General features: G+C 65.8%; 49 protein-coding genes, 1 tRNA gene and 1 riboswitch (2 of these 51 cut by a window edge). Of the genes, 26 read left to right on the forward strand and 24 right to left on the reverse strand.

The features are described 5' to 3' along the window. The 8 genes from FHS47_RS09615 to FHS47_RS09650 all read left to right on the forward strand — a co-directional run. Positions 1 to 666, forward strand: partial view of a 2OG-Fe(II) oxygenase gene (locus FHS47_RS09615; protein ID WP_167026202.1) — the 3' portion only. 195 nt of this gene lie to the left of the window's left edge; 666 of the gene's 861 nt are visible here — the last part of the coding sequence; its start codon lies off the left edge, out of view; it ends in the stop codon at positions 664 to 666. A gap of 76 nt (positions 667 to 742) precedes the next feature. Continuing rightward, positions 743 to 2,020: a Vi polysaccharide biosynthesis UDP-N-acetylglucosamine C-6 dehydrogenase TviB gene (gene tviB / locus FHS47_RS09620; RefSeq protein ID WP_167026205.1), complete on the forward strand. Its 1,278-nt coding sequence runs from the start codon at positions 743 to 745 to the stop codon at positions 2,018 to 2,020. Positions 2,021 to 2,030: 10 nt separating this feature from the next. Next, a complete protein-coding gene (locus tag FHS47_RS09625; protein WP_167026208.1) occupies positions 2,031 to 3,041 on the forward strand; it encodes an NAD-dependent epimerase in 1,011 nt (336 codons plus the stop codon). A gap of 68 nt (positions 3,042 to 3,109) precedes the next feature. Next, positions 3,110 to 3,475, forward strand: a complete 366-nt coding sequence (locus tag FHS47_RS09630; RefSeq protein WP_167026210.1) for a metalloregulator ArsR/SmtB family transcription factor — start codon at positions 3,110 to 3,112, stop codon at positions 3,473 to 3,475. Beyond that, a complete protein-coding gene (locus FHS47_RS09635) occupies positions 3,472 to 4,005 on the forward strand; it encodes an SRPBCC family protein (RefSeq protein WP_167026213.1) in 534 nt (177 codons plus the stop codon). The genes FHS47_RS09630 and FHS47_RS09635 overlap by 4 nt, the downstream gene beginning before the upstream one ends. 147 nt (positions 4,006 to 4,152) lie before the next feature. Beyond that, positions 4,153 to 4,998: an SAM-dependent methyltransferase gene (locus FHS47_RS09640; RefSeq protein WP_208381890.1), complete on the forward strand. Its 846-nt coding sequence runs from the start codon at positions 4,153 to 4,155 to the stop codon at positions 4,996 to 4,998. A 69-nt stretch (positions 4,999 to 5,067) separates the two neighbouring features. After that, the gene (locus tag FHS47_RS09645) at positions 5,068 to 5,376 is read left to right on the forward strand and encodes a hypothetical protein (protein WP_167026216.1); all 309 of its coding nucleotides are present in this window, start codon (positions 5,068 to 5,070) and stop codon (positions 5,374 to 5,376) included. A gap of 12 nt (positions 5,377 to 5,388) precedes the next feature. Beyond that, positions 5,389 to 7,191 carry a GGDEF domain-containing protein gene (locus tag FHS47_RS09650; RefSeq protein WP_208381891.1) on the forward strand — a complete coding sequence of 601 codons (1,803 nt, stop codon included), beginning with the start codon at positions 5,389 to 5,391 and terminating at the stop codon, positions 7,189 to 7,191. On the opposite strand, the gene FHS47_RS09655 is transcribed toward FHS47_RS09650, so the two are convergent. The 6 genes from FHS47_RS09655 to FHS47_RS09680 form a co-directional block, all read right to left on the reverse strand. Further along, on the reverse strand, positions 7,154 to 9,022 hold the full coding sequence (locus FHS47_RS09655; RefSeq protein ID WP_167026219.1) for a sugar-binding domain-containing protein: 1,869 nt from the start codon (positions 9,020 to 9,022) through the stop codon (positions 7,154 to 7,156). The genes FHS47_RS09650 and FHS47_RS09655 overlap by 38 nt on opposite strands. Before the next feature lie 20 nt (positions 9,023 to 9,042). Continuing rightward, positions 9,043 to 11,409: a GH92 family glycosyl hydrolase gene (locus FHS47_RS09660; protein ID WP_167026222.1), complete on the reverse strand. Its 2,367-nt coding sequence runs from the start codon at positions 11,407 to 11,409 to the stop codon at positions 9,043 to 9,045. A gap of 63 nt (positions 11,410 to 11,472) precedes the next feature. Then, the gene (locus FHS47_RS09665) at positions 11,473 to 14,673 is read right to left on the reverse strand and encodes a TonB-dependent receptor (protein ID WP_167026225.1); all 3,201 of its coding nucleotides are present in this window, start codon (positions 14,671 to 14,673) and stop codon (positions 11,473 to 11,475) included. 417 nt (positions 14,674 to 15,090) lie between these two features. Next, the gene (locus FHS47_RS09670) at positions 15,091 to 16,296 is read right to left on the reverse strand and encodes an HlyD family efflux transporter periplasmic adaptor subunit (protein ID WP_167026228.1); all 1,206 of its coding nucleotides are present in this window, start codon (positions 16,294 to 16,296) and stop codon (positions 15,091 to 15,093) included. 14 nt (positions 16,297 to 16,310) lie between these two features. Continuing rightward, on the reverse strand, positions 16,311 to 18,671 hold the full coding sequence (locus FHS47_RS09675; protein WP_247741420.1) for an ABC transporter permease: 2,361 nt from the start codon (positions 18,669 to 18,671) through the stop codon (positions 16,311 to 16,313). Positions 18,672 to 18,673: 2 nt separating this feature from the next. Beyond that, positions 18,674 to 19,405: an ABC transporter ATP-binding protein gene (locus FHS47_RS09680; RefSeq protein ID WP_167026234.1), complete on the reverse strand. Its 732-nt coding sequence runs from the start codon at positions 19,403 to 19,405 to the stop codon at positions 18,674 to 18,676. A 171-nt stretch (positions 19,406 to 19,576) separates the two neighbouring features. Between FHS47_RS09680 and FHS47_RS09685 the strand changes: the two genes are divergently transcribed. Both FHS47_RS09685 and FHS47_RS09690 read left to right on the forward strand, forming a co-directional pair. Further along, entirely contained in the window at positions 19,577 to 19,993 is a 417-nt protein-coding gene (locus tag FHS47_RS09685; RefSeq protein WP_167026237.1) for a heavy metal-responsive transcriptional regulator, read from the forward strand. Further along, a complete protein-coding gene (locus tag FHS47_RS09690) occupies positions 19,990 to 22,164 on the forward strand; it encodes a copper-translocating P-type ATPase (protein WP_247741279.1) in 2,175 nt (724 codons plus the stop codon). The genes FHS47_RS09685 and FHS47_RS09690 overlap by 4 nt, the downstream gene beginning before the upstream one ends. Positions 22,165 to 22,203: 39 nt before the next feature. On the opposite strand, the gene FHS47_RS09695 is transcribed toward FHS47_RS09690, so the two are convergent. From FHS47_RS09695 to gcvP, 4 genes are all read right to left on the reverse strand, one after another. After that, entirely contained in the window at positions 22,204 to 24,609 is a 2,406-nt protein-coding gene (locus tag FHS47_RS09695) for a GH92 family glycosyl hydrolase (RefSeq protein WP_208381892.1), read from the reverse strand. A gap of 124 nt (positions 24,610 to 24,733) precedes the next feature. After that, entirely contained in the window at positions 24,734 to 25,609 is an 876-nt protein-coding gene (locus FHS47_RS09700) for a bestrophin family ion channel (protein WP_167026243.1), read from the reverse strand. Next, on the reverse strand, positions 25,606 to 26,271 hold the full coding sequence (locus tag FHS47_RS09705; RefSeq protein ID WP_167026246.1) for a carbonic anhydrase: 666 nt from the start codon (positions 26,269 to 26,271) through the stop codon (positions 25,606 to 25,608). The genes FHS47_RS09700 and FHS47_RS09705 overlap by 4 nt, the downstream gene beginning before the upstream one ends. A 260-nt stretch (positions 26,272 to 26,531) precedes the next feature. After that, positions 26,532 to 29,411: an aminomethyl-transferring glycine dehydrogenase gene (gene gcvP, locus FHS47_RS09710; RefSeq protein WP_167026249.1), complete on the reverse strand. Its 2,880-nt coding sequence runs from the start codon at positions 29,409 to 29,411 to the stop codon at positions 26,532 to 26,534. A 28-nt stretch (positions 29,412 to 29,439) separates the two neighbouring features. Then, positions 29,440 to 29,534: riboswitch (glycine riboswitch) on the reverse strand. Between the two features lie 378 nt (positions 29,535 to 29,912). Between gcvP and FHS47_RS09715 the strand changes: the two genes are divergently transcribed. Both FHS47_RS09715 and FHS47_RS09720 read left to right on the forward strand, forming a co-directional pair. After that, complete coding sequence (locus FHS47_RS09715) at positions 29,913 to 31,859, forward strand: ricin-type beta-trefoil lectin domain protein (protein WP_167026250.1); 1,947 nt, start codon at positions 29,913 to 29,915, stop codon at positions 31,857 to 31,859. A gap of 135 nt (positions 31,860 to 31,994) precedes the next feature. After that, positions 31,995 to 32,228: a hypothetical protein gene (locus tag FHS47_RS09720; RefSeq protein WP_167021750.1), complete on the forward strand. Its 234-nt coding sequence runs from the start codon at positions 31,995 to 31,997 to the stop codon at positions 32,226 to 32,228. Positions 32,229 to 32,244: 16 nt separating this feature from the next. Here FHS47_RS09720 and FHS47_RS09725 read toward each other — a convergent pair whose 3' ends face one another. Together FHS47_RS09725 and FHS47_RS09730 are read right to left on the reverse strand one after the other, a co-directional pair. Next, complete coding sequence (locus FHS47_RS09725) at positions 32,245 to 32,604, reverse strand: hypothetical protein (RefSeq protein WP_167026253.1); 360 nt, start codon at positions 32,602 to 32,604, stop codon at positions 32,245 to 32,247. 59 nt (positions 32,605 to 32,663) lie between these two features. Further along, positions 32,664 to 32,748, reverse strand: a tRNA-Leu gene (locus tag FHS47_RS09730). Positions 32,749 to 32,982: 234 nt separating this feature from the next. Here FHS47_RS09730 and rnr point away from each other — a divergent pair. From rnr to sugE, 4 genes are all read left to right on the forward strand, one after another. After that, a complete protein-coding gene (rnr, locus tag FHS47_RS09735) occupies positions 32,983 to 35,586 on the forward strand; it encodes a ribonuclease R (protein ID WP_167027881.1) in 2,604 nt (867 codons plus the stop codon). Next, positions 35,583 to 36,329 (forward strand): 23S rRNA (guanosine(2251)-2'-O)-methyltransferase RlmB, encoded by a 747-nt coding sequence (rlmB, locus tag FHS47_RS09740; RefSeq protein ID WP_167026256.1) that lies wholly within the window; start codon positions 35,583 to 35,585, stop codon positions 36,327 to 36,329. Before rnr ends, rlmB begins: the two co-directional genes overlap by 4 nt. Further along, on the forward strand, positions 36,326 to 36,595 hold the full coding sequence (locus tag FHS47_RS09745; RefSeq protein ID WP_167026259.1) for a hypothetical protein: 270 nt from the start codon (positions 36,326 to 36,328) through the stop codon (positions 36,593 to 36,595). The genes rlmB and FHS47_RS09745 overlap by 4 nt, the downstream gene beginning before the upstream one ends. A gap of 134 nt (positions 36,596 to 36,729) precedes the next feature. Further along, positions 36,730 to 37,044: a quaternary ammonium compound efflux SMR transporter SugE gene (sugE, locus tag FHS47_RS09750; protein WP_167026262.1), complete on the forward strand. Its 315-nt coding sequence runs from the start codon at positions 36,730 to 36,732 to the stop codon at positions 37,042 to 37,044. A gap of 111 nt (positions 37,045 to 37,155) precedes the next feature. Here the strand turns inward: sugE and phoU are convergent, their stop codons facing one another. From phoU to rnt, 6 genes are all read right to left on the reverse strand, one after another. Continuing rightward, positions 37,156 to 37,869: a phosphate signaling complex protein PhoU gene (phoU, locus tag FHS47_RS09755; RefSeq protein WP_167026265.1), complete on the reverse strand. Its 714-nt coding sequence runs from the start codon at positions 37,867 to 37,869 to the stop codon at positions 37,156 to 37,158. Positions 37,870 to 37,892: 23 nt separating this feature from the next. Next, a complete protein-coding gene (pstB, locus tag FHS47_RS09760; protein ID WP_247741423.1) occupies positions 37,893 to 38,636 on the reverse strand; it encodes a phosphate ABC transporter ATP-binding protein PstB in 744 nt (247 codons plus the stop codon). An 82-nt stretch (positions 38,637 to 38,718) separates the two neighbouring features. After that, the gene (gene pstA, locus FHS47_RS09765; protein WP_167026270.1) at positions 38,719 to 39,585 is read right to left on the reverse strand and encodes a phosphate ABC transporter permease PstA; all 867 of its coding nucleotides are present in this window, start codon (positions 39,583 to 39,585) and stop codon (positions 38,719 to 38,721) included. Further along, positions 39,585 to 40,613: a phosphate ABC transporter permease subunit PstC gene (gene pstC, locus FHS47_RS09770; protein ID WP_167026273.1), complete on the reverse strand. Its 1,029-nt coding sequence runs from the start codon at positions 40,611 to 40,613 to the stop codon at positions 39,585 to 39,587. Before pstC ends, pstA begins: the two co-directional genes overlap by 1 nt. A gap of 116 nt (positions 40,614 to 40,729) precedes the next feature. Beyond that, positions 40,730 to 41,746 (reverse strand): phosphate ABC transporter substrate-binding protein PstS, encoded by a 1,017-nt coding sequence (gene pstS / locus FHS47_RS09775; RefSeq protein ID WP_167026276.1) that lies wholly within the window; start codon positions 41,744 to 41,746, stop codon positions 40,730 to 40,732. Positions 41,747 to 41,893: 147 nt separating this feature from the next. Next, positions 41,894 to 42,553, reverse strand: a complete 660-nt coding sequence (rnt, locus tag FHS47_RS09780; protein WP_167026279.1) for a ribonuclease T — start codon at positions 42,551 to 42,553, stop codon at positions 41,894 to 41,896. A gap of 215 nt (positions 42,554 to 42,768) precedes the next feature. Here rnt and FHS47_RS09785 point away from each other — a divergent pair, with 215 nt between their 5' ends. From FHS47_RS09785 to FHS47_RS09800, 4 genes are all read left to right on the forward strand, one after another. Further along, positions 42,769 to 44,145 carry a carbohydrate porin gene (locus FHS47_RS09785; RefSeq protein ID WP_167026282.1) on the forward strand — a complete coding sequence of 459 codons (1,377 nt, stop codon included), beginning with the start codon at positions 42,769 to 42,771 and terminating at the stop codon, positions 44,143 to 44,145. A 260-nt stretch (positions 44,146 to 44,405) separates the two neighbouring features. Then, positions 44,406 to 44,771 (forward strand): hypothetical protein, encoded by a 366-nt coding sequence (locus FHS47_RS09790; protein WP_167026285.1) that lies wholly within the window; start codon positions 44,406 to 44,408, stop codon positions 44,769 to 44,771. 120 nt (positions 44,772 to 44,891) lie between these two features. After that, positions 44,892 to 45,581 carry a carbonic anhydrase gene (locus FHS47_RS09795; RefSeq protein WP_167026288.1) on the forward strand — a complete coding sequence of 230 codons (690 nt, stop codon included), beginning with the start codon at positions 44,892 to 44,894 and terminating at the stop codon, positions 45,579 to 45,581. Positions 45,582 to 45,590: 9 nt separating this feature from the next. Next, complete coding sequence (locus tag FHS47_RS09800; protein ID WP_167026291.1) at positions 45,591 to 47,108, forward strand: SulP family inorganic anion transporter; 1,518 nt, start codon at positions 45,591 to 45,593, stop codon at positions 47,106 to 47,108. 111 nt (positions 47,109 to 47,219) lie between these two features. Here FHS47_RS09800 and nth read toward each other — a convergent pair whose 3' ends face one another. The 4 genes from nth to FHS47_RS09820 all read right to left on the reverse strand — a co-directional run bounded on the left by nth (position 47,220) and on the right by FHS47_RS09820 (position 51,129). Then, a complete protein-coding gene (gene nth, locus FHS47_RS09805; protein ID WP_167027884.1) occupies positions 47,220 to 47,849 on the reverse strand; it encodes an endonuclease III in 630 nt (209 codons plus the stop codon). 20 nt (positions 47,850 to 47,869) lie between these two features. Continuing rightward, positions 47,870 to 48,478: an electron transport complex subunit RsxB gene (rsxB, locus tag FHS47_RS09810; RefSeq protein WP_167026294.1), complete on the reverse strand. Its 609-nt coding sequence runs from the start codon at positions 48,476 to 48,478 to the stop codon at positions 47,870 to 47,872. Positions 48,479 to 48,501: 23 nt separating this feature from the next. Then, positions 48,502 to 50,601, reverse strand: coding sequence for a methionine--tRNA ligase (gene metG, locus FHS47_RS09815; protein WP_167026297.1), 2,100 nt, complete (start codon positions 50,599 to 50,601; stop codon positions 48,502 to 48,504). Between the two features lie 81 nt (positions 50,602 to 50,682). Next, entirely contained in the window at positions 50,683 to 51,129 is a 447-nt protein-coding gene (locus FHS47_RS09820; protein WP_167026300.1) for a DUF2147 domain-containing protein, read from the reverse strand. 150 nt (positions 51,130 to 51,279) lie between these two features. Between FHS47_RS09820 and apbC the strand changes: the two genes are divergently transcribed. The 3 genes from apbC to FHS47_RS09835 all read left to right on the forward strand — a co-directional run bounded on the left by apbC (position 51,280) and on the right by FHS47_RS09835 (position 53,581). Beyond that, entirely contained in the window at positions 51,280 to 52,365 is a 1,086-nt protein-coding gene (gene apbC, locus FHS47_RS09825; RefSeq protein ID WP_167026303.1) for an iron-sulfur cluster carrier protein ApbC, read from the forward strand. 67 nt (positions 52,366 to 52,432) lie between these two features. Beyond that, positions 52,433 to 52,999 carry a dCTP deaminase gene (dcd, locus tag FHS47_RS09830; RefSeq protein WP_089973877.1) on the forward strand — a complete coding sequence of 189 codons (567 nt, stop codon included), beginning with the start codon at positions 52,433 to 52,435 and terminating at the stop codon, positions 52,997 to 52,999. A 90-nt stretch (positions 53,000 to 53,089) separates the two neighbouring features. Beyond that, positions 53,090 to 53,581 (forward strand): hypothetical protein, encoded by a 492-nt coding sequence (locus FHS47_RS09835; RefSeq protein WP_167026306.1) that lies wholly within the window; start codon positions 53,090 to 53,092, stop codon positions 53,579 to 53,581. A gap of 108 nt (positions 53,582 to 53,689) precedes the next feature. On the opposite strand, the gene FHS47_RS09840 is transcribed toward FHS47_RS09835, so the two are convergent. After that, the gene (locus tag FHS47_RS09840) at positions 53,690 to 54,103 is read right to left on the reverse strand and encodes an HIT family protein (protein ID WP_167026309.1); all 414 of its coding nucleotides are present in this window, start codon (positions 54,101 to 54,103) and stop codon (positions 53,690 to 53,692) included. Between the two features lies 1 nt (position 54,104). After that, positions 54,105 to 54,785: a dienelactone hydrolase family protein gene (locus FHS47_RS09845; RefSeq protein ID WP_167026312.1), complete on the reverse strand. Its 681-nt coding sequence runs from the start codon at positions 54,783 to 54,785 to the stop codon at positions 54,105 to 54,107. 174 nt (positions 54,786 to 54,959) lie between these two features. Here FHS47_RS09845 and FHS47_RS09850 point away from each other — a divergent pair, with 174 nt between their 5' ends. The 3 genes from FHS47_RS09850 to FHS47_RS09860 form a co-directional block, all read left to right on the forward strand. Further along, complete coding sequence (locus FHS47_RS09850) at positions 54,960 to 55,925, forward strand: acyltransferase (protein ID WP_167026315.1); 966 nt, start codon at positions 54,960 to 54,962, stop codon at positions 55,923 to 55,925. A gap of 164 nt (positions 55,926 to 56,089) precedes the next feature. Further along, a complete protein-coding gene (rimO, locus tag FHS47_RS09855) occupies positions 56,090 to 57,412 on the forward strand; it encodes a 30S ribosomal protein S12 methylthiotransferase RimO (protein WP_167026318.1) in 1,323 nt (440 codons plus the stop codon). A gap of 13 nt (positions 57,413 to 57,425) precedes the next feature. Continuing rightward, positions 57,426 to 57,671 carry the 5' portion of a DUF3025 domain-containing protein gene (locus FHS47_RS09860; protein ID WP_208381896.1) on the forward strand. 537 nt of this gene lie beyond the right edge of the window, so 246 of the gene's 783 nt are visible here — the first part of the coding sequence; its start codon is at positions 57,426 to 57,428; its stop codon lies off the right edge, out of view.

Genomic DNA, 57,671 nt, shown 5'->3' on the forward strand with positions numbered 1-57,671 from the left:
ACGGCGGCAGCGTTCCGGAGCCGCCTTGCCGAAGGCCATACGTTGAACGCCGGCGACCGCGGCGTCCGGGTGCTGGTGCGGGTGTCGCGCCCCACCATCGCCGTGCTGGACGGCGTGCTCGATGCGAACGAATGCGCCATGCTGCGCGAACTCGCGCGCACCCGGCTCGAGCGCTCGCAGGTGGTGAATCCGGGTACCGGCGTCGGCGTGGTGCAGGATATCCGCACCAGCGAAGGCGCGAACTTCGGCAGGGGCGAAACCGAACTCATCGCGCGCATCGACGCCCGCGCCGCCGCCCTCATGGGCATGGATACCGAGCATGGCGAAGGCCTGCAGGCGATGCGATACGGCGTCGGCGCCCAGTACGTGCCGCATTTCGACTATTTCCCGCCCGACGATCCGGGCAGCGAACCGCACCTGCGCAACGGCGGGCAACGGGTGTCCACCCTCATCATGTACCTGGACGACGTGGAGGCCGGTGGCGAAACGATCTTCCCCCGCATCGACTTCAGCTACGTGCCGCGCCGAGGGCAGGCGCTGTATTTCGAATACACGACCGCCGACGGGTCGCTCGACCCTCTGTCGCTGCACGGGGGCGCGCCTGTGCTGTCCGGGGAGAAATGGATCCTCACCAAGTGGATGCGCGAGCGCGCGTTCGCGGGCTGAGGCCGGCCTCTGGCGCCCGGCGAGGCCGATCCGCTAGGCTTGCCTGCTGGTTCCGCACATCCTCGATGGAAGCCCGATGCAGCAGCTGGACAAGGTAAGGATCGGCATCGTCGGGCTCGGCTACGTGGGCCTTCCGCTGGCGGTCGAATTCGGCAAGCGATATCCGACCGTCGGTTTCGACATCGATGCCTCGCGCATCGGCCAACTCCGCGCCGGCAACGACCGCACGCTGGAAGTGGACGCGGCATCGCTCGCGGAGGCCGGCGCGCTCGCGTACACCGACCGTATCGACGATCTCCGCTCCTGCAACGTCTTCATCGTGACGGTGCCCACGCCCATCGACAGCGCGAAGCGTCCCGATCTGGCGCCGCTGACGCGAGCGAGCGAAACGCTTGGCAAGGTCCTCGAACCGGGCGACGTCGTGGTCTACGAATCCACCGTGTATCCCGGCTGCACCGAGGAAGTCTGTGTTCCGATCCTCGAACGCACCTCCGGCCTGGTCTTCAATCGCGACTTCTTCGTGGGATACAGCCCCGAGCGCATCAATCCCGGCGACAAGCAGCATCGGGTCACCAGCATCCGCAAGGTCACCTCCGGTTCCAATCCCGAAACCGCCGATTTCGTCGATGCGCTGTACGGCAGCATCATTGCCGCGGGCACGTACAAGGCCAGCGGGATCAAGGTGGCGGAGGCGGCGAAGGTCATCGAGAACACGCAGCGCGACCTCAACATCGCCCTGGTGAACGACCTCGCCATCCTTTTCAACAAGCTCGGCATCGACACGCTGGAAGTGCTCGAGGCCGCCGGCACGAAGTGGAACTTCCTCCCCTTCCGGCCGGGCCTCGTCGGCGGCCATTGCATCGGCGTCGATCCCTATTACCTGACGCACAAGGCGCAGGAAGTCGGCCACCATCCCGACGTGATCCTGGCCGGGCGACGCACCAACGATCACATGGGCCCGTACATCGCCGGCGAGCTGATCCGGCTCATGGTTTGCAAGGGCCTGAACCCGGTGGGCGCGCGCGTGCTCGTGCTCGGTCTCGCCTTCAAGGAAAACTGCCCCGACCTGCGCAACACGCGTGTCGTCGACATCATCGCTTCGCTGAAAACCTACAACGCCACGATCGACGTGTACGACCCCTGGGTCGACGCCGCCGAAGCCGAGCAGGTTTATGGTTTGCGCACCGTCGCCGCGCCGGGGCCCGGCGAGTACGACGCCATCGTCATCGCCGTGGCGCACAGGCAGTTCCACGAACTCGGCGCCGCAGGCATCCGCGCGTTCGGCAAGCCGGACGCCGTGGTCTACGATGTGAAATACGTCCTGCCGCGCGACGCGGTGGACGGCCGGCTCTGAAGGTGCGCCCATGAAGGTACTGGTGACGGGCACGGCGGGCTTCATCGGCTCGCACGTGGCAATGCGGCTCTTAGATCGCGGCGACGAGGTGGTCGGCATCGACAACCTCAACGACTATTACGACGTGGGGCTTAAGCAGGCCAGACTCGACCGTTTCAGGCACGATCCACGCTACACCCACGTGCATGCCGACCTCGCCGACCGCGACGCCATCGCGGCGGCGTTCGCACAGCACCGGCCGCATCGGGTGGTGCACCTGGCGGCGCAGGCCGGCGTCCGCTACGCGGCGGAAAACCCGCACGTTTACGTGTCCAGCAACGTCACGGGGTTCCTGCATGTACTCGAAGGCTGCCGTTCGCACGCCGTCGAGCACCTCGTGTTCGCCTCCACCAGTTCGGTCTATGGCGCGAATCGCGCGATGCCGTTCTCGGAACATGCCTCCGCCGAACACCCGCTGACGCTCTACGCCGCGACGAAAAAGGCGAACGAGCAGATGGCGCACAGCTACGCGCACCTCTATGGCATTCCCAGCACGGGCCTGCGCTTTTTCACGGTGTACGGGCCGTGGGGCCGGCCGGACATGGCCTTGTTCCTCTTCACCCGGGCCATCCTCGCGGGCGAGCCGCTGAAGGTTTTCAACCATGGCAGGCACCGGCGCAGCTTCACCTACGTCGACGACATCGTCGAAGGCGTGATCCGTTGCCTCGACCATCCACCCACTGCGGATGCCACCTGGAACGGCATGGAACCCGACCCGGCCTTCAGCGGCGTGGCACCGTTCCGCCTGTACAACATCGGCAACGAGCACCCGGTGGAACTGCTCGATTACATTCGCTGTCTCGAGCGATCCCTGGGACGTGATGCGATTCTGGACATGCTGCCGCTGCAAGCGGGCGATGTGCCGGATACCGAAGCGGACGTGAGCGAACTCCGTCGCGCGGTCGGCTATGTGCCACAGGTCTCGGTAGAAGAGGGTGTGGAGCGCTTCGTGCGCTGGTATCGCGACTACTATCGGGTCTGACATCAGGTCGAGGATAAAAGCTCAACCGATAGGTTGACTATTCTTCGGGACGGCGTATATTCAACTACATGGTTGAATTAGACGCCCCGCACCTGGACCCGGTTTTCCACGCCCTCGGCGACCGCACTCGCCGCCGCATGCTTCGCGAACTCGCCGACGGCGAGCGCAGCGTGAGCCAACTGGCCGAACCCTTCGCGATGTCCCTCGCCGCCGCGTCCAAGCACATCAAAGTGCTCGAGAACGCCGGCCTGATCCGCCGCGAGGTTCGGGGACGGGTGCACCTCTGCCGCCTGGAGCCCGCTCCGCTGGCGAGCGTGCAGGAATGGCTGACGTTCTACGAGCGTTTCTGGACCGACCGTCTCTCGATGCTCGACCGGCTCCTGCGCGATGCCGACGCGAGCGCCTCCACCCCCTCCAAAGGAGACAAGCCATGAATGCAGCCATCGGTCCGGACACCTACGGCACGCTCGTCGAACAGACCACACTGAGAATCCAGCGCGTGCTTCCGGGGCCCATCGAGCGCGTATGGGCCTACCTCACCGACAGCGACCTGCGCCGGCAATGGCTCGCCTCGGGCGAGATGGAGATGAAGGTCGGCACCCCGTTCGAGTTCTGCTGGCGCAACGACGAACTGACGAATCCGCCGGGTAACAAGCCGGAGGGCTTCGGCGAGGAACACCGCATGCAGAGCCGCATCACGGCGTGCGATCCGCCGCGGAAGCTCGCGTTCGAATGGGGTAGCACCGGCGGGGTCACCTTCGAGCTCGAAACCAGGGGCACGGATGTGATCCTCACGCTCACACACAGCCGCATCCTCGATCCCTCCACGCGCCTCAACGTCAGCGCTGGGTGGCATGCGCACCTGGATGTGCTGTCCGCCCGCATGCGGGGCACGGAGCCCGCGCCGTTCTGGGATGCCTGGCTGGCGCTCAAGGCGGAATACGGTAAGCGCCTGCCGGCCTGAGCCGGCTCGACGCGAACGCCGATCGAAGCCGGGACCCGCTGCCAGCGTATGTGAGTTGTGTCACATTATGGGCAGGGGTGCCCGGGTTCCATCCATCTTGGCTTCATGCGAGACCGGGCTTGTCATCATTCGAGCCTGTCGTCGCCTATGAACGCATCTGTTCCGAGTTCGCCCGAGACCCATTCCGGCAGCATCACCTGCGTGGGCATGGGCATCACTCTCGGCTCACATCTCACGCCGCTGGCGCGCAACTGCATCGAAACGGCCGACGTCGTGTTCGCTGCGCTTTCGGACTACGTGGTAGAACTGTGGCTGCGGCGCCTGCATCCCGATGTGCGCAGCCTTCAGCCGTATTACCGTCCGGGCAAGTCGCGCATGAAGACCTATCGCGAATGGGTCGAGGTGATGATCGCCGAAGTGCGCGCCGGACGCCGGGTATGCGCAGTGTTCTACGGGCACCCGGGTATTTTTGCCTGGTCGCCGCACAAGGTCATCGAACTTGCCCGCGCCGAAGGGTATCCGGCCTACATGGAGCCGGGCGTGTCCGCCGAGGACTGCCTCTATGCCGACCTCGGCATCGACCCGGGACGCGTCGGCTGCCAGCACCTGGAAGCCAGCCAGCTGCTTTTCTTCGAGCGCGCGCTCGACACCACCGGGCATGTGATCCTTTGGCAACTCGGGGTCGTGGGCGACCGTTCGCTCGGCCGGTTCCGTACGCCCGACGCATATCGCGAACTGCTGGTCGAGCGCTTGTGCGCCGACTATCCCGCCGACCATGAGGTCATCGTGTACCGCGCGCCGACCTTGCCGATCGAGGGTCCGCACATTCAGCGCATGCCGTTGCGCGATTTTGCCGCGGCGGAGTTCACCGGGCAGGAGACGCTGGTGCTCCCGCCCGCACACGCGCTCAAGCCGAATGTCGCGATGCGCGCTCGCCTCGACGCGCTGGACGCGGTGTACGGTACGGGCGCGGAGCCTGCCGTCACGGCGTGAAAACCGGAAACCGCGCGGCCGGTCGCCAGGGCGGCTTGCCGTGCCTTCACAAGCACAGGGGGGAAGATCATGCGCGATACCGTTGAATTACTGGAAGCCATTGGACGCGATGCGAGTCTGCGTCGTGCCTCGCCCGAGGAACTGGCCCGTGCGCTGGAGGCGGACGGCGCCTCGCCCGGACTCCTGGACATGGCGGCCCACGGCGACAGCGCCGCGCTCACCGCGGAGCTGGGTCTCAAGCACATGCATGTCGAACACCAGAGCCAGACCGGCGGCCACGAGGGGGAGGATCCCGACGAGCCGTGCGACGATGGCGACGACGGCGACGAGGAACCGAGCGAGCGCCACGACGACACGAACGATTCGTCGGCGGCCTGAAGGTCGGGTGTCGTGCCTGTCGGCTCCTTCACACGAGCGCGCTCCTTCCTTCTATGGATGGGGCTCGCCCTGTGGGCGCAGGTGGCCTGCGTCCATGCCGCGACGGAGGTTGTTTCTCCCGGGCGGGTGGCACGCGTCGACGCGCTGCGTACGAAGGATCATCCACGGTTCCTGACGTTGCTCGCGGAACTCCATCGGGACGTGGCCGACCTCGATGCGAGCGAAAAACGGTACCTGCAGTTCCTGGACGCCTGGGAAGCGAATTACGAGGGCCGTTATCCCGATGCGGAGGCGGCTCTGCGACAGGTGATGGCCCGTGCCGACGACGATCCCATCGGCACGCGTGCCATCGCCATGCTGATGAACAACCTGGGGGAGCAGGGCAAGTACGCGGAAGCGTACGCCATGGCCACGCGCGCGGCCGATACCTTGCCTTCGGTCAACGATCCGGAGGCCCGCTTCGTGCTCCTCGCGAATCTGGCGCAGATGCTGACATTCGCGGGACAGCCCGAACAGGGCCTGCAATACGCCGACATGATGCTGAAGGCCACGCCGCCGGGGCAGTCGACCTGCCAGGCCATGGTGCAGAAGGTGACGGCGCTCGAAGGTGCGCGAGTGCTGACCGCCCGCAGCCCCGAACTGCTCGGCACCATCGACACCTGCAAGGTCGACGGCCAGCCCATCTTTGCCAACACCGTCGCCCTGATCCTCGTGGATCGTCTGTTCGACGAGGGGCGACTGGACGAAGCGCTGGCCAGCGTGGAGCGCATCGCTCCCGCCATCCAGGCGAGCAAGTATTTTCCGCACATCATCAGCCTGGCCAGCCAGCGTGCACAGATCTACGAGCAGCTCGGCCGTGTGGACGAGGCGCGCAAGGCCGCCCTCGAAACGGTGGCCCTCGGCCACCCGGGCGACGTCAACGAGGCGCTGCGGTTCGCCTACCGCATCCTCTACACCATCGAGAAAAACGACGGAAACTACGCCAGCGCGCTGGATTACTACGAGCGCTATGTCGTCCAGGACCAGGGCTACCTGCGCGACGCGAACGTGCGGAACGCGGCATACGAAGCCGCGCGGCAGCATTTCCGCGCGGAGAAGCTGGAGACGGAAGGGCTGAGCAAGGAGAATCGTATCCTGCGACTGCAGAAGGCGCTGGATGCCAAGGCCGTGGAGACGAGCCGGCTCTACATGGTGATGATGGCGCTCCTGCTTCTCTCCATCGTCTTCTGGATGGTGCGGATCAAGCGTTCGCAGCTTCGCTTCAAATGGCTGTCGTCGTGCGACGGGCTCACCGGCATCTTCCACCACCAGCATTTCATGAGCGAAGCCGAGCGCCTGCTGCGCGTCCTGGAACGGCGACTTGGCGACGGTTGCCTCGTGTTCCTCGACCTCGACCACTTCAAGCAGGTGAACGACGCACACGGACACGCCGTGGGCGATGCCGTGCTGAAGCACGCCGTGGCGATCATCAAGGGCGAACTGCGCGGCGGCGACCTCCTGGGGCGTCTCGGCGGCGAGGAGTTCGGCATCCTGTTGATGGACACGCCGAGATTGCAGGCCCGTGTGGTGGCCGAGCGCATACGCGTGGCGCTCGCGTCGTCCCCGCTGGTGACGGACGGCGTGGTGGTGCCGCTGTCCGTCAGCATTGGGGTGGCCTGCACCGACACCATGGGCCATGACCTGCAACGCCTGCGCCGCGCGGCGGACGCGGCGCTTTACAAGGCCAAGCACATGGGCCGGAATCGCGTCGTCGAAGGCGACGAATCAGCCGACGGGCTCAGCGAGCTTCGAAGGCGCGAATCGTCGCCTCATTGATGGCCCGCACCTTGGCTTCGTCCATCTTCTCGATCTTGCGATCGTAGGTGTACAGGCCGTTGTGTTCGCCTTCGACGTCGGTGATCTGGGTGTAGACGGCCCCCGACATGCCTTTCGCCGGTCCCTTGTCGCGCAGCACCGCCGTATTGGCCACGTAGCCGTCCGTGAGGGCGGTGGCGTCCTTTACGGCACCGTAGGGATTGATCGCCGAATTCGGCCACACATGGCCGGGAACATTCAGCGTCAGGCCGCCATGTTCGCCGTCCATCGATGCGCGCGTCGCGTCGGGCGAGGGCAGCCCCGGGCCCTGGTAGTCGTGCACGTCGTACACGTCGCCGGCGTGTGGGTCGCCCTTGGTGTCGCAGCAGTTGAGTCCGCTACGCGCGTTGACGAGGCGGGACGGATCGAGTTCCTTGATCTGCTTGGCCAGTTCAGCCGCGGCAGGAATGCTCCACTGTCCCCAGCCTTCGTTGAACGGAATCCAGCCGATGATCGAGGTCTCGCCCTTCAGTTGCTCGACGATGGCCGAGACGTCCGCACGGAAGCGCGCCTTGTCCGCGTCGCTGAGCTGGTCGTTTCGGCCGTTGGGCAACGCCGGCATGTCCTGCCAGACCATGAGGCCGAGGCGATCCGCCCAGTAGTACCAGCGTGCCGGTTCCACCTTGATGTGCTTGCGGATGGTGTTGAACCCGAAGTCCTTCGTCTTCTGGATGTCGAACTTGAGCGCCGCGTCGGTCGGTGCCGTATGCAGCCCGTCGGGCCAGTAGCCCTGATCCAGCGTGGCCAGCAGGAAGGTCGGCTTGCCGTTCAATACGATGCGGTTGACGCCGCCCACCTTCGCCAGGGCCACGGTACGCAACCCGGCGTAGCTGGTGACTTCATCGCGCTGCCCGCCTTTCTCCAGGGTAGCCTTGAACGTGTAGAGGAACGGGTCCGTCGGACTCCAGAGCCGAGGCTGGGCGATGGCCAGGCGCATCGGTTTGCCGGCCGGACCGCTGGCTTCGCCGACCGGCTTGCCGTCGGCATAGGCCGTCACGCGCAACGTGGCGTCGTCGGCGTCGCCCTGCGTCTTTGCCGTGACGGTGAACGCGTCCAGGCTCGGCATGGCGGTGAAGTTCAACTGCGCCAGGCTGGCGGCGGCCACCGGCTCCAGCCACACCGACTGCCAGATACCCGAAGCGGCCGTGTAGAAGATGCCTTCGGGTTTCAGCCGCTGCTTGCCGACCATGACGTTGGCGCCGTCGACCGGCGCGTGCACGGCGACGACGATTTCCTGCGGGCCTTTCGGCTTCAGTGCGGCGGTGATGTCGGCGGCGAACGAGGTGTACCCGTCCGTGTGCTTCGCCACCTGCTTGCCGTTCACATAAACGGTGGCTTCCTGGGCCACGGCGCCGAAGTTCAGCATCACGTGCTGGCCGTGCGCGGTGAAGTCCGAGGGGATATCCACCGTCCTGCGATAGACCATGAAGTCGGAATGCTTCTGGACGCCCGACAGCACCGATTCGATGGGGTAGGGCACCAGGACCTTGTTCTTGAGCGGGTGCCCGAACGACGGTTCGGTGCGCGCATCGGTCGCCGCGAATTCCCATAGCCCGTTGAGGCTCAGCCAGCGGGGGTGGTCCAGCGAGGGGCGCGCAAGTTGCGGCCGGGGATACTCCGGCAGTGCATTCTTCGGCGACACCTTGCTCGTCCACGGCGTCGCGAGGGGGGCTGTCATGCCGTTCCAGACGCGGGTTTCGTCCTTCGCCGCGCGGGCCGTCATCGTCATGCCCGCGGCCAGCAGGATGCCCATGCAGGTGCCGAGTTTCATGACCTTCGTTCGATTCGTCATCCGTCCTTCCCTTTATCGTGTTATCGCTGTTCAGCGGACATGGAACGCGGTGCGTCGTGCGGATCGGCACCCCAGGCCTTGTTCGGCTCGGGGCCCATCGTCAGCACCAGCGTGGCGCCGTTGGCTATGTCGGCGTGGCTGAACCATGGTTTCGTCCACGCCTTGCCGTTCAGCGTGGCCGACTGGATGTACTTGTTCGTGGCCGAGTTGTTGCGAGCGACGATCTCGAAGGTCTTCCCGTTGCCCATGCGCAGGCGTACCCGGTCGAAGATCGGGCTGCCGATGATGTAATCGGGCGTGGACGGATCGACCGGGTAGAAGCCCATCGCGCTCAGCACATACCAGGACGAGGTCGAGCCCTGGTCGTCCATGCCGGGGAAACCGTAGCCTGTGGCGTCGCTGCCGTAGAGTTCGTCGAGGATGCGGCGCGTCAGGGCTTGCGTCTTCCAGGGCTGGCCGCTCCATGCATAGAGGTAGGCGGCCTGCTGGTCCGGCTGGTTGCCTTGCACGTACTGCCCGATCAGGCCGGTGCAGTCGCGGCAGATGCCCTTGGCGGTATACGGCGTGGAGAAGAACGCGTCGAGCTTCTTGTTGAACGCATCGCGCCCGCCCAGCAGGTTCATCAGGCCCTGCACGTCGTGCGGCACCAGCCACAAGGTGGACCAGCCCGACGCTTCCTTCATCATGAAGTTGTAATAGGGTTCGCCCGGGTCGAAGGGCGAGATCCATTTCCCGTCCTCGGTGCGGCCGCGGAAGAATCCGACCGAGGGATCGAACACGTTGCGATAGTTCGAAGCCCGCCGCGCGAACATCTCGGCATCGTCGTTCTTGCCGAGGCGCCGCGCCACGTCGGCCAGGGCGTAATCGTCCCAGGCGTATTCCAGCGTGGTGGCCACGCCGGCCTTGCCGCCCGCGTAAGGCGGGCTGGGATTGCCGGGCGGAACGATGTCGGAAATCCATCCCTGCTTCATGTATTCGGCGAGGTAACCGCGCGGACCCTTCGGGTCGGTGGCGTTCTTGCGCAGGTACTCGTACACGGCCGCGTAATCGAAGTCGATGCCGCGCTGCCATGCGCCGTCGTAGAGGAACACGGCATGATCGCCGTGGAACGACGTGTTCATGTATCCGCGTTCGCGCGCACGGTCGAACTCGGAACGCATGATGTCCTTCACGACGTTCGGTTCGAGCAGCATCAGGAGCACGATCTGGTTGCGGCCCGTGTCCCAGAACGGAACCGGTCCGTAGTGGTCGTAGTCGGCTACCTGGTCGCGACCTTCGGCATCCGTGTAATGCTCGCCCTTGCGGGCGATCATGCGCGGGCTGGCGAAGGAGTGGTACAGCGTGGAGTAGAACAAGGTGCGCTGCTTCGCCGTGCCGCCCGTCACTTGCACGCGATCGAACAGCTCCGCCCAGCGAGCCCGGGCTTTCGCATGCACGCGGTCGAAATCCGTGTCGCTGTCCTGCGCGCGCAGCCGCTGCCCGGCTTCCTCGGCGCTGTGTCCGTGGGCGATGCGCACCACGACCTGGTCGCCCGCCTTGGTGTCGAACGTGAGGTAGGCGCCCGCATAGTCGCCTGAAACCTTCCTGCGGCCCGCCTGCACGTCCTCGCGGCCCAGACCCTCGCCCTTGTTCGTCACCTCCGAGTGGAACGTGCCGAAGGCGGCAAACGGGCGCGAGAATTCCGCGATGAAATAGGGGCCGTCGGCATCCCTGTCCCTGCGGCCGGCCGTGGCGACCCCGCGCACGGTATGGTCGTCCACCACTTCCACATCGCCACCATCCCGACGCAGGTTCACGACCACGTTCGCGCGGTGGCTTTCGGGGAAGGTGAAACGCATGAGGCTGGTCCACTGCGTCGCCGTCAGCTCCACCTTCGTGCGGAACGTTGCCAGGTCGACCGCGTAATAGCCGGGCGATGCTTTCTCGGTGGCCTTGTCGTAATAGGCGGTGGCGTAGTCGGGCGGCACCGTCCAGTCGCCCACCACGGGCATGACCATCGGCGCGCCGCGCGCACCGTAGGTCGAACCGCCGCCGGTGAAGCCGAACATCACGGGACGCCGGTAGTCGTAAGCCACGGGCACGCCGGTCGCGAAACCCAGGTCGGCGTTGATGTTGACCGGGGCCGCTTCGGTCGCACTTTGTGGAAGGCTGGCACCGGGCGTGGTCATGCCGGTGTAGGTAGGTTCGCCGGGAGGGGGCGCGTTGCCGAGCAGCGCCTGGTTGTCGAGCGACGCGGTGCCCACCAGTGGATTGGCCAGGTCGACCGGCGCGGTCGGGGAGGCGGGCTTGTTGTCCTTGGCCAGCACGGCCGTCGCGGAAGTGACGATGAGCATCGACAACGCGGCGGCGAGGGCACGGTGGGGACGGCGTGCCGGGGAAGTCGTCATGAAAGGTTTCCTTCGCTTGGAAAGAAAACGGGGCCGGGCGATCTGCCCGGCCCCGCCGATTTCTTACTTGTCGCTTTCACCACCGAACTTGTAGGTCACGCCGAGGTAGTACTGGCGGCCCGGATACAGCAGCTGGACCAGGCGCGACCGCGTGTCGCCACCCAGATAGGTGTGCGGCCTTGCCTTGTTGAAGTTGATGATCGAGGCGGTGACCATGAAGTGCTTGTTGAACTCGTAGTCGCCGTTCAGATCGATCTGGTGGTACGGCTGCGCGTAGATCGGCAGGCCGGCGGCCAGCCCCTGCATCGTGCGGCCAGTCCAGTTGTCGCTGGCACGCAGCAGCAGGCCGTTCTTTTCGTAGAACAGCGACACGTTCGCCGCGTACTTCGCGCTGCCGATCAACTCCGCCTTGCCCACCTGGGTGTCGCCCAGGGACACGGCGGTTTCGTTGGTGTGGTTGAGCGTGTAGTTGGCGATGTAGCCGAAGCCCGAGTCCCAGGTGTGCTGCGCGTAGATTTCGATACCCTTCGAGGTACCGGAACGGCCGTTCGCATTGGTGCTGTACTGACGGAAGTTCGTCTGCGTACCGCCCACGTTCACGTCGATGTTGTTGACCGTGACCGGAACGACGAAGTTCTTCACCTTCTTCTGGAACAAGTCGATGCCGACGACACCGTGCGTTGCGTAGTACCACTCGCCGGCGAGGTCGAACTGCGTGGCCGTGAACGGCTTCAGGTCGGCGTTGGCACCGGAACCGTACCAGCCCGGCAAGGGAGCGCCGAACTGCTTGCGGTCGTTGTAATACTCCTGCGTGTTGTTCGTGAGCTGACCCAACTGGGCGAGATCCGTGTAGTTGGCACGGGCCATCGCCTGTGAGCCGGCGGCACGGAGCACGAAGTCTTCCGCGATCGTCCACGCCACGTTGAAGCTGGGCAGGAACTTGTTGTAGCGCTTGTTCGTGGTCGAGTTGTTGAAGTTCTCGATGACCGACACTTCGCGCGGGAGGTACTGGAAGTCACCCGGAGCGCAAGGGCCACCGCCGGCGTTGATGCCCGAGGCCGGGCAGATCAGGATGTTGCCGCCCGCGTCGTGGTAGTACACCGCGTTGTTGGTGGTGACCTGGTTGGCGACGGTGAGATCCTGCTTCGTGGTGACGAAGCGCACGCCGACGTTGCCGCGCACGGTGCCCGTGTCGAAGTTCGCCTGGACATAGGCGGCCGCGATCTTTTCGCCGATGGACGATTTGTTCTGCGGCTTGTTGTAGATCGTGCGGTCGTAGGTATCGTTCAGGTGGTTGTAGTAGGCCGGGAAGTTGATCGCCGGGAAGATGCTGTCGCCGTAGGCATGGTTCACGCCTTCGAGGTAATCCGGCAGCAGGAAGCCGGCGGGCAGCTGGCCCGCGTTTGGATCGCATGTCTGGAACTGCAGCGTGGTGCCCTTGCAGTACCAGCGCACCTCGTTGCTCTGCTGCTCCGCGTTGGCGTCGCTGTACTTCGCACCGAACTGGAGCGACTGCAGCCACGAGGAATCGAACGCCCAGGTGAAGTCCGCCTGCGCGAAGTTCTGCGAGTTACGGGTGTTCACCATGTTGGAGCCCGTCGAACCCAGGTCGACCTGACCTGCGCCGGCAAGCATGTTCTGCAGCACGGACTGGTCGGCGGTGATCCCGGGCTTGCCGCTCAGGTTCCACGCCGCGCCGGTGCTGCCGTTCACCCACTGGCCGTTCACGAAGTTGCGCGGCTTGGCGGCCATGCCCAATTCGATCGACGGACCACCCTTCGCCCACGTGCGGCCGACGTTGAACGAGCCGCTCAGGTTGCCGCCGTTGTCCCACTCGCCTTCGAGGTTGAGCGTCTGCGACGTGGCCTTCTCGACCGAGTAGTTGCCGTTGAGCCACGGAATTTCCGTGTTGCACACGTCCACGGCCTGGCGGGTCGCGCCGGTAACCGGATTCACGGTGGAATTACAGCCGACGCCGGCCGGCGGCAGCACGTAGTTCGCACCGGTGACGATGGTGCCGGACTTGTCGAAGGTCAGGCCGTTCGGGGCGAGCAGGCGGCCGTTCTGATCGGCGTAGTTGCTGTTGTTCGGCAGGCCCCACTCGGGGATTTCCAGCGTGTTCGTGATCTGGGTCTGCTGGCGCTCGAAGCGGAAGTAGTTACCCGTCAGCAGGAAGTGCTCGCTGGGCTTGAACTGCATCGTGGCCTGGGCGCCCTTGGTCTTGAGCGTCAGGTCGTTGCGGCTGGTGGAGAACTGCTGCGGCATCCAGAAGCCGTTGGAAACGTTGCCGGCCTGGTCGACGACACCGTTGCCCCAGAGGTCGATGTTGTTGTTCACGGCCGAGCCATACGGGTTGCCATGGACGTCGACGGGCGGCTGCGTGCAGGTGTCATGGTCGGTACAGTTGTCCGACCACCAGTGCCAGCTCGAGGCGTCCGCCGAATATGTCCTTGCCTGGCGCTTCTGGTAGGCGCCGGCAACGAGCACGCCGAACGTCTCGTCCTTGTTCTTCCATGACCACAGCGCAGCGCCCTGCGGCTCCGTCTTGGCGCTGGTATCCGAGCCCGCGGCCGTGCCGGTCACGAAGCCCTCGTTCGCGTCCATTTCAAGCGGACGACGGGTGCGCAGGTCCACGTTGCCGCCGATGCCGCCTTCGTCGAGGCGCGCTTCAAGGCTCTTGTAGAGCTTGATGTCGGCGAACATGTTGGCCGGGAACAGCGTGTAGTTGAACGAACGCGTCAGGCCCGCCGAGGTATCGGCCGAGGCGACATAGTTGCCGTTCAACTGCGTATAGGTCAGTTCGGGCGCGAGGCCGCGGATGCTGACCGTCTTGCCTTCGCCCGATTCGCGGCTGATGACCACGCCCGGAACGTGCGCCAGCGCGTCGGCGATGTTCTTGGCAGGGAACTGCGCAATGTTCTGCGCGTTGATCACTTCCACGATGGAATTGGCGTCGCGCTTGTCGAGCACGTTCTGGTCGATCGACTGGCGATAGCTGGTGACGACGACGGTGTCCAGCTTGGTGGCGCTCTTGGCGGCGTTACCCTGCCGGTCCTTGTCTGCAGCCTGTTGTTCCTTATCGGCAGCCTGCCGGTCCTTGTCCGTCTGGGTGGGCGCGGGCGTCGCTGCCGTCGAGGCGGCGGGCGGGGCATCCTGTGCGAAGGCCGTCGCGGGAACGATCGCGAAACCGGCGAGCGACAAGGTGGCGGAAGCGATGGCGGCGTATAGCGGCTTGCGCGTGAGCATGTGCGGCAAATAAGACATTGTTGTGTTTCCCTCAGTGATGCGCGCCCTTGAGTAAGGTGGCGCGGTACTCCCCCGTTCACTGCTGCAGATGTGCGATCTATGACTGCACGCGCCCTCCTACACCTTGGATCGATCCAAACTCAGGCCGCCAACGAGCCCCCCGGCTCGCTGGCGAGGAAGCTTCAACTCAGGGAATGCGGTACGGCGGCACGTGTGCCGGTCGTCGGAAAAACGCAGGTCGTTTCAGGTTTCATGCGCTGGCTCCCCGGCTTCGATCCAGGTTCCGGAAGGTCGGTGGAAGGCCGCACAGCGGCCGTCTTGACCATTCTTAACTTGGATCGATCTAAATCCCCAGGCGCAAGTTAAGTCGGTGTTCCTTCACCTGTCACGCTGCACCGCAAAAACGGCAGGCCGTTCAGCCAGCGGGCACCACCCCTATTTTCCCGCTACGGCGCTTCGCTCCAGAGCCTGGACGCGCATGCCGTCGCGCATGCGGTCGTCGGGAAAAGCCGCGACGCGGTCGCCTTCGGCAAGTCCCTTCGCCACCTCGACCTCGACGCCACCACGCATGCCCGGCTGGACGTGCACCCGCCGAAGCCGGTTTCCGTCGAGCCGATACGCTGCCCAATCCGCTCCATCGAGAAACAAGGCGTTTGCTTCGACTTTCAGTGCGTGTTCCTTGCGCGCCACATCGAATGCGACTTCCACGCGGTAGCCATCGCCCAGCTGCGACCAGCGTTCGCGTGGCGCCATGATGTCGAGCCAGACCTGCGTGCGTTGCTCCTCCACGCCGAGCGCCGATATCTTCGTGTAACCACCGGGTTCGATCCTGGCCACGCGCGCGGGCAATGGCATGTCGCCGCCCCAGCGGAGTATCTGGGCGGGCGTGCCCGGCCGCAGCAGGGCGGCTTGCTGGGAGAGCACTTGCGCCATCACCTGCAGTTCCTCCAGGTTGCCGACCTCCACCAACGCCTGGCCTGCCTGGACCGGTGTGGCACTCTGGAGGTAGCGATGGAGAACGACTCCGTCGATGGGTGAGACGAGCGTTACCAGCGGGCCGCCGGAGGCACCTTGCCCTTGCAGCAGCGCCGCCACGGCGGCCCGTTGCGCGTCCGCTGCGTTGTAGTCGGCCCCGGCCGCCGAAGCCGACGCCCTCGCTCGAAGCATCCGCGCTTCGGCTTCGTCCAGGGCGGCGATGCTCACGACGCCTGCGCTGCCCAGCGTTCGCATGCGTTGCACGTCTTTCGATGCGAGGTCGGCATCCACCTTCGCAGCGGCCTGGCGTTGACGGGCGGCCCGCATGGCGGCCTGCGCGGCTTTTTCTTCCGCCATCAGGCGCGCTCGGTTGGCGGGGTCGAATAGCTGGCCCCGTAGCGGCTCGATCTGCGCGAGCGACTGGCCTTCCTTCACCGGGTCGCCCTGCAGGAGGTCGATGCGGTGAAGGGTGCCGGCGATGGGCGAGGACACGGTCCATCGATGCGCAAGCTCGGTCCGGCCTTCTTCTTCGAACACCTCTACCAGCGGTCCGCGTGTGACACGCACGACATCCAGCGGTCGCGGCGCAGGCCGAAGTGCCCACCACGCGACGGCGACGGCGGCCCCGGCGGCAATCAGAATGGCGATGCGGCGGCGAACGGTCATGGCGATATCCGGAATCACTCCCGCGTCTTGAGCACGGCGACAAGGTCCAGCCGGCTGATGCGCCGGTACACCAGTAAAGCCGACAACCCGCTGGCGGCCAGCACGGTGATTGCGGCGAATGCGTAGGTCGCGGTGGAGAGCACCGCCGGCACACGGAACAGCTCCGATTGGAATCCCCGCGCCATCAGCCAGCAGAGCGCCCAGCCGGCCACCAAGCCACAGGGCAGTGACAGGAACACCAGCAATCCGAGCTGGCCGAGCAGCAAGCCGCCGACCTCCGCGCGGGTCATGCCGAGAACGCGCAAGCTCGCCAGCTCACGCCCCCGCTCGGACAGGCTGATGCGTGCGGCGTTGTAGACGACGCCAAAGTTGATGACCGCGCCGAGAAGCGCGGCAACGAGCGAAAAGATCAGCATGCTTTCGCCCATGGTGGCGTAAAAGCTGCGCACGGATGCCAGGCGCGAAGCGATCCCCATCACGCGGGGGCGACGGCTCAGCCGGAGGTACACGTCCGGCTCGGCGCCCGGTGCCACGCCCAGCAGTACCCCGGAAATCACATCGCCATCCCCCAACTGCCGGTTGAGGGAGTCCAGGTCCATGTAGCCGCGCGCGCCGATGTACTCGTGCACGAAACCGGACACCCGCATCTCCCGCCGGTGCCTGTGGCCGTCCAGTGCCTGGATGTCCAGAACGTCTCCGGCTTTCAGATCCAGCATCTTCTCGAGATAGTCGGTCAGTAGCAGATCGTTGCTTTGGGGTTCCACACGCCGGAGCTTCGCGTCCACGGGGCGCCTCAGCCGTGCATTCGGTGGCAGGCCTTCCAGGGTGGTGCGATACGAATGCAAGCCATGGATCAGGCGTACCGGAACCGAACGCGTGGGTTCGGCTTCTCGTACACCTGGCAATGCGGCGAGCTCGAACACGGCGCTACGCGGCGCTGGCTCTACGAAGTTCACTTCGATGTCTTGCGTCGGCGCGATGCTGAGTTGCACGTTCACCATGCGATCGATGGCATCGCCCTGGAAGCGGCCGACCGTCATCACGGCGCACGCCATGGCCAGGCCAGCCAAGGTGATCAACGCCCTGCCGGGCCGGCGCTCCAGGTCGCGAAACGCAATACGGGCGGAGGGTGACAACCACCGCTGAAACCCCAGTCGCTCCAGTATCGTTGCACCGAAACGGGCAGGGGCCGCGGCTCGCATCGCCTCGGCCGGTGGCAGCACGGCAGCGGCACGCAGTGCCAGAAGCGCGCCACCGCACGCGGCTGTGAAACTCACCGCCGCTCCCAGCGCCGTCGCACCCAGGCTGAGCCGATAGGTGAGGAACGGGAAGCGATAGATGCCCTGGTATACATGGGCCAGCCAGCCCCCCAACGCCGCTCCCAGCGCGATGCCGAGCAAGGCCCCGCCGGCGGCGATCCAGGTTGCGATGCCCAGGTAATGAACGCCCAGGGTGCGGTTGCCATAACCAAAGGCCTTCAGCACGCCGACCTGTTCGCGCTGCGTGCCAAGAAGTCGCATCAACACCACGTGGACGAGAAAGGCAGCCACGCCAAGGAAGATGACGGGGAACAGCGTGGCCATGGTGCGCAGCTGGCGCAGTTCTTCTTCCAGGTAGCGCGCCGAGGTTTGCTCGTGCCGGCCGTAGGCGCCCACACCACCGTAGCGCGCCAGCAGCCCGTCGACATCCGAAGCCACGGCCCCGGCGACGGCTCCCGTGCGAAGACGGAAAACCACATTGTTGAACGCACCATCCATATCCAGCGCCTTCTCCATCGCATGTCGGTTCATCCACAACACGGCGAAACGCTGGAAGTCGGGGAATGCCGCTCCTGGCGGACTCTGGTACACGTATTCGGGCGATGTGCCGATGCCGACGATGCGCATCGACGTGGCGTGCCCTTGAAGGATCAGCTGCAGACTGTCGCCTAGCCGCAAGCTGTGGGCCTGGGCGAAGGCCTCGCCCAGCACGATCTCTGCGTCCGCGTCAGGATGGGGAAGACGTCCGCTCACAAGGTGCACGCGATTGAGCAACGGTTGGCCTCCGTCCAGGGGGAGCGAAACGATGTCGCCGCGCGCGGGTTCCTCGAATCCCGCCACGCTCAATGTGGCGTTGGCGAGCAAGCGTGTTTCGGCCGCCTGCACGCCCGGCACGGATGCCAGGCGCGGCAGCAACGTGTCGGGTGCTCGCTTGAGCGGCGCCCACAGGTCGGCGAGTGCCCCCTCCTGATAGAACAGTGCGCGCGTATTCGATAGCGACTCCAGCGTGGAGCGAGACATCACCAGCGTGGCCACGCCGCCCGCGATGACGCAGGCGATGGCCAGCGCCTGCGTGCGCATGTGCCACAGGTCGCGAAGGCCCTTGCGAGTGAGCATGCTCACCAGTTGAGCTCCTTGGCGGGCGTGCGCCGTGGCGGCCTCACCTCGCGCACGATGCGTCCGTCGGCGAGGTACAGGACCCGATGGGCCATGGCCCCGATGCCGGCATTGTGAGTAATCACGACGGTCGTGGTACCGAGTTCCCCATTCACTTGTTCCAGCGTTTCAAGCACACGAATGCCGGTGCTCGAATCGAGGGCGCCGGTGGGTTCGTCGCAGAGAAGGACGGCAGGGCGTTTCGCGATCGCACGCGCGATCGCCACGCGCTGTTGTTCGCCGCCGGACATCTGCGCGGGAAAATGATCGAGGCGATCACCCAGCCCGACGCGATCCAACGCCTCTTCCGGCCGCATGGGGCGTTCGGCCAGATCGGTCACGATGGCCACGTTCTCGCGTGCGGTCAGGCTGGGTATCAGGTTGTAGAACTGGAAGACGAAGCCCACATGTTCGCGGCGGAACAGGGTGAGTGCCCGGTCGTCGGCGCCGGTAAGGCAATGGTCGACGTACCAGACCTCGCCCCCGGTCGGCGCATCGAGTCCTCCGAGAATGTTGAGCAGCGTGGATTTACCGCTGCCCGACGGCCCGAGCAGCACGACGAACTCGCCGGGAAACAGGTCCAGGTCCACCCCGCGAAGCGCGTGTACTTCCACCTCGCCCATCCGGTACACCTTGGTGAGGCCCCGCGCGCGGAAGACCGGGGCAGGTTGTGACGGCAACGGGGACGGTGACATGCGGGCACGCTCGCTACTTGCCTGCGGATGAGGACAGACGCTAATGCGGGCGCCACGGGGGGCTGGTGATCCAGCGCAAGCAAACGGATCGTGAAGGCTGGCCGGGCGTCAGTCGGGACCCTTGCCGGGCCTATTGACTCTTGACCTGGATCAAGGGTCTAGACTTTGCCCATGACCACACAATCTGCCCTCACCATCGGCCGCGTCGCCCAGAGTGCCGGCGTCGCCATCGATACGATCCGGTTCTACGAGCGGGAAGGGCTGCTTCCCGAGCCAAGGCGCCGGCCCTCCGGCTACCGCGAATACGACATGGGTACCGTCGCGCGGCTGCGCTTCATCCGCCGTGCGAAGGACCTGGGGTTCACGCTCGAGGAGGTCCGCGAGCTCCTCGCCTTGTCGGCCGACCGGCACGGCGGCGTGGAAGGCGTGCGCGAGCGTGCTACGGCCCGGTTGCACGCCATCGAGGAACGGATCGCCGAACTGCAGCGCGTGCGCGACGGCCTGGCGGAACTCGTCGAGGCATGCCCCGGTCACGGCGCCCCGGAAGACTGTCCGATCCTCAAGGCACTGGCGGAGCCAGGCGCATGAGCCACAGCTGCTGTTCGCACGGCGCCGCCGCGACGCCGAAGGAAAACGTGGCACCGGCCCCGGCGGGGACGATTTATACCTGCCCCATGCATCCGGAGGTACGCCAGGAAGGCCCCGGTGCCTGCCCGAAGTGCGGCATGGCGCTCGAACCGGCCCAGCCTTCGCTCGATGTCGATGACGGCGAGGCCCGCGCGCTCGCACGGCGCCTTGCGATTCTCGCCGTCCTGACGGTCCCTGTCGTGGCGGTGGCGATGGGGCCGCACCTGTTCGGCTGGATGTGGCCCGAACCCTGGGCGACGGCCGCCCGCTGGAGCGAGGCGGTGCTGGCCACCGTGGTGGTGCTGTGGGGCGGGGCACCGTTCTTCGTCCGGGGCTGGCGTTCGCTGGTTCCCTGGTCGCCGAACATGTACACGCTGATCGCGCTGGGCACGGGTGTGGCGTGGCTTTACAGCGCGGTGGCCTTCCTGGCGCCGTCGCTTTTCCCGCCCGCCATGCGCGACATGCATGGGCATGTGGACGTCTATTTCGAATCGGCGGCCGTGATCGTCACGCTGGTGACCCTCGGCGATTTCCTCGAAGGGCGCGCGCGCCGGCGCACCGGCGAGGCGCTTCGCGGGCTCCTGGGCCTGGTGCCCAAGACCGCGCGGCGGCTGGGAGGCGACGGCACCGAAGAGGATGTGCCGCTGGACAGCCTGCGGGTGGGCGACCGCCTGCGGGTGCGGCCCGGCGAGAAGGTACCGGCCGACGGAAGCGTGCTGGAGGGCGAGAGCCATGTGGACGAATCGATGCTCACGGGCGAGGCGGTGCCTGTCGCGAAGCGACCGGGCGACAGGCTCACCGGCGGCACGCAGAACCAGCACGGCGCTTTGCTCATGCGCGTCGAACATGTGGGCAACGACACGGTGCTCTCGCGCATCGTGACGATGGTGGCCGAGGCGCAGCGCTCGCGCGCACCACTGCAACGCGTGGCGGACAAGGTCGCCGCGTGGTTCGTGCCCGCCGTCGTGGCGGTGGCGCTGCTGGCCTTCGCCGTGTGGTGGGTCGCAGGGCCAGCGCCTGCGCCGGCACATGCGCTCGTCGCGGCGGTGAGTGTGCTCATCGTTGCCTGTCCCTGTGCGCTGGGCCTCGCCACGCCGATGTCCATCATGGTGGCGAGCGGCCGTGGCGCCCGCGGCGGCGTGCTCTTTCGGGACGCGGCGGCGATCGAGCGACTGCGCGACGTCGACACCCTGGTGTTCGACAAGACGGGCACCCTTACCGAAGGCAAGCCCGCGCTCGTGGATATCCAGCTCTTCGGTATGGAGCGGGCGGAGGCGCTTGCGCTGGCGGCGGCCGTGGAGCGTCCGAGCGAGCATCCCCTTGCCGCGGCGATCGTCGCGGCGGCGGAGGGCGAAGATATCCCTAAGGAGGCTGTGTCGGCCTTCCAGGCGATCGTGGGCCGCGGCGTGACCGGACGGGTCGGCGACCGCGACGTGGCGCTGGGAAACATCGGCCTCATGAACGAGCGCCACGTCGACATGAGCGCCGCCGAGGCAGCGGCCGACGCGGCGCGTGCCGGCGGCGCGACCGTGATGTATCTCGCCGTGGATGGCCGTCTCGCGGCGCTGCTCTCCCTCGCCGATGCGGTGAAGGCGTCCTCGAAACCGGCGCTGGATGCACTGCATGCGGCCGGCGTGCGCCTGGTGATGGCCACAGGCGACAACGAGGCGACGGCGAAGGCGGTGGCTTCGTCCTTGCCTATCGACGAAGTGCACGCTGGCATCTCGCCGGAAGACAAAGCGCATCTCGTCGCCGAATTGAAGCGCAGGGGCGCCACCGTGGCGATGGCGGGCGACGGCGTGAACGATGCTCCGGCACTGGCTGCCGCCGACGTGGGCATCGGCATGGGCAACGGCAGCGACATCGCCATCCAGAGCGCGTCGGTCACGCTCCTGAAGGGCGACCTTGCCGGTATCGCGCGGGCGCGGGCGCTTTCGCGGGAAACGGTGCAGAACATCCGCCAGAACCTGTTCTTCGCGTTCGTGTACAACGCGGTAGGCGTACCGGTGGCGGCCGGTGTGCTTTATCCGTTCTTCGGCATCACCCTGTCGCCCATGATCGCGGCGCTGGCGATGAGCCTCAGCTCGGTGTCGGTGGTGGGAAACGCCTTGAGGTTGCGCCGGGGCACCTGACCCCGGCGCGCTTCCCGCCGCGAAGCATGCGGAGGTTCGTCAGCGCTTCGCGTCGAAGGAGGGCGGGGCGTCCGCTTCCTTCGTGGCCCACGCCGTGTTCGGCTTGTCTGAGAGGTCGAATTCCAGCGTGCCGCCCTTCAATGCGAACGACTCCGGCAACCAGGCGCGCGAGGATGCCTTGCTGTTCACCTTCAATGCGGTGACATATGGTTTGCCGGCGCCGGCGTTCGGCGCATCGATGGTCACGTCGCCGTCCGGCCTGTGCACCACGGCGTGCGTGAAGATGGGGCTGCCCACCACCAGTTCGGCGCGGCCCGGAATGGCCGGATAGACGCCGAGCGCAGCGAACACATACCACGACGACATCTCGCCGAGGTCGTCGTTGCCCGGAATGCCGTTCGGGGCGTTGAGCCAGATGGTGTCGAGCACGCGGCGGACCAGTTCCTGTGTTTTCCACGGCTGCCCGGCGTAGTTGTAGAGCCAGGGCGTGCCGATGGACGGTTCGTTGTCGAGTTCGGCGTGCAAGGGTCCGGACTTCGTGACCGCGAAGCTGCCGTCGGGTTGATAGAAGAACGCATCCAGCCGCTTGCGCGCCTTCTCCCGTCCACCCATGGCGTCGAACAGGCCACCGACGTTGAAGGGCACCATCCACACGTACTGGGCGGCGCTGCCTTCCACGAAACCGTCTTCCGTCGACGGTGTGAAGGCGTGCGGGGCTTCCTTCTCGTCGTCCTTCACCAGGGCCCAGCTTCCGTCCGCGTTGCGGTTGCGGATGTAACCGCCCTCCGGCGTGGCCTTGGGGTCGAACAGGTTGCGCCAGTACTGCGCGCGTTCGAGGAAGCGGGCAGCGGTGTCCTTGTCGCCCAGACGCCCGGCAAGCGAACTGATGCCGAATTCGGCGGCCACGGTTTCGAGCGTGTCGGCGGCCGGCCCCCACGCTGGCGCACCGACCGGGATGTAGTGCAGCTTCAACCACGCATCGAGGCCTGGGCGCTGCCCCACGCATTCCACTTCGCAGCCGTCGTGCGAGGTGTCCAGCGCCGTGGGATGGTCGGCCGCGTGCACGAGGGAGGCGAGGGCCCCCTTCGCGTCGAAGTCGCGCGCACCGAAGGCGTAGATGCCTGCGACGGACGGCGCGGCGGGGTCGCCGTTCATGACGTGCGTGCCGCCGTTGTTGTGCGTCCAGCGATCCCACACGCCGCCGTTCTGTTGCGCCTGGTTGTAGAGGCTCTGTGCGATGTCGCTGGCGGTCTTGGGTTCCAGCCATGCGACGAGCGGCAACTGCGAGCGATAGACGTCCCAACCGGAGAAGTTCGCGTATTGGGCTTTTTGGGTCCCCGTGACGCGATGGGTCTTGCCGTCGAAGCCACGGTACTCGCCGTTCACGTCGCTGAAGACGTTGGGATGCATCAGCGCGTGGTACAGCGCCGTATAGAACACGGTGCGCTGGTCCGGCGTGCCGCCCTGCACGTCGATATGCGACAGGCGTTCGTTCCACGCGGCCACGGCCTTGTCGCGCACGGACTCGAAGCGGGTGCCCTTCGGGGTCTCGGCGTCCAGGTTGGCCTGTGCGTTCGCAACGCTTACATAGGAAATGCCGACTCGCACGTTCACATCGCGCGTGCCCTTGGCGAAGCCGACCCAGGCGCCCGATCCTTTGCCCGCCTCGGGGAAACCCTTGGGTCCGTACCCCGTGCCGCCCTGGGCGTGCGTGCCGCCCTTTTCCACCGTCCCGTCATGCCAGGCGCCGGTGGCGGCGAACGGCTGATCGAACTCCGCCACGAAATAGAGCGTGTAATAGCTGCGGCGATCGGCTTCGTTGATGTAACCGCAGAAGTTGCCGCTGGTGACTTCGCCCGAGACCCTGGCATGCGCCGTGTCGACGGCGACCTTCGCGTCTTCCGAACCCACTTCCGAATCCGATACCCGCACCAGCACGTTCGCCGGCTTGCCGGCAGGAAAGGCGAAGCGGGCCGCGCCGCTATGCAGGGCGGCGGAGAGGTCTACCGCCACGCCGTTGTCCAGCACCACGCGGTAGTGCCCGGCCTTCGCCGTTTCGTTCGCGTGCGAGAACTTCGATGCGTACGCATGGCGGAAGTCGCTGGAGGGCGACGTGGTCACGTCCTGCGTGATCGGCATGAGGGGCACGTCACCCGACGCGCCGGCGCAGCCCCAGCCTTCGACGTTGGTGAGGCTGAAACCGCGGATGGCATCGGCGCGGTATTCGTAGCCGCCCGGGGCCGCGATGGGCGCCTTCTTGCCCGGCAACGGCGAGGCCTCGGGACTGAATTGCAGCATGCCGAAAGGCACCACGGCACCCGGAAAGACGTTGCCGCCGTTGGTGGTGCCGATGAGCGGATTCACCAGCTCGGCGGGGCCGGAGGCGGCCACCGCGAGGGCCGGGAGCAGGGCGGCAACAACGGCGAGGGGACGAATGGTGCGCAAGGTAACCTCCGGCAGCTATCGATTTATCTCGATTGAAATCCCGTTATAACAGGGATTGCGTGCCGCGGCGCAAGCGTGGGGGCAGGGCAGCGGTGGCGGGCGGCACGACGGCAGCCCGAACGGGCTACCAGAGAATGCCGTCCTCCGGTTGCACGGGTTGCAGGCCATGCGCTTCGCCGAGCCCGTCGCGCAGGTCGATCTCGATGCCGCGCGTGAGGGCGGTCATCGGGACGTCGTCTTCCTTGTTTTCGAACGGGTTCTGCATGTCGTTGCCGATCTGCAGCAGGGCAAGGAACAGGAAGCCTGCCACGGTGGAACCGAGCGGCGTATAGAGGCCGAGGGTTTCGACCAGGCCCAGGGGCAGCAGAAGGCAGAAGCCGTGCGTGAAGATGGCCGGATAGACGGCGTATTGCTGGGGCAGCGGCGTGTTCTTGATGCGCTCCATGCCGCCCTGTGCGTTCGAGATGTCGGCCAGCGTGCGCGCGAAGGTGGCGAGCAGGATGGGATCGGTTCCCGTGTCGGCGATGGCCGCTGCCGTGCGCGAATGAACGGCATTGGGCACGTTGAGCACACCGTGCAGGCGTTCCAGTTCGTCGGAGGGAAGGCGGCCGTCCAGTTCGTCCCACGGCGTCTGCCGGCGCAGGTGCATGCGCAATGCGTGCACGTAGGCGATCTGGCGATGGATCACACGCGCGGCGACGTGCCGATCCGCCAGCAGCGTGAGCGCATCGCGCGCGAGGGTGCGCGATGCGTTCACCATCGCACCCCACAGCGTGCGCGCCTCCCACCAGCGCGCATAGGCGGTCGTGTTGCGGAAACTCAGATAGACGGCGACCGCGGAGCCCAGCAACGTGATGGGGAGGGTGGGAAACTCGATCCACACCGGGTGCACGAGGTACCAGAACGCGGTGACGGCGATGTCCCATGCCAGCAACCAGACCAACGGTTTGCCGACGTAGTGCAGGATGTGCCCGAGGTGGGCGCGTCCGGGCAGGATCACACGCCGTTCTCGCGACGGATGGCTTCCGCCAGGGGAATGAAGCGGTCGGTGGCACCGTCGAGCACGGAGACGGTGCCGTCGCCGATGTCGTACACCCAGCCTTGCAGGCTGATGGCGTCATTGGCCCGTGCCGCAGCCACCGCGGGGTGCGTACGCAGGTGCGCCAGCTGGAGGCGAACATTTTCCTCGATCAGGGCGCTCATGGCGGCCGCGCCTTCGAGCTTGCGCGCGAACACGGCGCTCTTGGCGGCCTGGGCGTTGCGCAACCATGCCTCGACGGTGGGCAGGTCGCGCGTGGAATCGGGGTTCAGCAGGCCCTTCATGGCACCGCAGTCGGTGTGGCCGCAGATCACCACGTGGCGGACACGCAGCACCATGACCGCGAACTCCACCACCGCCGACACGCCGCCGAGCATCTCGCCGTAGCCCGGGACGATGTTGCCGATGTTGCGGCAGACGAACAGCTCGCCCGGCTGGGTCTGGGTGATCATCTCCGGCACCACGCGGGAATCGGCGCAGGTGATGAACAGGGTGTGGGGGCTCTGGCCTTCGGCCAGCTCGTTGAAGAGCTGCTCGCGCTCGGGGAAGATCTTGTGGCTGAAGTCCTCGACGCCCTTGAGCAGGCCAAGGAGGCTGTCGTCGCGGGGGGTACCCTGGGTCATGCGTTCACCTCGGAAGATCGGGCCGCGCGAGGGCGCGGCAACCGGCGAAGTTTATGCCAAAGCGGCGCGCAGGGGATTCGCGGCAGTATGGCGCCGATCCTGTGGGAGCCGCTTCAGAGGCGATACGTCTCGCGAGAGTGCCCGCTGCCGCGGGATCGCCGGCAGAGCCGGCTCCCACATGGGGCCTCGACCGCGTGAAGAACCAGAAAAAAGGCCGCCCTGCGTCGGCAGGGCGGCCCGTTTCCGGCCCTTGCGGAGGCTTACGCCTCCACGTCTTCCTTATAAGCGTCGATCGGGATGCAGGCGCACATCACGTTCTTGTCGCCGTACACGTTGTCCACGCGCGACACCGGCGGCCAGTACTTCGAGAGCTTCAGCGACGGCAGCGGGAAGGCCGCAAGTTCTCGCGGATAGGCGTGCGTCCACTCGCTGCCCGTGACCATGGTGGCCGTGTGCGGGGCGTTGCGCAGCGGGTTGTCCTCGCGGTCGAGGCGGCCGTCTTCCACCGCGCGGATTTCGTCGCGGATCTGGATCATGGCGTCGATGAAGCGGTCGAGTTCGTGCAGCGACTCGCTCTCGGTCGGCTCGACCATGAGCGTGCCGGCGACGGGGAACGACAGCGTCGGTGCATGGAAGCCGAAGTCGATCAGGCGCTTGGCCACGTCTTCGGCACCCACGCCCGTGGCGTCCTTGAGGGGACGCAGGTCGAGGATGCACTCGTGCGCCACGAGGCCGTTGCGGCCGGTGTAAAGCGTCTTGAAGTGCGGCGCGAGGCGCTTGGCGATGTAGTTGGCGTTGAGCAGGGCCACCTGGGTCGCCTTGCGCAGGCCTTCCGTGCCCATCAGCGTGATGTACATCCACGAGATCGGTAGGATCGACGCGGAGCCGAAGGTGGCCGCGCTGACCATGCCCACTTCGCCCTCGCCGCCGAAAGCGCGCGGCAGGAACGGAGCGAGGTGCGACTTCACCGCGCAGGGGCCCACGCCCGGGCCGCCGCCGCCGTGCGGAATGCAGAAGGTCTTGTGCAGGTTGAGGTGGGAGACGTCCGAGCCCCACTTGCCGGGCTTCGCCACGCCGACCAGCGCGTTCATGTTCGCGCCGTCGGTGTACACCTGGCCGCCATGCTTGTGCACGGCTTCGCAGATGGCGACCACGTCTTCCTCGAACACGCCGTGCGTGGAGGGGTAGGTGATCATGATGGCGGCGAGGCGGTCGGCGTACTTCTCCGCCTTCTCGCGGATGTCGTCCACGTCGACATTACCGTTGGCGTCGCAGCGCGTGACGACAACCGTCATGCCGCACATCTGCGCGGATGCCGGATTGGTGCCGTGCGCGGATTCGGGAATCAGGCAGATGTCGCGATGACCTTCGCCGCGCGAGCGGTGGTAGGCACGGATGGCCAGCAGGCCGGCGTATTCGCCCTGCGCACCCGAGTTGGGCTGCAGGCTGACGGCGTCGTAGCCGGTGCACTCCACCAGCATGGCTTCCAGCTCGTCGATGAGCTGCTTATAGCCCTTCGCCTGGTCGGCGGGGGCGAGCGGATGGATGTTGGCGAACTCCGGCCATGTCACCGGGATCATTTCCGCGGTGGCATTGAGCTTCATGGTGCACGAACCGAGCGGGATCATGGTGCGGTCGAGCGCCAGGTCCTTGTCGGCAAGCCCGCGCAGGTAGCGCAGCAGTTCGTGCTCGCTGTGGTGCGTGTTGAACACCGGATGCTGGAGGAAGTCCATGTCGCGCAGCAGCTGGCGCGGCAGGGCATCATGCACTTCGCCGTCCAGCGCGTCGATGTCGGCGATGCCGGCACCGAAGAGGCCGGCGAGGGCGATCACGTCTGCACGCGTGGTGGTTTCGTCGAGGCTGATGCCCACGCTCGACGCGTCGATCGCGCGCAGGTTGACCTGTGCGGTGGCCGCCTTGGTATGGATGGCCTTCGCGTCGATGCCGGTTACGTGCAAGGTATCGAAGAAGTCGTCGCCCACGGCAACACCGGCGCGACGCAGCGCGACGGCGAGGATCGTGGCGAGACGATGGGTGCGGCGCGCGATGCGAACCAGGCCCTCGGGGCCATGGTAGACGGCGTACATGCTCGCCATGACGGCCAGCAGCACCTGCGCGGTGCAGATGTTCGAGGTGGCTTTCTCGCGGCGGATGTGCTGCTCGCGGGTCTGCAGGGTCAGACGGTAGGCAGGCTTGCCTTCGGTATCCACGGACACGCCGATCAGGCGGCCCGGCATCGAGCGCTTGTACGCATCGCGGCAGGCGAGGTAAGCGGCGTGCGGGCCGCCGAAGCCGTAGGGCACGCCGAAGCGCTGCGTGTTGCCCACCACGATATCGGCGCCCCAGGTGCCCGGCGCGGCGATGAGTGTCAGGGCGAGCAGGTCGGTGGCGACACAGACGATACCGCCGCGTGCATGCGTGGCGTCCGCGAGGGCCTTGTAGTCGTTGATGCGGCCGTAGGTGTTCGGGTACTGGAGCAGCACGCCGAAGCTTTCCACGTTCGCCGCGTCACCGTCGTCGCCCACGTGCAGTTCGATGCCGATGCCGTCGGCACGGGTGCGCAGCACTTCGAGCGTTTGCGGATGCACGTCCTTCGAAACGAAGAACACATTCGACTTGGACTTGGCAGAGCGCTTCGCCAGCGCCATGGCCTCGGCGGCCGCGGTGCCCTCGTCGAGCAGCGAGGCGTTGGAGATGTCCATGCCGGTGAGGTCGGCGACCATCGTCTGGAAGTTGATCAGGGCTTCCATGCGGCCCTGCGAGATCTCCGCCTGGTACGGCGTATAGGCCGTGTACCAGGCCGGGTTTTCCAGCACGTTGCGCAGGATGACGTTCGGCGTGAGGGTGCCGTAGTAACCCTGGCCGATGAAGCTGCGGAACACCGTATTGCGGTCGGCGATCGCGCGGATCTTCGCCAGCGCTTCCTCTTCCGTGACCGCGCGGGGCAGGGCCAGCGGAGCGGGGGACTTGATCGAGCCGGGAACGATGGCGTCGGTGAGGGCGTCGAGCGAGGCGTGGCCCACCACGCGCAGCATCTCGGCGATCTCGGTGTCGTTCGGGCCGATGTGGCGCTCGATGAAGGCGCCGTGGTTTTCGAGGTCGCGCAGCGAAGTTTTCTGGCTCATGGTTTTAGGAGGCATCCGGAGTAACGCGCCGTGCCGGCACGTGGGGCGCCCCTCTGTCCTTTTGCCTGAGAGTTTGGAGGCGTGGAGCCCCTTGCACCTTCGGCGCCGGATCGAACCGGTCTCTCCAGAGTGATGACCGCGCGGTGGTATGGGTGCCTGAGCGATTACGGGCGTTGCGCCTTCGGCAGCGGCTCCTTCCGCTTCTCCCACCGAGCTTTACGTTGCCGATTATACAGAGCGGCGGGCGCGGATGTCGGCCTCGCCGGGGCGCCGCTAGGCACAGCCCCCGTACCGGTGTCGGCGACCGATGGGAAGACGCGTCGGGAAGGCCTAGCTTCGAGAAGGGCAATGTCCTGCCGTGGCGTGGGCTCGGCAGCATCGTCAGGCATCGTGCGCCAAACGCCCGCAAATAGCGTCGTAACGTCCCGTCTGAGGGGGATTTTTGCGTGAGAACACTCTCATTTGGGGACCGACATCCCAGGACTAGGTTAGGGCCACCCCAAGGAGGTCCCCCCCATGAAAGCCCCCACGCTCGTCCTCAATGCTCTGACAATAGCCCTAGGCTTCGGCCTGGCCCATACCGTATCCGCTGAAGCGGCGCCGCCGTTGCTCAGCCCGATGGCAATTTCAGCGGAACCTGTGGCGGAAATCGTCGTCGTCTTCGGGAAAGGCGACCACTCGGCCAAGTCGCCCGACGGTACGGGCACCACCATCGTGCCCGCCGCCGCGCTCTCGGGCGATGCGATCGCCGCCCTCGCAGCCGCCCCCTCGGGCGGGGTGCTTATTTCCCTCTCATCAAGGGATCTGCCGCTTTCCAGTGGCGATGCCGTGTCCCTGGGCAGGCTCTATGAGGGAGGGATACCCGTCCTGCTGCACATGGACGACGACAGCGACGAGGGATTGGCCCGCGTGTCGAAGCTTTTCGGCATCGCTCCCGCAATGACGGGCGATGTCGTCGTCGTACGAGGCGCCGATGGTGCACCGCAGATTTACGCGGCGGAAGGTGACGCGACGTCACTGGGCAATCTGCTGGTCGCGGCGGCGGCCAAGGTGCCAACCCCGGCCGCGACCGCCAGACGCCGCATCGATGCCACAGGCAGCGGCGATGCGATGCCGCTGGCACCGACCCGGCGCTTCAGCGTGAACTTCGTCGACGAGATGGGCGAGGTGTCGGGAGCCAACATCATTGAAGTGGTGCGCAGCCGGACAAACAGCTCCGACGCCAAGATCGTCAACATCGTTTCGCGTGTGACCCTCAGGACGTCGGACAATGGCGTGGTCGACGGCGGGCGGACAGGGAAGAACCTCTGGGGAACGTATCTTCCCATCGAGTACCGGCTCAGCCAGAAGCTGACAGCCGAAGGCGTCCAGCCTCGCTACCTTTCTCATTTCCCCGAAACGGACGAGCGCACCGACTTCACGAGGAGCGAGACGAAAACGCGCGGATTCAGCATCGGCGGATCGATGGGGACGGAGTTGAGCGCCTCCGGCAAACCGGACGATGTGCTCGCTGCCAAGCTGCCGTTCAACGTTGCCCTGGGTTATGAATACTCCCAGCAGTCGAGCTTGAGCTCCACCTTCAAGGACTACGCGATCCTGGCCGTGCCCAAGGCGCCGGATTCGGTGGAATGGAAGGCCTTGCTCAACGAGTCCCTCAAGGGCGTGCTCGTGAAGAGAGGCACGGCGAGCACGCCGGAGCTCAGCGAGGAAAAGATGACGCCGACGATGCGCGCCATCACCTTGAACACATTGTCGGAATGGGTCCTGCCTGGCACCTATGAGGGGTTGGCGACCGTGACCGTGTCGGCCGGTTACGAACTCGAGCGCACCGAATGGTGGTGGAAGCGCACGCAGGTCGAGCGCGCACGAACCTGGGCCACGCGCGACGTACCGGCATCGTTCGTCGTGGATATGTCCGATCCGCATCTCACCTCGGAAATCACGGTGCTCATCCGCTCGGCGGTGGGTACCGGTGCCTGCCTGCAGGACGACGGCGATGTCGTGCTGGCCGCATGCAACGCCATGGACCGCAAGCAGATGTGGGGCCTGGACGCATCGAACCGCTACGTAAATCGCGGTACGGGGCGATGCCTTACCGCCGACACGGCCTCGCGTGGCGTGGTGACGCGGCCCTGCGGCCTGACGTTCGAGCAGCAATGGGAGTGGCGTGCAGACCGCCTGCATTCGTTCATCGACCACGCGAAGTACAGGCTTTACGTGGAAGGCGGACGGGTGCACTACTACGCCGCGGAAGGACGGTTCCAGGACTATCCGGTGAACCCCTATGGTTCGCCACTCGAACCATGGACCAACTATCCGAGTGCACCGCGTCCGGGCATCGATCAGCAACCCGCGCCGGCGGGGAACAGGCCGATCTCCATCCCCGATACCTGGGGAACGACGTTCCGGCCGGTGGACGCCGAGCAGCGCTGGCACCTGGAGGTCATTCGGCAGGGGCTTTAGGCGGCGCCATGGAGCCTTGTCGCGAGATGGCCTCGCGATGAGGCTCGCATGCAAAACGATGCCGCAGGCAGCGTGCTCGCGTCTTTCGCGCACGGAGGGGGCGTACAATCGCCGGACGCCCCTCGGAGTGCGGACATGACGAAAGGACAGGGTTACTGGTTCGGTCGCAAGCGCTTCGGTTGGGGCATCAGTCCAACGAGTTGGGAGGGCTGGGCGAGCATCGCCGTCTATTGCGCCCTCATGATCTCCACGACGAGGATGGACTTCCTTGCCGGGCATCGTGTGTGGGACGTAGCGACGAAGGTGCTCCTCACCGTCGTTCTGCTCGTCATCGTGCTCGCCAAGTTCGACTCGTCGAAGCGGACCTGACGCTGTTACCGGACGATCAGTCCGGCAGGTTGCCTCCGTCGCGTTCGATCCAGCCGAGCACGAACGATTCAAGCGACGTGCGTGGCGGCAGTGCAAGTCCGGCTGCGTGAACGAACGCGGCGGATGCCCGAAGGAACGCCTGCTTCGCGCGCGCCGAGTCCAGGCGTGCCGCTGCCTGCCGTTGCCGCAGTTGCACGATGTGCGCAGAAGGTTGCCCGGGGCGGGAGAACTTCGCGTAGCGACGCAGTTCGTCGGCCGCGGTGGCGGTGTCGCGTGCCGCACGGTCCATCGCGGCCCGGTATGCGCGCGCTTGCGCCAGGTGGGCGGAAGCTTCGGCACTCAGGCTGGCGGACGAGGGTGTAGGGGTGCCGCTCATGAACAAGCTTCGCCATGAAAAAACGAAGCCCCGCATCGCTGCGGGGCTTCGTCTATAATTGGTGCCCAAGAGAGGACTCGAACCTCCACGGTTTTACCCGCTAGTACCTGAAACTAGTGCGTCTACCAATTCCGCCACCTGGGCAGGTGTCTCGAAGCAGCGTCGCCGCCCCGTGAGCCGCGTAGATTAGGTAGGTCGGGGAAACTTGTCAACGATTTCGCACCCCGGATGTGAAACTATTTCACGTCCCCATCCAAAGGTTCATAAGTGACGAAGAAAAAGAAAGGCTCGGGCGCGGATCGCGGCCCCCGCAAGGCGAACGCCACCCGGCCGGGCAAGGCCCTGGCGAAATACCGCGACCGCCTGCCGCCGCCGGCGGTGGTCGACCCACACGCCGACCGCGAGGCCCAGCGCTACGACCAGCCCATTCCCAGCCGCGAGGCCATCCTCGCGCTGCTCGAGGAACGCGGCGAGCTGCTGATGGCCGAGGACATCGCCCGGGCCCTCCGCCTGTTCACCGATTACGAGATCAACGCCCTCGGCAAGCGCCTCGGGGCGATGATCCGGGACGGCCAACTGCTGCGGAACCGTCGCGGCGGCTATGCGCCCGCCCAGAAGCTCAGCCTCATTCCCGGGCGAGTGATCGCCAATGCCGAGGGCTACGGCTTCCTGCGCCCCGACGAGGGCGGGGAAGACCTCTACCTGTCCCCCTCGCAGATGCGCAGCGTGTTGCACGGGGACCGTGTGCTCGCCAGCATCGTGGGCATCGACCGCCGTGGTCGCCGCCAGGGCGCCATCGTGGAAGTGCTCGAGCGGCGCTCGCCGCGTCTCGTGGGGCGGGTGGTGGTCGAGAACGGCGTGACCCTGGTGGAGCCGGACGACCGGCGCCTGCACCAGAACATCATGATCCCGGCCGGGCGCGACGCGGGTGCCCGCTCGGGCGAGATCGTCGTGGCCGAGATCACCGATCCGCCCACGCCGCACCGTGGCCCCCTCGGCACCATTCGCGCCGTGCTCGGCGAGCGGCTGCAGCCGTCGCTGGTGGTGGAAATGGCCATCGCCAGCCACGACCTCCCGCACGAGTGGCCGCCGCAGGTGCTGCGCCAGGCGGAGGAAGTGGAGCCGAAGGTCGGCGCCGACGAGCGCAAGGGCAGGGTGGATATCCGCAAGCTCCCGCTGGTCACCATCGACGGCGAGGATGCACGCGATTTCGACGATGCCGTGTACGCCGAAGCACTGAAAGGCGGCGGCTTCCGTCTTATCGTCGCCATCGCCGATGTGTCGCATTACGTGCCGGTGGGCACGCCGCTGGACGTCGAAGCCTACGAGCGCAGCACCTCCACGTATTTCCCCGGCTTCGTCGTGCCGATGCTGCCGGAAACCCTCTCCAACGGCATCTGCTCGCTGAATCCGAAGGTCGACCGCCTGTGCATGGTCTGCGACATGGAGATCGACGAAGACGGCGAAGTGGTCCAGTCGAAGTTCTACGAAGCGGTGATGTATTCGCACGCGCGGCTCACCTATAACAAGGTGTGGCAGGCGGTGGGCGAGCGTGACGCCGACGTGCGCGACGAGATCGCCGACGTGCTGCCGCAGGTCGAGACCCTGCATCGCCTCTACAAGGTCATGGCCAAGGCACGCAAGCGGCGCGGCGCCATCGACTTCGAAACCCCGGAAGTGAAGTTCCGGCTCGCGCCGTCGGGCGATGTGGTATCCATGGGCGCCACCGATCGCAACGATGCGCACAAGCTGATCGAGGAATGCATGATCGCCGCGAACGTGCAGGCGGCGCGGTTCCTCTCGAAGCGGAAGATTCCGGCGCTCTACCGCGTGCACGCGCCGCCACCGGCGGAGAAGTACGACGACCTCTTGCAGTTCCTGCGCGAGTTCAAGCTGAAGATGCCGCCGGCGGACGAAGTGACGCCTGCTGACTTCTCGGCGCTGCTGAAGAAGGTGCACGACCGCCCCGAGGCGGAACTGATCCAGTCCGTGCTGCTGCGCGCGCAAAGCATGGCGGTCTACCATCCGGAGAACCAGGGCCATTTCGGCCTGGCGCTGGACGCGTATGCGCATTTCACCTCGCCGATCCGCCGCTACCCCGACCTGCTGGTTCACCGCGCCATTCGCTATGCGCTCACCAAGGGCAAGCCCTCCGGCTATACCTATAGCGAATCGGAGATGGCATCCATGGCCGTGCATTGTTCGCAACGCGAACGCCGCGCCGAAGAGGCCGAGCGCGACGTCGACGAGCGGTTCAAGTGCGCGTGGATGGAAAAGCACGTTGGCGAGGAGTTCGCGGGCACCATCACGGGCGTCACCTCGTTCGGCCTCTTCGTGGAGCTGGCGGCGTCGCGCGTGTCGGGCCTGGTCCACGTGTCCCAGCTGCCGAACGACTATTACAAGTTCGATCCGGTCCGGCACCTGCTTTCGGGCGAGCGTACCGGTGCGAGCTATCGCCTGGGCGACTACGTGAGCGTGCAGGTACTCCGGGCGAGCCTGGAAGATCGCAAGATCGATTTCCGTCTCGTTGCGCGGTTGGCCGCGCTGCCGAAGCCGGCTGCGCCGGCGGCTCCGCCGCCGGTCGCGCCGCGCAAGAAAAGCGGCGGCATGGCGGCGGCGGGCAAGGCCATCGGCAAGGCCGCGAAGAAGGCGGTCGGGCGCATCTTCGGCAGCAAGGCGAAGGCTCCGGTTGCCGCCGAGCCGGTGACGGAGCATCATGCGCGGCCCGCGCGGCGGGGCGCCGCGGAAACCGAGGCATTGCCATTCGCGCGCAAGCGCGCTTCCCACACGGAAAGGGAGGCTTCCGTGGCGGCGTCGAGGCGTCGTTCGTCCGGCGGTGCCGGCGCGAAGAAGCAGGCCGCTGGTACGAAACCCCAAGCCCCGGCCACGGCGGCGAAGGCCGTGCCGACAAAGGGCCCTGCCGCGAAGAAAACCGCGGCGAAGAAGTCCTCGCGTAAACCCAGGAGCAAGCCGCAGGTATGAGCGAAACGTGGATCGTCGGCATCAATCCGGTCGAAGGCGCCCTCGCCAACGATCCGGATCGTATCCGTGAAGTGGTGATCGAGCAGAACTCGAAGAATGCGCGCGTGAACGAGATCGCCGCGCAGGCAAGGCGGCTCGGCCTGCCGGTGAAGACGGTGGGCAAGGAGCAACTGGAGAAGCTGGGTGGCGAGGCTCGCCACCAGGGCGTGATCGCGCGTTACGAAACGCCCCCGTTGCGGGGCGAAAACGATCTCCCTGGACTGCTCGACGCCGCCGGTGCGGATGCCCTTGTGCTCGTGCTCGACGGGGTTACCGATCCGCACAACCTCGGCGCTTGCCTGCGTAGCGCGGCTGCCGCGAAGGTCACCGCAGTGGTCGTGCCGAAAGATCGCGCGGTGGGCATCACGCCCACGGTGCGTCGTGCCTCGGCGGGCGGCGCGGACCTCGTGCCGGTCGTCGCCGCCACCAATCTCGCCCGTGCGCTGCGCTTGCTCAAGGATGCCGGTGTCTGGATCACGGGACTGGACGGCGACACCGACCAGTCGATCTACGACATCGACCTGAAGGGGCCCATCGCTCTCGTGATGGGCAGCGAAGGCGACGGCATGCGCCGCCTCACGCGCGAAACCTGCGATTTCGTGGCGAAGATCCCCATGCCCGGGAGCATGGAAAGCCTGAATGTTTCGGTGGCCACGGGCATCGTGTTGTTCGAGGCGTTACGTCAGCGAGGAAGCAAGCGATGAACCTGTTCTGGCACGACTGGGCCGGCCTGATCGGCGTGGCGCTGGTTCTCGTGGCGTTCTTTCTGCTCCAGGCGCACAAGCTCTCGGGGCAGGGGTACCCGTACCAGGTCATGAACCTGGTCGGTGCCTTCGGCATCCTGTTGTCGCTGATCTTCGGTACCTTCAACCTTTCGGCGTTCCTGCAGGAAATGGCGTGGTTCCTCATCAGCGTGTACGGGATCGTGCGCGGCGTACGCGTGCGCAACGCGGCAGGCCCGCTTCCGTAACCGCTGGTCAGCGCGCGGTTACACACCCCAGGTAAAATGGTTGCGGACAGGCGCAATGCCTGTCCGCTCGCGGGGACGGCCCCACGACGCGCATCATCTCCGCGGGGACGACCCCGCCCTTGCGGAGCTTTCCCATGTACTGGACTGTTCTCGTGCTTGCCGGTCTCTTTGAGATCGTCTGGGCTGTCGGCCTGAAATACAGCGAGGGTTTCAGCCGCCTGTTGCCCAGCATGCTTACCGTGGTTGCCATGGTGATCAGCATCGTGCTGCTCGCCGTCGCCACGAAGAAACTTCCGCTGGGTACCGCCTATGCGGTATGGACGGGTATCGGGGCGGTAGGTGCCGTGACGCTCGGCATCGTGCTGTTCGGCGAATCGGCGCAGCCATGGCGGCTGCTGTGCGTCGGGTTGATCCTGGCCGGGATCATTGGCCTGAAGCTCACGGCCTGAAAGATGGCGGGCTCTGTGTGGGAGCCGGTTATACCGGCGATCCCGCGGTAGCGGGCAAGCGTGTCGTCAGCCCCAAATCGCCGCTGAAGCGGCTCCCACACAAAGCAACACTTACTTGCCGAAATCCGGATTCGCCGTGTTGTCGCGCTTCGTGCGCGGTGCCACCAGCGGCTCGCCGTGCACCACGAACCAGACGTTCTCCGCGATGTTGGTCGCGTGGTCGCCGATGCGTTCGATGTTTTTCGCCATGAACAGCAGGTGCGTGCACGGCGTGATGTTGCGCGGATCTTCCATCATGTACGTGAGCAGGGCGCGGAACACCACCGTATAGGCCTCGTCGAGGTCCGCATCCGACTTCCATACCTCATAGGCAGCCTCGGCGTCCTGGTCGTGGTACGCCTTGAGCACGTTGCGGAGCTGGTCGGCCGCGAGTTCGGCGAGGTTGGCCAGGCCGCCCGCGGCGGTGATCGGAGCCACACGGCTCAGCGGGATGGAGCGCTTGGCCACGTTCGCCGCGTAATCCCCGATGCGCTCGATGTCGGCGGCGATGCGGAGGGCGGCGAACACGTTGCGGAGGTCGCCGGCGATCGGTGCGCGCAGGGCGAGCAGGCGGACCACGTCCTGGCTGATTTCCTGTTCGAGCGCGTCGAGGGCGTCGTCGTTGTCGACCACGCGCTGGGCCGCGCGCTCGTCGCGGCGTTCCACCACGTCGATGGCGGCTTCGAGCTGCGCGACGGCAAGTTCGCCCATCTTGACGATTTCGCCGGTGAGCCGCTTCAGCTCGTCGTCGTAGCTCTTGATGATGTGCTGGTGCGTGGTGTTCATCGCTAACCTCGGTAGGCGGGGGCTTAGCCGAAACGGCCGGTGATGTAGTCTTCCGTCTGCTTCTTGTCCGGCTTGGTGAAGATCTTTTCCGTCCGGTCGAACTCGATCAGCTCGCCCATGTACATGAAGGCGGTCATGTCCGAGCAGCGGGCGGCCTGCTGCATGTTATGCGTGACGATGACGATGGTGAAGTCGCGCTTCAGTTCTTCCACCAACTGCTCGATGCGGCTCGTGGCGATGGGGTCGAGCGCCGACGTGGGCTCGTCGAGCAGCAGCACCTCGGGCTTCAGGGCGATGCCGCGGGCAATGCACAGACGCTGCTGCTGGCCGCCGGAGAGGCCCAGGGCGCTCTGCTTCAGCTTGTCCTTCACTTCGTCCCACAGCGCCGCGCCGCGCAGGGCCTGCTCGACGCGGTTTTCCATCTCCGAACGCGAAAGCTTTTCGTGGTGGCGGATGCCGTAGGCCACGTTCTCGAAAATGGTCATGGGGAACGGCACGGGTTTCTGGAACACCATGCCCACCTTGCTGCGCAGGCGGTTGAGCGAGTACTTCGGATCGAGGATGTTCTCCCCGTCGAGGATGATCTCGCCCGTGGCGCGCAGGTTCGGGTAGATCGCGTAGATGCGATTGAAGATGCGCAGCAGCGTGGACTTGCCGCAACCGGAAGGGCCGATGATGGCCGTGACCTGCTTCTCCGGCACGTCCATGGCGATGTTCTTCAGCGCATGGAAATCGCCGTAGTAGAAGTTGACGTCGCGCGCGGTCATCTTTGCCGGCACCTGGCCAAGGTCCACGCCCGAGGCATGGGGCGACGCGCCGAACCCGGGCCGGGAGGCGACTTCGTTCATGTTAGTCATGGGACACCTTGGAGCGGAAGGCGAAACGGGCGATCAGGCTGAGCGCAAGCACGAACATCGTAAGCACGAAGGCGCCGGCCCAGGCGATGGTGTTGATGTCAGGGCTTGGGTCTTTCGTGTATTCGTAGATGATCTGCGGCAGGCTGGCCATGGGGGTCAGCGGGTTGAGGCTCGTGAACGTATTGCCGAAGGCCGTGAACAGCAGCGGTGCCGTTTCGCCGCTGATGCGGGCCAGGGCCAGCAGCACGCCGGTGACGATGCCCGACCGCGCTGAGCGGATCAGGATCTGCGTGGTGAGCTTCCATTGCGGCACGCCGAGCGACAGCGCGGCTTCACGCAGCGTGCCGGGAACCAGCCGCAACATTTCGTCGGTGGTGCGGACGATGACCGGCAGGGCGATCAGCGCGAGGGCCACGCCGCCGGCAAGGCCCGAGAAGGTCACGTTGCCGTTGGACAGGTACTTCGACGGGAGCACCACGATCGTGTAGACGAACAGGCCCAGCACGATCGACGGCGCCGACAGCAGGATGTCGTTGAGGAAGCGGATGGTCGGGCCCAGGCGCGAGCGGCGCGAATACTCCGCCAGCCAGGTGCCTGCGGCCACACCGATCGGCGTGGCGATGAGGATGCCGAGGAAGTTGAGGATCAGGCTGCCGATCATCGCGTTGGCCAGGCCGCCTTCCTCGCGGTAGGCCGTGATCTTGGTGAACAACTGCGGCTTCAGCGCCGAAGCGCCCTGACTCAGGGTTTCCCAGAGGATCCAGGCGAGGAAGAACAAGCCCAGGCCAGTGGCGATCACGCTGAGTACCATGGCGATGACGTTCTTGATGCGGCGTGTGGTGTAGAGCGACGCGGACATCAGTTGCCCTCCTTCGTGGCCAGCCGGCGAAGCATGAGGCGAGCGATCAGCAGCACGATGAAGGTCACCACGAACAGAAGGAAGGCGAGAGCCATCAGCGCGGAGCGTTGCAGGCCCTGCGCCTCGCCGAACTGATTGGCGATGGTGGAGGCGATGGAGCTGCCCGTTTCGAGGAAGGACCAGGAGAACTTGAAGGTGTTGCCGAGCACGAACGCGACGGCCATCGTTTCGCCGAGCGCGCGACCGAGGCCGAGGAACACGCCGCCGATGACGGCCGTGCGGGTGTAGGGCACCACGATGTCCCACACCACTTCCCACGTGCTGGAACCCAGCGCGTATGCCGACTCCTTCAGGCGCGTGGGCACCGTCTGGAAGACCTCTCGCATCACCGAGGAAATGAACGGGATGATCATCACCGCCAGCACGAGGCCCGCGGTGAGTACGCCGGCGCCGAAGAAGGGGTATTCGCTGGAGAAGAACTTCGCGATCCACGGCACATGCTGCACCAGCCACGATACCTGCCCGTCGGGGGGCTCGGCGCTGAAGTTGTTCATCAGCCACGGCTTGATGTGCTCGGCGACGAACGGGGCGAAGATGAAGAGGCCCCACATGCCGTAGATGATGGACGGAATGCCGGCCAGCAATTCGATGGCCGAGGCGACCGGACCGCGCAGCCACTGCGGCGCGATCTCGGTGAGGAAGAGGGCGATGCCGAAACTGATGGGTACCGCGACCACGAGTGCGATCATGGCCGTACCGACGGTGCCCATGATGGGCACCAGCGCACCGTACTGGTCGTTGCTGGGATCCCAGGCGGCGCTGGTGAGGAAGCCCCAGCCGAAGGTGCGGAACGCGTCCTGGCCCAGCCAGAGCGTGGAGCCCGCTGCGCCGATCAGCGAAAGGAGGACAAGCAGCGCGCAGGCTTTCAACACCCATCCGAAGATGAGGTCGTTGCGTGAGTCCGTCGACGTGCGGCTGGCCCCGGTGTGTGCGGGGGCGGTCGCGGCGTTGCTGGCGGTGGCATGCATAGGAATGCTGTTTCCCGGGCCTTTGCAAACGTTGGGTCGCCGCCCCTTACGGGACGGCGACCCCCTTGAACGACAGTCTGGACCGGAAGTGTGTCACCGGTCGGACGGTTCGTTGCTTACTTGAAGTCCGAACCCCAATAGGCCTGGATCTTCTGGGTGAGCGTGGTCGGCAGCGCGACGTAATCGAGCGACGCGGCGTCGGCCTGGCCCTTGTCGAAGGCGTACTTGAAGAAGTCGAACGCCACCTTGGTGTGCGAGGGGTTCTTCGACTTCTTGTACATGATGATCCAGGTGGTCGCCGTGATCGGCCATGCATCGTCGCCCGAGGCATTGGTCATGATCAGGTTGAAGTCCTTCGCGGAAGCCCAATCGGCCGTGGCGGCCGCCGCGGCGAAGGTGTCGGCGTTCGGCTGGACCCACTTGCCGGCCGCGTTCTGCATCTGCGCGAAGGAGATCTTGTTCTTCTTCGCGTAGGCATATTCGACATAGCCGATGGAACCGGGAATCTGGCGCACGTACTGCGAGACGCCTTCGTTACCCTTGCCGCCCACACCGGCCGGCCATTCCACGGCGGTGCCGAACTTCACCTTCGACGCCCACTCCGGGCTGACCTTCGACAGGTAGTTCGTGAAGTTGAACGAGGTGCCCGAACCGTCCGAGCGGTGCACCACCGTGATCTTCTTGGCGGGCACCTTGAGGCCCGGGTTCAGCGCCATGATGGCCGGATCGTCCCACGAGGTGATCTTGCCGAGGAAGATGTCGGCGAGGACGGGGCCGCTGAGCTTGAGCTGGCCGGTGAAGCCGGCGCCGAAGTTCACCACCGGCACGATGCCGCCCACCACGCTCGGGAACTGGCCGAGGCCGAACTTGGTCAGGTCTTCGCTGCTCATCGGGGCGTCGGAGGCGCCGAAGTCGATGGTGCCTTCCTTGATCTGCGCAATACCCGCGCCCGAGCCCACGGACTGGTAGTTGATCTTGTTGCCGGTCGATTCCGCGTACTTCGCGGACCACTTGGAGAGTACCGGGTAGACGAAGCTGGAGCCGGCGCCGGTGATGTCGGTGGCCTGCACGGCGGACATGCCGAAGAGCGAAGCGGCGACCAGCGCGGCAATGCGGAGTTTGCGTGTGAACACGGAGAGATCCCCTCGATGGAAAAGATGTCGGGCGAAGCCCGCCCGGGGCCGTATTCCAGCCCTGCCGTGTTGCAATGAGACGTACCGAATGTTTCAAGCAGATGACACCAGCCATTCTGGTGTCATATTAGGAACTTACGAACAGGCTCAAGCGACGATGGGAGCGGCCTGCTCGCGTTCGGCGAGTTCCAGCCGCCGCCAGCGGTTGACGATTTCGCAGAAGAGCTCGGCCGTGCGCTCGGCGTCGTAGATGGCCGAATGGGCTTCGCGGGTGTCGAATGCGAGCCCCGCGGCGAGTACCGCCTTGCTCAGTACCGTCTGCCCATAGGCAAGCCCGCCCAGGGTGGCGGTGTCGAAGCAGCTGAACGGGTGGAACGGATTCCGCTTGTGGCCCACGCGGCGCACCGCCGCGTTCAGGAATGCCAGGTCGAAGGCGGCGTTATGGCCCACCAGCACTGCACGCTGGCACCCGGCCGCCCGCACGGCCTCACGGACGGTGTTGAACACGTGGTCGAGGGCCTGCCGCTCGGGCAAGGCGCCGCGAAACGGGTGGTCAGGGTCGATACCCGTGATCTCCAGCGAGCGCGGGTCGATGTTGGCGCCCGGGAACGGCTCGACATTGGCCGCCACCGCCGGCTGGGGAACCAGGAACCCGGAAGGCTCCATGGCCACGGGCACGACGGCGATTTCGAGCAGGGCGTCGCGCTCCGACTCGAATCCGCCGGTTTCCACATCCACGATGACCGGCAGGAATCCCCTGAACCGCCCGGCCATGGTCGAAGCGGTGCTGTTGCTCGTCGTATCCATCCGCAAAGGATATCAGCCCGGGCCTGCGCGGGGTGCGCCCGTTAAGCGGATGTGCGCGTGTCGTCGATTTGCAACAAAAAAGGCATGGAACGGTAAATCTTGCGGCCCATTCTTCGCGGCGTTGGCCCCTTTGAGCATTTTCGGAGCGAAAAATCTCAAGGGGGCACAGGGGTTCATAGCCAAACGCCATTTCTTTCCTTAAGCGGAGACATCCCATGCGTTCCAAGTTGCTCACGGTGGCCATTGCCGCCGGTCTGGGCGTGACCAGCTTCTCGGCCCTTGCCGCGACGCCGAAGTCGCAGCAGCCGGCCCGGGTCACGGTCGACGCCGCCACCCTCCAGCAGCTGCAGGCCCAGCTTGCCGCCCTCCAGGCCAAGGTGGCCGACCTCGAGAGCAAGCAGGAAGCCCAGGCTGACGCACAGATCGAAACGGCCAAGGCCGTGAACGACGTGCAGGTCGCCGCCGCCAAGCCGACCGACGACCTGTCCAAGAAGGTCGAGAAGCTGGCCAAGTTCGTGGACAGCACCCATATCGGCGGCACGATGTTCTTCGACGTGTCCGACATGGATCACAAGGAGAAGGTCGGCAACGGTCCGAACGTGAAGAAGGACGGCCACGGTGCCACCAACGGCACGGGCTTCGACGTCAAGCGCTTCTACCTGACGGTTGACCACACCTTCGACGACATCTGGTCGGTCAACCTCACCACCGACTTCAACTACCAGTCGACGCTGTCGCAGACCAGTCTCTTCGTGAAGAAGGCCTACGTGCAGGGCAAGTTCGATCCGCTCTTCACGCTCCGACTGGGTGCGGCCGACATGCCGTGGATTCCGTTCGTCGAGAAGTGGTACGGCTACCGCTACGTCGAGAACACCATCACCGACCGCTCGTTCGAGGGCGGCCGCAGCGGCTCTACCGCGACCGCGGGTGGTGTGGGCGCCTTCGCCAACTCGTCGGACTGGGGCCTGCACGCCCTCGGCGCCACCACCGGCGACAACTCGATCAACTACCAGCTGTCCGTCGTGAATGGCCGCGGTTACCGCAATCTGAGCCGTTCGAAGAGCGTGGACGCGGAAGGCCGCTTCGGCTATTTGCCGATCGAGCAGATGGTGATCGCCGTCGGCGGTTACACGGGCAAGCGTGGCAACGATGTGGAGAGCGGCGCCCCGACGCGCACCGCAACCCGTGGCGACGCCCTCGTGGCATGGCGCGACAAGACCTTCGGTGCCGGCGTGGAATATTTCCACTCCGAGAACTGGGACGACATCCTGAAGTACCAGGGTGGCTCCGCCCCGGCCCCGCTGTCGATCAAGGACAAGGCCGACGGTTACTCGCTGTGGGCCGACTGGCACTTCGACCCGCAGTGGGCCGTGTTCGCCCGTTACGATCGCGTCAGCTACAAGTACACGACGATCGCCGATACGGAACGCGAGTTGAAAGACAAGTACTACAACGCCGGCGTCTCGTACGACGTGCTGAAGAACCTGAAGCTCGCCCTGGTGTACAAGCACAATCGCCTCGACGGCCCGTACGCCACCCCGTACCACTACAAGACCGACGAAGTCGGTTTCTGGGGCATGCTCAGCTTCTGACCGTTATCGGAAGGGAGTTCGACTCAAGGACGAACCGACGGCGGGCGCGAGCCCGCCGTTTTTTGTTTGCTATTGCGAATCGTCTCAAGCATCGGGTGCGCTCTTTCAACCGCGAAGGCTGAACAAAATCGCGTTCGAGCCCCTCTCCATGTCGCGAAACCGTGCGCTGTGACGAGTTTTTCGCACGAAATACGCATCGAGGCTGAATCGGGCACGGAAACCCCTTGCATCTGTCACATTCGCTACGTAGTTTCGGCTGCATGAACCATTCTCCGGTCAAGACCGTACGACGCATCGCAGGCACGCTCATCGCGTTCCTCGCGCTTTTCGTCGTGTGCGCCGGGGTTCATGCCATGCCCTGCCACGTGGCGGACGGCACCGCGGATGCATTGCATGCTCCGCTGATCCTCGACCTCGAGGATGCGGCCGGCGATGCCGCCGACCCTGGCGACGAAGACATCGTCACGTCGCTCGAAGACAACAACGGCAACCTCGACGACACCTTCGACCTGCCGCCGGAACACGTGGTCGCCGTGTCGCGCCACTATGCGGGCCAGCCTGCCGGCCACGTGCCCACGTCGTACGCGCACCACCGCGGTTCCGAACTCCGCCCCCCGATCGCCTGATCCCCGGGCGCGTCCGCGCCCATGCCCCGCGACCCTTTCCCCACGCGCCTGCGGCTTCGCCAGGCGCAGGCGGACGCGCGTGCGCCCGCCACCCCCAACGCTCTGAACGAGGAACACGTCATGGAACGTCTCATCGAAGGTTTCGACCATTTCCGCCGTCATATGACCGACGAGCAGCGCGCGCTATTTGCCCGCCTTGCCTCGGGCCAGACCCCGCACACCATGTTCATCACCTGCGCCGATTCGCGCATCATGCCCGAGATGATCTTCTCGACGCAGCCGGGCGACATCTTCGTGTATCGCAATGTGGGCAACATCGTCCCGCCTTATGCGCAGCACGTCAGCGGCGTGGTGGCCGCCATCGAATACGCGGTCACGGCGCTGAAGGTGCAGCACATCGTCATCTGCGGCCACTCCGATTGCGGCGCCATGAAGGCGCTGCAGAACCCGGCGGCGCTCAAGGGCAAGCCGTCCGTGGAGCAATGGCTGAAGCATGCGGACGTCGCCCGTTACGTGGTGGCCGAGAACCGCCCGACGATCCAGGGCGAGGAAGGCCTTCGCTACCTTACCGAGGAGAACGTGGTCGGCCAGCTGGAGCACATGCGCACGCTCCCGGCGGTCGCCGCGGCGATGGCGAACGGAAGCCTGCGTATCCATGGCTGGATCTACGACATCGCGAAGACGGAGATCACCGCCTTCGACCCGGCCGAGGGGCGTTTCCGCCCCCTGATCGCCGGCGACGACAACGTGCCCGACGCGACGCCGCATGCGCGGTTCTCCACGCCGATGCGCGTTGCTTCCGCCGCTTAAGGATTCACCATGCGCGCCTATTTCTCACAAGGCCTGTTCGGCCGCGACCTCCTGGGATCGGTGGTTGTCTTCCTTGTCGCACTGCCGCTATGCATGGGCATAGCGATCGCCTCGGGCATGCCGCCGAGCGCGGGCCTGATCACGGGCATCGTGGGCGGCATCGTGGTCGGTGCCATCGCCGGTTCCCCGCTGCAGGTCAGCGGGCCGGCGGCGGGTCTGGCCGTCCTGGTGTTCGAACTGGTGCGTGAGCACGGCGTGGCCGCGCTCGGCCCCGTCGTGCTGCTTGCCGGCTTGATCCAGGTGGTGGCCGGGCTGTGCCGTGTCGGCGTCTGGTTCCGCATGACGTCGCCGGCCGTGGTGGCCGGCATGCTGTCGGGTATCGGCATTCTCATCGTGGCCTCGCAGTCGCACGTGTTGCTGGATGCCATTCCGAAAGCGCGCGGCCTGGAAAACTTCGCCGCACTGCCAGCGGCGGCCTGGGAATCGATCACGGGTGCGGGCGAGGGGCAAGCTCCCGCGGCGCTCATGGTCGGCCTCGGTACCATCGCCATCATGCTCGGCTGGGAAAAGCTCCGCCCCGCGAAGCTGCGTTTCGTCCCGGGCGCACTGCTGGCCGTGGTGGCGATGACGCTCGCGGCGCAGTTCGGCGCGCTCGACGTGAAACGGGTGGACGTACCTTCCAACCTGTTCTCCGCGGTGAACCTGCCGACCTTCGGCAGCTTCTTCGGCGTGTTCGACGCCACGCTGCTCGTGGCCGCCGCCACCTTCGCCTTCATCGCCAGCGCGGAGACGCTGCTCTCGGCGGCGGCGGTGGATCGGATGCACGACGGCGTGAGGACCAACTTCGACCGTGAGCTGACGGCGCAGGGTGTGGGCAACCTCATCTGCGGCTTCCTCGGTGCACTGCCGATGACCGGCGTGATCGTGCGCAGTGCGGCCAATGTGCAGGCGGGCTCCGCCACGCGCATGGCGGCGATCATGCACGGCGCGTGGCTGCTGGGTTTCGTGATGCTGCTGCCGTGGCTGATGCGGATGACGCCGGTATCCTGCCTCGCGGGCATCCTCGTCTTCACCGGCGTGAAGATGGTGAACCCGAAGCAGATCAAGGACCTCGCGGTCTATGGCAAGGGCACCGCGGCGGTCTACGTGGCCACCACGGTCGCCATCGTCGCCACCGATCTGCTCACCGGCGTGATCATCGGCTTCGGCATGTCGCTGCTGCGTCTTGCCTTGCTGTCGTCCAGGCTGAAGATGGACGTGACGCACCACGATGAACCGGGTGCCGCCACGCTTCACCTGGAAGGTTCGGCCACCTTCCTTAAGGTGCCGACCATGGCACGCACGCTGGAGCGCATTCCGCCGAACACGCGCCTCTCGGTCATGCTCGACCGCCTGCACCACATCGACCAGGCGTCGCTGGAACTGCTGCGCGAGTGGGGCCGCAATGCCTCGAAGCGTGGTTGCGAACTGGTGGTGGACTGGCAGGAACTGGGAAGGCGCGTGGAGGGCGCCAGAAGCGCAGCGTAGCAAACGCCACCGTGTAGGAGCCGCTATAGCGGCGAGAGAATTCTTGCGAGTTCGTCGCGAGGTTTCCTCGCCGCCATGGCGGCTCCTACAGGTGTCGGTGACCTTTCGCCATCAGTCGCTCTTCGTGTCGTCCGGACGCGTCTTGTGCTTATACGCGCACAAATCGACGATGGCGCAACGCGGGCATTCCGGCTTGCGCGCCTTGCACACGTAGCGGCCATGCAGGATCAGCCAATGGTGGGCATCCTGGATGAATTCCTTCGGGATCACCTTTTCCAGCTTGTCCTCGACCTTGCGCACGTCGGGTCCGGGCGCCAGGCCCGTGCGATTGGCCACGCGGAAGATGTGCGTGTCCACGGCGATGGTGGGCTGGCCGAACGCCGTGTTGAGCACCACGTTTGCGGTCTTCCGGCCGACACCCGGCAGTTCCTCCAGGGCTTCCCGCGTGGTCGGCACCTCGCCCGCATAGCGGTCGACGAGGATCTGGCTCATGGCGATGAGGTTCTTCGCCTTGTTGTTGTAGAGGCCGATGGTGCTGATATAGCCCTTGAGCTTTTCCAGGCCCAGATCCAGGATCTTCTGCGGCGTGTTCGCCACGGGAAAGAGCTTGCGCGTGGCCTTGTTCACGCCCACGTCGGTCGCCTGCGCGGAGAGCGCCACGGCGGCCAGCAGTTCGAACGGGGTGGTGTATTCCAGTTCCGTCTTCGGATGCGGGTTCAACTCGCGCAGGCGGGTGAACATCTCGACCACGTCGGCCTTCTTCACGGGCTGTCCTTCTTCCTGGCTTTCGCGCGTGCGAGGGCTTCGAGCACCGCGTTGCGCGCTGTCGGCGCCGCTACGTCCACCTTGCTGGCGGCAAGCTGCCGTTCGCGCGCCTCGCGCTCCCGCGCCAGACGCCGCTCACGGCGTTGGAACCGCCATCGGGCGGCATCGGCGTGTGCGCGGTCGTCCGCCTGCGCCTGCGGCATCGGGTCGAGCGCAATGCAATCGACGGGACAGGCCGGCACGCAGAGTTCGCAACCTGTGCAGAGGTCGGCCACGACCGTATGCATCTGCTTTGACGAGCCGACGATGGCATCGACGGGGCACACCTGGATGCACTTCGTGCAACCGATGCAGTCCGCTTCCACGATGCGCGCGAGCGTGCGCGGCTTCTCCACGCCGCGGGAGGTGTCCAGCGGCAGCACGGGGCGGTCCAGCAGGGCGGCCAGCCGGGCTATGCCGGCGGCGCCGCCAGGCGGGCAACGATCGATCGATGCCTCGCCCGCGGCCATCGCTTCGGCATACGGCCGGCAGCCATGGAATCCGCATTGTTCGCACTGCGTCTGCGGAAGCAGGTCGTCGATGCGATCGGCAAGCGTTGGCGTCATGGCTGGCGCAGCCGGGTGTGGTGTCAGCGGACGGTGGCGCCCGGCGCCGCGCCCTGGTCGGCGTCGAGCAGGAAGAGGTCCGCACCGCCGTCGCCGGCCGAGAGGATCATGCCCTCGGACAGGCCGAAGCGCATCTTGCGCGGGGCGAGGTTGGCGATGAAGACCACGTTACGACCGATCAGTTTTTCCGGTTCGCCGTAAGCGGCGCGGATACCGGAGAAGATCTGCCGCTGCCCGAGCGGGCCGGCGTCGAGTTCGAAACGCAGGAGCTTGTCCGAACCTTCAACGAATTCGCACGCCGTGACCTTGCCGATGCGGAGGTCGAGCTTGGCGAAGTCGTCGATGGAAATGGTAGCGGTTTCGGTGGTGGCGTCGGTCATGGGTTTCGGTGCTTCTTTGGTTTTCTTGGCGGGCTTCGCTTCCGCGGCGGCCGACGTGGCCTGCTCGGCGGGCGACAGCGATTCTTTCGATGCTTCGACCATGGCCTCGATCTTCTTGGGGTCGAGGCGTCCGAAGAGCGGAGTGAACGCGTTCACGGTATGGCCGAACATTTCCTGGCGCGCATCGGCGAAATGCGCCGTGGGCAGGCCGAGGAAGTCTTCCGCCAGCGCCGCCGTCTTCGGCAGGATGGGCTTGACCAGGCCGGTGAGCAGACGGAACACGTGGATGGCGAGGCTGCAGATCTGATGCAGCTCGTTGCGCCGGGTTTCGTCCTTCGCCAGCTTCCAGGGCGCCACGGCGGCGATGTAGCCGTTGGCATCGTCGGCCAGGGCCACGAAGCGGCGGCACACTTCGGCCAGGTCGCCGCTCTCGTAGAGCGCCACGGTCTCGTCGTAGGCGGCCACGAAGTTCGGCCACCACGCGGAAACCGGTTCCTCGAAACGGTCGGCCAACTTTCCGTCGAAGTGCGAGTGCAGGAAACCGGCGGTGCGGCTGGCGATGTTCACCCACTTGCCCACGAGGTGCGAATTGACGCGTTCCTCGAACGACTTCAGGTCGAGGTCGACGTCCACCGGGTTTTCGGTGAGCATCGTGGCGAAGTAATAACGCAAGGCTTCCGGATCGAGGCCGCTGTCGAGGTACGTGCGCGCCTGGATGAAGGTGCCGCGCGACTTGGACATCTTCGCGCCGTTCACGGTCAGGTACCCGTTCACGTGCAGCGCGGTGGGCGTGCGCATATGCGCGCCGTGCAGCATCGCCGGCCAGAACAGGCCGTGGAAGTTGATGATGTCCTTGCCGATGAAATGGTGCATCTCGGCCTGGCTGCCCGGACCGAGGAAGTCGTCGAAGCGCAGGCCGGTGCGCTCGCACAGGGCCTTGAACGACGCCAGATACCCCACGGGTGCGTCGAGCCACACGTAGAAGAACTTGCCCGGCGCATCGGGAATGGGGAAGCCGAAATACGGCGCATCGCGGGAAATGTCCCAATCGCGCAGCCCGCCGTCCAGCCATTCGGCCAATTTGGCGGCCACGCCGGCATTGGCCACGGCCTTGCCGTCGGTGAAGCGGCCGGCGAACCAGTCGCGCAACAGGGTTTCGAACTTGCCGAGTTCGAAGAAGTAGTGTTCCGAATCGCGCAGGATCGGTGTGGCGCCCGACATCACCGAATACGGATTGCGAAGCTCCGTAGGCGCGTAGGTGGCACCGCAGTTCTCGCAGTTGTCGCCGTACTGGTCGGGCGTGCCGCACACCGGGCAGGTGCCCTTGATGTAGCGGTCGGGCAGGAACATGTCGCGCTCGGGGTCGTACAGCTGCTGGATGTCGCGCCGGGCGATGTAGCCGCCTTCGCGCAGCCGCGTGTAGATCGTGTTCGCGAGCGCCTGGTTCTCCGGCGAATGCGTGGTGTGGTACTGGTCGTAGCTGAAGTGGAAGTCGGTGAAGTCGGCTTCGTGCCCCGCGCGAATATCCGCGATGTAGGCTTCCGGCGACTTTCCGGCCTTCTCGGCCGCGAGCATGATCGGCGTGCCGTGGGCGTCCTCGCCGGCCACGTACCAGACTTCGTGGCCCTGCATGCGCTGCGCCCGCGCCCAGATGTCGGCCTGGATGTAGCCGAGCATGTGGCCCAGGTGCAGCGGGCCGTTGGCATAGGGAAGGGCGTTGGTGACGAGGATGCGGCGGTCCATGATTCGCACGGGCGGCTGTAGGACCGTGGATTATGGCATGCGCGGGTAAACGCCGGTCGCCCCGGCAACGCCCCTGCCGGGCTATTCGGCGCGCACCCACTCCTGGCTGCGGCCGATCAGCGAGAAGCCGATGTAGCCATGTACGTCGAGCTTTTGGCCACCGTCTTCCAGCTTCAGCGTGACCTTGTAGATCTTGCCCTTGGCCGGGTCGAGGATCTGGCCGCCGGACCATTCGTCGCCGTCCTTCTTCAGGCCCCACATGATGGTCATGCCTTCGATGGGCTTGTTCTTACGCTCGCCGCTGCACTCGGAACAGACCGGGTGCGGGCCGTGCTCGGACTTCAGCACCTGCAACACCTTGCCTTCCAGCAGGCCGCCGTTTTCGGTGATCTCGACGATCGATTTCACCTCGTGGGTCTTGTCGTCAATCGTCTTCCACTTGCCGACGGGGCTGTCGTTCGCGGCGAGGGCGGGGAGGGCGGTCGCCGCGAGGGCGAAGGCGAGGGCGGTGCGGATCGGACGCTTCATAGGCTTGCGGGCTCCCCATACGGTCAGGTACGGGCGAGCCTGACGAGCCCCGGCGCGGCCGTCAAGCTGCAACGCGCCAGATGCGCGACAGGGCGGGACAGGGCGCAACTGGCATAATGGGCGATCTCAGAATTTCCCCAGCCCCCCAACATGACCCAAGCCAGCGAAACCCTCGTCCGCGGCATCCTCGACCGCCTCGTCGACCCCCATTCCGGGCAAGGGCTGGGCGCATCCGTGCGTGCCGTCGGCGTGGACGGCGACCGCGTCTCCGTCGATATCCAGCTGGGCTACCCCGCCGCGGGTTACGTCGAGCCGGCCACGGCGGAGGCGAAGGCGGCCCTGGAGGCGGATCCGGCCATCGCTTCGGCAGCGGTCTCGGTCGGCTGGCGGGTGCACGCCCACAAGGTGCAGGGGCAGCTCGCACCCTTGCCGGGCGTGAAGAACGTGGTGGCCGTGGCGTCGGGCAAGGGCGGCGTGGGCAAGTCCACCGTGTCGGTGAACCTGGCGCTCGCACTGGTGGCCGAAGGGGCAAAGGTGGGCATCCTCGATGCCGACATCTACGGCCCCAGCCAGCCCCGGATGCTTGGTCTGAGCGGCAAGCCCACCTCGCCGGACGGCAAGAGTATCGAGCCCATGCGGGCGCACGGCCTGCAGGCCATGTCCATCGGGGTGCTGATCGACGACGACACCCCTATGATCTGGCGCGGCCCGATGGTCACCCAGGCCCTGATGCAACTGCTCACCGATACGCGCTGGGAAGATCTCGATTACCTGTTCATCGACCTCCCGCCGGGCACGGGCGACATCCAGCTCACGCTGTCGCAGAAGGTGCCGGTCTCCGGCGCCGTGATCGTCACCACCCCGCAGGACATCGCGTTGCTGGACGCCCGCAAGGCGCTGGGCATGTTCCGCAAGGTGGAGGTTCCGGTCCTCGGCGTGGTGGAGAACATGGCGACCCACATCTGCACGAACTGCGGCCACGAGGAGCACATCTTCGGCCACGGCGGCGGCGCGCGCATGGCGGGGGAGGCCGGTATCCCCTACCTCGGCGACCTGCCGCTGGACATCCGCATCCGCGAGCAGGCCGACGAAGGGCGGCCCACGGTCGCCGCCATCCCGGACTCCGATCTGGCCATGCGCTACAGGGCCATTGCCCGCAGCACGGCGGCGAGGCTTTCGCTGCAGGCGCGGAACAAGGCCATCGGCTTCCCGAAGATCGTCATCCAGAACACCTGAAACGCGCCTGCTGGCGCGTTCGCCGACGTTCCTTTACCTTTCCGGCTCCAGCGAGGGAGAGACAGCATTGAGCATCAAGTCCGACAAGTGGATCCGCCGCATGGCCGCGGAGCACGGCATGATCGAGCCGTTCGCCCCCGGCCAGGTCAAGGAGCGCGACGGCCACCGTCTGGTTTCCTACGGCACGTCGAGCTACGGCTACGACGTTCGTTGCGCCGATGAGTTCAAGGTGTTCACGAACATCAATTCGACGATCGTGGACCCGAAGGCGTTCGACGAACGCAGCTTCGTCGACATCAAATCGGACGTGTGCATCATTCCGCCGAATTCGTTCGCGCTTGCGCGTACCGTCGAGTACTTCCGCATACCGCGCAAGGTGCTCACGATCTGCCTGGGCAAGAGCACCTACGCGCGCTGCGGCATCATCGTGAACGTGACGCCGCTCGAACCCGAGTGGGAAGGCCACGTCACCCTGGAGTTCTCGAACACCACGCCGCTGCCCGCCAAGATCTACGCCAACGAAGGCGTGGCGCAAATGCTCTTCCTGGAGTCCGACGAGGAATGCGAGGTGTCGTACGCGGATCGCGGCGGCAAATACCAGGGCCAGCGCGGCGTGACCCTGCCGAGCACCTGAACCGCTCCTCCCTCCCGGTTTGTCCCGATACACCGCCCGCGCGGTAGACTTGGGCCTTTCATCGCCATACCCGATCCACGGAGACACCGCATGATCCGACTTCCCACCCTGATGGCCCGCGCCGCCGCGGCGGTCTTCCTCGCCAGCATGCTGGTGCTTGCCGGCTGCCATCGCGGCGCGTCCAAGTCCGACCACGTCGCGGCGGAGCAGGGGCAGTTCGACTACACCATCAAGGCGTACAAGAGCGGCCAGTTCCTCGTCGACGGCGCCGTGCTGTCCGCAGCCGATACGGGTAGCCATTTCGCCTACCTGAAGGACCAGGGCAAGCTGCCGAAAACGGTCCTGGTGCTGCCCAGCGACGATTCCAAGATTCGCGACGCCCATCTCGGCTTCCTTGCGCGCATGCAGCTCGACTACGGCTTCACCGTCTACTACGACAAGAAGGGCGAACTGGTTCGCCTGAACGCCGTGGAAGAGAAGGCCCGCCAGCTCGAGGACACCCCGCACAAGGCGGCGCTGCCCGACCGCATGCAGGGCAAGGACGCGTCCAGCGGCGCGTACGACCCGCAGACGCAGCAGTAAGCCGCAGGCTTACTGATGTCGTAGGAGCGAGCCCTGCTCGCGACATCCTTTCGCGAGGCGCCCAGGTTCTCCCTGCGGCGCCTCGTTAGTTTCCGGCATAGCCTGCGCCTAGATCCCGAGAAGACGCCGAAGCGCCCCCACCAGCCGCTCCGCCTCGCCACCGTCGTACGGCACTGCGGCACTGTGGCCCCAGACCGGCCCCGGCCACGCCGCGTCGCCTTCCACACGCGCCAGCACGTGCACGTGCAACTGGCGCACGATGTTGCCGAGGGCGCCGATGTTCACCTTGTCGCAAGGCGCGGCCGCCCGCAGTGCCGCCGCCGCCCGATCCACTTCGCGCCACAGCGTCGCGCGTTCGCCCTCGTCCAGGTCCGACACCTCCACCATGCCCGCGCGCCGCGGAGCGAGCACGAGCCAGGCGTAGCGGCGATCCCGCATCAGGAGCACGCGGCACAGCGGAAGGTCGCCGACGGGAAAAGTATCGGCAGCGAGGCGGGCATCCAGTTTGAAAGCAGCGTCCACGTCAGCCCTGCGGTGCGAGTTCGCGCGCGAAGAAGGCCAGGGTGCGCTCCATGGCGAGTTTCGCACTGGGCTCGTCGTAACTGGACCCGACCTCGCGATTGAACCCGTGATCCGCCGGATACACCCAGGTGTCCATCTCCGGCTTCAGTTCGCGGTGCTTTTCCACCATTTCCGGCGGAATGGAATGGTCGCGCTCGCCGAAGTGGAAGATCACATTGGCCTTGGCCGGCTCGGTGAGGAAGGGCACGTTGCGCGCGCCGTAATAACTTGCCGAAGGCAGGCCCAGGCGGAAGCCGGCGAGCATCGCCACGGTGCCACCCCAGCAATAACCCACGGAACCCACCTTGACCTTGTAGCGATCCGCGATCAGCGCGGCGGCGATGCCCACGTCCTGCATCGGACGCAGCAGGCCGAGTTCCGCGATCATCTTCAGGCCCTTCTGCATGCCCTCCTGGTCGTAACCCAGCTCGACCCCTTTCTCCACAGGATCGAACAGGGCCGGCGCGATGGCGACGTAGCCTTCTTCGGCGAAGCGGTCGGCCACGCTGCGTATGTGCGCATTGACGCCGAAGATCTCCTGGATGACGACGATGCCGCCTCGGGGTGTGCCCGAGGGCTCGGCCACGTAGGCGTCCATGCTTTCATGCGGGCGGGAGGTGTCGAGAATCAGGGTATGGCCCATGGCTGGATCTCCGTCGGTCAGGGAAAGGAAGCAGACCGGGCATGTTACTCGGAGGGATGTTGAAGAGGATTGACGGGAAGCGGCTTTCGGCGGAATGGAGAATGGGTCTCTTCGGTGCCCCATTTACTCCCCTTTTTTGCCCCCGCGCTCGCGCTATAGATGAGCGTAAGAGCCATGGGGGACCGATTCATGGAAGGCGCTTGTCAGGACGCGGGGACGACCCATGCGCAGCGCAACAATTTTGATGCACTGAGGGTCGTCGGCGCCTTCCTGGTGCTGATCAGCCATCAGTTCGCTCTGTCGGGACGCCGTGAGCCGAGCGTCGTCGGGGAGCATTCGTTAGGCAACCTCGGCGTACTCATCTTCTTTTCGATCAGCGGCTATCTGGTGACGTCGAGCTGGCTGAACGACCCGAGTGTTCCGCGATTCGCCGCCCGTCGTGCACTCCGGATGGCGCCGGCGCTTTGCGTGGCGATACCGCTGACCCTGGCAGTGATAGCTGCGCTTGGACTGAAAGGATTCCCTGGCAACCCCAGGCACCTCACCAACGGATCGCTTTGGACCATTCCGTATGAGGTCTATTGTTACGCGCTGCTTCTGGTCGCCGGGGTCGCAACGCAACGTCCCGCCATCGTGCTGGCCGTGGGAATATTCGCTTACTTCGTGCTTTCAGGCCTGCAGTCCGGAACAAGCTTCCTGGCGTACTTCGGATTGTTCTTCGCCGCGGGAAGCCTGCTGCGATCCTTTCCCTATCTCAGGAAAGCGCTGCCGACCCTGTTGTTCCTGGTTCTGGGCTATGCGCTCGCTCGCATCGGTCAGACAAGGCTCGGCCTCGCATTCGTCGTTCCGTCGCTGACGGTAGCGATGGGCATGCAGTCATGGCCCGGCCTGCGAGACATCTCGAAGATCGGGGACCTCTCCTATGGCATCTACATCTATGCATGGCCGGTGCAGCAGATAGGCGTGGCCTTCATGGGGCGGCAGACGCCTTACCTCGAGCTGCTGTCTTTCACCGTTCCCGTGACACTTGCCCTGGCAGCCGCTTCCTGGCATGTGGTGGAAAAGAAAGCGCTGCGCTACAAGCCGCGGCGGTCTGGAAACGCTGCACCAGGCACCGCAAGCACGGTTCCGGAAAGATAAGGCGGATGCCATCCGATGACGGGGCCGGCCTCCGGCCCAGGGCAATCTCCGGTCGGGTTGAGACCTGTGCCCGGATCGCCCGGAAGCGGCGCGGGGCGATACGGCGGAACCGGAACGCACCAACCGGCTATAATGCACGGTTTCCTCCCCCCGGTACCCACGGCATGTCCCAGGCCGCCCAGACCCAGAAGATCGGTTTCGTCAGCCTTGGCTGCCCGAAGGCGCTCGTCGATTCCGAACGCATCCTCACCCAGCTGAAGGTCGAGGGGTACGAGATCGTGCCCACGTATTCCGCCGCAGACGCCGTGGTGGTGAACACGTGCGGTTTCATCGATTCGGCCGTGCAGGAATCGCTCGACGCCATCGGCGAGGCACTGCACGAGAACGGCAAGGTGATCGTCACCGGCTGCCTGGGCAAGCGTCAGGAACTGATCCGCGAGAGCTATCCCGACGTCCTGGCGATCACGGGGCCGCAGGATTACGCGTCGGTGATGAGTGCGGTGCACCAGGCGCTGCCGCCCACGCGGAACAAGTTCCTCGACCTCGTGCCGGACACCGGCGTGAAGCTCACGCCGAAGCACTATGCGTACCTGAAGATCTCGGAAGGCTGCAATCACCGTTGCAGCTTCTGCATCATTCCGTCGATGCGCGGCGACCTCGTCAGCCGCCCGGTGGATCAGGTGCTGCTCGAAGCCGAAAAGCTCGTGAAGGGCGGCGTGAAGGAACTGCTGGTCATCTCGCAGGACACCAGCGCTTACGGCGTGGACGTTCGCTACGCGGAACGCGAATGGCGCGGCAAGTCGTATCGCACGCGCATGACGGAGCTTTGCGAAGGTCTCTCCGAACTGGGCGTCTGGACGCGTCTGCACTACGTGTATCCGTATCCGCACGTGGACGAGGTGATGCCGTTGATGGCGGACGGCAAGATCCTTCCGTACCTCGACATTCCGTTCCAGCATGCCAGCCCACGCATCCTCAAGCTGATGAAGCGCCCCGGCAACGTCGACAAGACACTGGAACGCATCCAGAACTGGCGTCGCCAGGTGCCGGAGCTGACCATCCGCAGCACCTTCATCGTCGGGTTCCCCGGCGAAACCGACGCGGAGTTCCAGGAACTGCTCGACTTCCTGCGCGAAGCGGAACTCGACCGCGTGGGCGCCTTCGCCTACTCGCCGGTGGATGGCGCGAAGGCCAATGAGCTGCCTGGGCAGATCGACGAGGAACTGAAGGAAGATCGCCTCGAGCAGTTCATGGCGGTGCAGGCTGAAATTTCCGCGGCGAAGCTGCAGCGCAAGGTGGGGAAGACGATCAAGGTGCTGGTCGACGAGATCGACGCCGAAGGTGCCTGGGGCCGTTCCAGCGCCGACGCGCCGGAGATCGACGGCGCCGTGCGGATCGACGACGGGCAGCTGTTGAAGCCGGGCCAGTTCGTCGACGTGGTGGTCGAAGAGGCCGACGCGCACGATTTGTACGGCCGCCTGGCCTGAGCCAGTGCGGTACGTGGCGCCAACGCGGGAGGCGCTCGACCGGAGCGTGCTCGCGGCGCCGCCGCTGTCGGCTTGGTCATGCTTCGCGCCTCTCCTGCGCGCCGAGGCATGGCCTTCCGTCGTCGAACTGAATGCACTGTGGCCCGAAGGGGCCCGCCACCGGTTCGTGGTGCAGGACAAGGCCTTGCTTGCCGACGGCCTGCACTATGAGGAACGCATCGCGCGCCACGGCGCCATCGCGACACGCCCGGCGAACTGG

This window comes from Luteibacter sp. SG786 (assembly GCF_011759605.1).
Classification (GTDB): domain Bacteria; phylum Pseudomonadota; class Gammaproteobacteria; order Xanthomonadales; family Rhodanobacteraceae; genus Luteibacter.

Coding starts and splice junctions, on each gene's coding strand:
- pstC (WP_167026273.1), bottom strand. CDS start 40,613: ATGCATGCCACCGCCAGCAACGCCGCGACCGCCCCCGCACACACCGGG.
- FHS47_RS09785 (WP_167026282.1), top strand. CDS start 42,769: ATGCGTTCCAAGTTGCTCACGGTGGCCATTGCCGCCGGTCTGGGCGTG.
- FHS47_RS09790 (WP_167026285.1), top strand. CDS start 44,406: ATGAACCATTCTCCGGTCAAGACCGTACGACGCATCGCAGGCACGCTC.
- metG (WP_167026297.1), bottom strand. CDS start 50,601: ATGGACCGCCGCATCCTCGTCACCAACGCCCTTCCCTATGCCAACGGC.
- FHS47_RS09685 (WP_167026237.1), top strand. CDS start 19,577: ATGACCACACAATCTGCCCTCACCATCGGCCGCGTCGCCCAGAGTGCC.
- gcvP (WP_167026249.1), bottom strand. CDS start 29,411: ATGCCTCCTAAAACCATGAGCCAGAAAACTTCGCTGCGCGACCTCGAA.
- FHS47_RS09795 (WP_167026288.1), top strand. CDS start 44,892: ATGGAACGTCTCATCGAAGGTTTCGACCATTTCCGCCGTCATATGACC.
- FHS47_RS09845 (WP_167026312.1), bottom strand. CDS start 54,785: ATGGGCCATACCCTGATTCTCGACACCTCCCGCCCGCATGAAAGCATG.
- FHS47_RS09670 (WP_167026228.1), bottom strand. CDS start 16,296: ATGACCGTTCGCCGCCGCATCGCCATTCTGATTGCCGCCGGGGCCGCC.
- pstA (WP_167026270.1), bottom strand. CDS start 39,585: ATGTCCGCGTCGCTCTACACCACACGCCGCATCAAGAACGTCATCGCC.
- FHS47_RS09635 (WP_167026213.1), top strand. CDS start 3,472: ATGAATGCAGCCATCGGTCCGGACACCTACGGCACGCTCGTCGAACAG.
- FHS47_RS09665 (WP_167026225.1), bottom strand. CDS start 14,673: ATGTCTTATTTGCCGCACATGCTCACGCGCAAGCCGCTATACGCCGCC.
- phoU (WP_167026265.1), bottom strand. CDS start 37,869: ATGAACACCACGCACCAGCACATCATCAAGAGCTACGACGACGAGCTG.
- rnt (WP_167026279.1), bottom strand. CDS start 42,553: ATGGATACGACGAGCAACAGCACCGCTTCGACCATGGCCGGGCGGTTC.
- FHS47_RS09800 (WP_167026291.1), top strand. CDS start 45,591: ATGCGCGCCTATTTCTCACAAGGCCTGTTCGGCCGCGACCTCCTGGGA.
- FHS47_RS09660 (WP_167026222.1), bottom strand. CDS start 11,409: ATGACGACTTCCCCGGCACGCCGTCCCCACCGTGCCCTCGCCGCCGCG.
- FHS47_RS09675 (WP_247741420.1), bottom strand. CDS start 18,671: ATGCTCACTCGCAAGGGCCTTCGCGACCTGTGGCACATGCGCACGCAG.
- pstB (WP_247741423.1), bottom strand. CDS start 38,636: ATGACCGCGCGCGACGTCAACTTCTACTACGGCGATTTCCATGCGCTG.
- rimO (WP_167026318.1), top strand. CDS start 56,090: ATGTCCCAGGCCGCCCAGACCCAGAAGATCGGTTTCGTCAGCCTTGGC.
- FHS47_RS09745 (WP_167026259.1), top strand. CDS start 36,326: ATGAACCTGTTCTGGCACGACTGGGCCGGCCTGATCGGCGTGGCGCTG.
- nth (WP_167027884.1), bottom strand. CDS start 47,849: ATGTTCACCCGCCTGCGCGAGTTGAACCCGCATCCGAAGACGGAACTG.
- FHS47_RS09720 (WP_167021750.1), top strand. CDS start 31,995: ATGACGAAAGGACAGGGTTACTGGTTCGGTCGCAAGCGCTTCGGTTGG.
- FHS47_RS09850 (WP_167026315.1), top strand. CDS start 54,960: ATGGGGGACCGATTCATGGAAGGCGCTTGTCAGGACGCGGGGACGACC.
- FHS47_RS09690 (WP_247741279.1), top strand. CDS start 19,990: ATGAGCCACAGCTGCTGTTCGCACGGCGCCGCCGCGACGCCGAAGGAA.
- FHS47_RS09680 (WP_167026234.1), bottom strand. CDS start 19,405: ATGTCACCGTCCCCGTTGCCGTCACAACCTGCCCCGGTCTTCCGCGCG.
- FHS47_RS09725 (WP_167026253.1), bottom strand. CDS start 32,604: ATGAGCGGCACCCCTACACCCTCGTCCGCCAGCCTGAGTGCCGAAGCT.
- FHS47_RS09625 (WP_167026208.1), top strand. CDS start 2,031: ATGAAGGTACTGGTGACGGGCACGGCGGGCTTCATCGGCTCGCACGTG.
- FHS47_RS09835 (WP_167026306.1), top strand. CDS start 53,090: ATGATCCGACTTCCCACCCTGATGGCCCGCGCCGCCGCGGCGGTCTTC.
- FHS47_RS09645 (WP_167026216.1), top strand. CDS start 5,068: ATGCGCGATACCGTTGAATTACTGGAAGCCATTGGACGCGATGCGAGT.
- FHS47_RS09705 (WP_167026246.1), bottom strand. CDS start 26,271: ATGACCCAGGGTACCCCCCGCGACGACAGCCTCCTTGGCCTGCTCAAG.
- apbC (WP_167026303.1), top strand. CDS start 51,280: ATGACCCAAGCCAGCGAAACCCTCGTCCGCGGCATCCTCGACCGCCTC.
- FHS47_RS09630 (WP_167026210.1), top strand. CDS start 3,110: ATGGTTGAATTAGACGCCCCGCACCTGGACCCGGTTTTCCACGCCCTC.
- FHS47_RS09715 (WP_167026250.1), top strand. CDS start 29,913: ATGAAAGCCCCCACGCTCGTCCTCAATGCTCTGACAATAGCCCTAGGC.
- sugE (WP_167026262.1), top strand. CDS start 36,730: ATGTACTGGACTGTTCTCGTGCTTGCCGGTCTCTTTGAGATCGTCTGG.
- rlmB (WP_167026256.1), top strand. CDS start 35,583: ATGAGCGAAACGTGGATCGTCGGCATCAATCCGGTCGAAGGCGCCCTC.
- FHS47_RS09640 (WP_208381890.1), top strand. CDS start 4,153: ATGAACGCATCTGTTCCGAGTTCGCCCGAGACCCATTCCGGCAGCATC.
- FHS47_RS09820 (WP_167026300.1), bottom strand. CDS start 51,129: ATGAAGCGTCCGATCCGCACCGCCCTCGCCTTCGCCCTCGCGGCGACC.
- FHS47_RS09655 (WP_167026219.1), bottom strand. CDS start 9,022: ATGACGAATCGAACGAAGGTCATGAAACTCGGCACCTGCATGGGCATC.
- rsxB (WP_167026294.1), bottom strand. CDS start 48,478: ATGACGCCAACGCTTGCCGATCGCATCGACGACCTGCTTCCGCAGACG.
- tviB (WP_167026205.1), top strand. CDS start 743: ATGCAGCAGCTGGACAAGGTAAGGATCGGCATCGTCGGGCTCGGCTAC.